Genomic DNA, 42,500 nt, shown 5'->3' with positions numbered 1-42,500 from the left:
ACACAGATGATTGATTGCATGAGATAGAGCAAACAGTGTTAAGCCATGTGAGTGGTGATAACGAAGGATGTTTGGTTTAGCGCAAGGCGCAGGCTGAGCGAGTGAGGGAGTGTACGAGGTGTACATGACCGAGCGAGTGAAGAATGCAACGCAGCGATAAGGCAAACAGACAAGTTAGCATTGGTCTGTAGCTCAGGTGGTTAGAGCGCACCCCTGATAAGGGTGAGGTCGGTAGTTCGAGTCTACTCAGACCAACCAATTCGCCGCCAGGCGTTGTTGCAGCAAACCTCACATACGAAAGTATGCTTCGGTTTACTGCGCCTAGCCTGACAACGAATATAGAGCAAAGACCATAGAAAGACTTATTGCGATGATTTTTGCTTTAGGCAAGGCATGCGACGAACGAGTGAGGGAGTGTACATCAGGTACATGACCGAGTGAGTGAGGAAGCATAACGCGGCATAAAGGAAAAAGCAGAAGCAAGAAGAGGGGTTATAGCTCAGCTGGGAGAGCGCCTGCCTTGCACGCAGGAGGTCAGCGGTTCGATCCCGCTTAACTCCACCACTACTTACGTGACACTGATAAATGATTGCTCTAAAAATTCAAATCAAACTGTTCTTACGAGAAAGTTTTTCTTAGAAGAATGTTTTGATTTGAGTTTATCTCAAACTGCTCTTTAACAATTTGGCAAGCTGATAGTAATAAAACAAGCTAAGCATACTTCCGAACTCAAGCAGAAGGATTGTGACGCGAGCACACTGTACGACTTTGAAGACATTTTGGGGTTGTATGGTTAAGTGACTAAGCGTACACGGTGGATGCCTTGGCAGTCAGAGGCGATGAAGGACGTACTAACCTGCGAAAAGCTATGGGGAGCCGGTAAGAGGCGCTGAACCGTAGATATCCGAATGGGGAAACCCAGTGAGTTTACTCACTATCCTTAACTGAATACATAGGTTAAGGAGGCAAACCGGGAGAACTGAAACATCTAAGTACCCCGAGGAAAAGAAATCAACCGAGATTCCGTCAGTAGCGGCGAGCGAACGCGGACTAGCCCTTAAGCTAGATTGGTGTTAGTGGAATCATCTGGAAAGCTGAGCGATACAGGGTGATAGCCCCGTACACGACAACACCTTTATAGTGAAAACGAGTAGGACGGGACACGTGGTATCCTGTTTGAAGATGGGGGGACCATCCTCCAAGGCTAAATACTCCTGACTGACCGATAGTGAACCAGTACCGTGAGGGAAAGGCGAAAAGAACCTCTGTAAGAGGAGTGAAATAGAACCTGAAACCGTGTACGTACAAGCAGTGGGAGCCCACTTTGTTGGGTGACTGCGTACCTTTTGTATAATGGGTCAGCGACTTACATTCTGTAGCGAGGTTAACCGAATAGGGGAGCCGTAGGGAAACCGAGTCTTAACTGGGCGAAATAGTTGCAGGGTGTAGACCCGAAACCGGGCGATCTAGCCATGAGCAGGTTGAAGATTGGGTAACACTAATTGGAGGACCGAACCCACTACTGTTGAAAAAGTAGGGGATGACTTGTGGCTTGGAGTGAAAGGCTAATCAAGCTCGGAGATATCTGGTTCTCCTCGAAAGCTATTTAGGTAGCGCCTCGAGCGAATACCACCGGGGGTAGAGCACTGTTTGGGCTAGGGGGTCATCCCGACTTACCAACCCCATGCAAACTCCGAATACCGGTGAGTACTACTCGGGAGACACACGGCGGGTGCTAACGTCCGTCGTGAAAAGGGAAACAACCCAGACCGCCAGCTAAGGTCCCAAAGTGATGATTAAGTGGAAAACGATGTGGGAAGGCATAGACAGCTAGGAGGTTGGCTTAGAAGCAGCCACCCTTTAAAGAAAGCGTAATAGCTCACTAGTCGAGTCGGCCTGCGCGGAAGATGTAACGGGGCTAAAATCATCCACCGAAGCTGCGGATTCACACTATGTGTGAGTGGTAGAGGAGCGTTCTGTAAGCCTGCGAAGGTGTGCCGGGAGGCATGCTGGAGGTATCAGAAGTGCGAATGCTGACATGAGTAACGATAAGGGGAGTGAAAAACTTCCCCGCCGAAAGACCAAGGGTTCCTATCCCATGCTAATCAGGGTAGGGTGAGTCGGCCCCTAAGGCGAGGCTGAAAGGCGTAGTCGATGGGAAACGGGTTAATATTCCCGTACCGGCCAATACTGCGATGGGGGGACGGAGAAAGCTAGGCAAGCGCGGCGTTGGTAGTCCGCGTGAAAGTGCGTAGGTTGGAGAGGTAGGTAAATCCGCTTCTCTAAGACTGAGACACGAGACGAGTCACTACGGTGACGAAGTTGCTGACGCTCTGCTTCCAGGAAAAGCCTCTAAGCTTCAGGTATTGGTGACCGTACCCTAAACCGACACAGGTGGTCAGGTAGAGCATACCAAGGCGCTTGAGAGAACTCGGCTGAAGGAACTAGGCAAAATAGTACCGTAACTTCGGGAGAAGGTACGCTCTTGTGTGTGAAGGCCTTGCGCTGTAAGCATATGAGAGTCGCAGTGACCAGCTGGCTGCAACTGTTTATTAAAAACACAGCACTCTGCAAACACGTAAGTGGACGTATAGGGTGTGACACCTGCCCGGTGCCGGAAGGTTAATTGATGGGGTTAGCGCAAGCGAAGCTCTTGATCGAAGCCCCGGTAAACGGCGGCCGTAACTATAACGGTCCTAAGGTAGCGAAATTCCTTGTCGGGTAAGTTCCGACCTGCACGAATGGTGTAATGATGGCCAGGCTGTCTCCAGCCGAGACTCAGTGAAATTGAAATTGCGGTGAAGATGCCGTATACCCGCGGCTAGACGGAAAGACCCCGTGAACCTTTACTATAGCTTGGCACTGAACATTGACCCTACATGTGTAGGATAGGTGGGAGGCTTTGAAGCTGGGACGCTAGTCCTGGTGGAGCCGTCCTTGAAATACCACCCTTGTATGTTTGATGTTCTAACGTAGGTCCCTGAATCGGGATTGCGGACAGTGTCTGGTGGGTAGTTTGACTGGGGCGGTCTCCTCCTAAAGCGTAACGGAGGAGCACGAAGGTTGGCTAAGTACGGTCGGACATCGTACGGTTAGTGTAATGGTAGAAGCCAGCTTAACTGCGAGACAGACACGTCGAGCAGGTACGAAAGTAGGTCATAGTGATCCGGTGGTTCTGTATGGAAGGGCCATCGCTCAACGGATAAAAGGTACTCCGGGGATAACAGGCTGATACCGCCCAAGAGTTCATATCGACGGCGGTGTTTGGCACCTCGATGTCGGCTCATCACATCCTGGGGCTGAAGTCGGTCCCAAGGGTATGGCTGTTCGCCATTTAAAGTGGTACGCGAGCTGGGTTTAGAACGTCGTGAGACAGTTCGGTCCCTATCTGCCGTGGGCGTTGGATAATTGAGTGGAGTTGCTCCTAGTACGAGAGGACCGGAGTGAACGAACCGCTGGTGTTCGGGTTGTCATGCCAATGGCACTGCCCGGTAGCTATGTTCGGAACGGATAACCGCTGAAAGCATCTAAGCGGGAAGCCGGCCACAAGATGAGTTATCCCTTACCCCTAGAGGGTACTAAAGGGTCGTTGGAGACCACAACGTTGATAGGTGAGGTGTGGAAGCGCTGCGAGGCGTTGAGCTAACTCATACTAATTGCCCGAGAGGCTTAACCATACAACGCCCAAGATGTTTTAAAGAAAGAATACAGTGTGCATACAATCAGCTTGCTAAGTTAAAGAACAGACAAACCAGTTATTGCCTGGTGGCAATAGCGCTGTGGAACCACCTGACTCCATTCCGAACTCAGAAGTGAAACGCAGCTGCGACGATGGTAGTGTGGCATTCGCCATGCGAGAGTAGTACACCGCCAGGCACCTCATTAAATAGAAAAGCCCTACTCGAAAGAGTGGGGCTTTTTTATTGGCTGCTGTTCTGACGCGGTGTACTGCTCGAGCAGGGCGATACCATGCGAAGTAGTACAGTGAAGCCGGGAATTCGCCAAGCCAACAGTTTGGCTTGGCGCCGGCTGAACGCCCCGAGCTCTGCGAGGGGCATGAAGGCACCTCATTCAAGCAAAAGGCCTACCCAATCGGGTGGGCCTTTTTGCTTTATCCGCTACGCGGGGGTACTGCTCTCCCATGCCAGCCACTGCCCTTCGGGCCTGCCTGCGGCAGTCCAACTTCGCTCCTGACGAAGTTGTGTGCAGGCCTTCCTTGGCCTGCATCGCTTCGCGACCTGCCTTCGGCAGTCCAAAACTGCTCCCGGCAGTTTTGTCGCCATGGGAGACGGTACTTCGACTACACGGCCTCTGTACGAAGCGGCAAACTAGAAGATGACACGATACTCAGACTCCGGTACGCCCGCCGTACCGGAGTCATTCTGCGATAGTGATAAAAAGACCAACCCAAACCCCAACAACGACTTATCACAGCGAGCGATATCCGTGCCATCAATGACATACCGCACTTGAGACTAAGCACCCCTTGCACGAAGCGCTAAACTAAACACTTACACCACACTCAGACTCCGGTACGCCCGCCGTACCGGAGCCATCCTGCGATAGTGATAAAGACACGCAAGCGAGACAGCAAAGCAGACTAATAACAACGAGCCATAACCACGCCATCAATGACACACCACACTACGACCAAACAACAGCCATAAAAAGTGTTAAGTCAGACAACACAAAACACTGAGACAACAAAAAGCCTCAAGATATCCGTAAGCGCATAGCCTGATAAAGACCTGTCAGCGCTATCTGGCATCTGCAACCAATCCTTTCCTGCCAAAGCCGCAATAAATTTGCGCTCACGGCGGGGGTTCTTTAAAATTGCGGCTAATTCACAACCATGGTTTTGCTATGCAACTTCTTCGTCAGCAAGCAGCTGAACAGTACTCAAGTTTTCGCCTGCCTTATCAACTCGACCAGGTATTTCTCGCCGCCGATATTACGGATCTTAAGCAATTTAGCGGACCGGATTATCCAACAGTATTAGGCGAGGGTACCAATACCATCTTTTTGGCTACGCAGCATAAGCCGGTGTTACGCTATCTTGCTAAGAGAATAAGCCAACACGCCGATACTGACCATGTTCTGTTACACGTTGAAGCTGGCCATAACTGGCATCAACTGGTCAGTTGGACGATAGAGCAGCAATTATGGGGTCTGGAAAACCTAGCTTTAATACCGGGCTCGGTGGGCGCAGCGCCGGTACAGAATATTGGTGCTTATGGTGTCGAGCTCTCAGATCGCTGCAGCTATGTTGACTTCTACGACTGGCAGCGCCGTGAAGTAGTACGGATACCGGCATCGGAGTGCCAGTTTGCTTATCGCGATAGCATTTTTAAACAGCAATTGCAGGGCCGCGGCGTAATAGTGGCCCTTGGCCTGACGCTATCACGCCAGCCTATGCCAGTGCTGGATTATCCCGGCTTAAAAGAGTTACCAAAAACAGCCACGTTACAGCAGGTTTTCGCAACTGTTATCCAGATCCGGCAAAGTAAGCTTCCTGATTACCGGCAGCTGCCAAATTGTGGCAGCTTCTTTAAGAACCCTGTTATTACCGAGCGGCAGTTTCAACTTATACGCCATGACTATCCAACACTGCCCGGCTATCCACAAGCAGAGGGTGTCAAGGTACCTGCTGCCTGGCTAATAGAGCAAGCTGGTTTCAAAGGCGTGGTAGTTGATAACGTCGGCTGCTATCAGAAGCAACCGCTGGTCATTGTGAATTACGGCCTGGCCGATAGTGCCCCTTTACTGGCTTTAATCGCTACCATTCGAAGTACCGTGCTGCAGCGCTTCGCCATTGAGCTTGAACCCGAAGTCAGATTACTCAATGGCGCCGGACAGCACCATGTCCCAGCCTAACTTACAGCTACAACGGCAGTTGCTGGCTTTACTTGCTGACGGTAAGTTTCATTCCGGTCAGCGTTTGGCTGAACGTTTTGGTTTAAGTCGTACCGCAATCGCGAATAATCTGCAGCAGTTAAGTCAACTCGGGTTGGATATCTTTAAGCTAAAGGGTAAGGGCTATGCGCTCTCCAGCCCATTGCAGCTGTTAGATGCGGCAGTGATCCGTAGTTTACAGTGTAATGATGGTCCGGAGATCCGCGTGCAGCATATTACTGACTCTACCAATGCGCAGCTATTGGCACTGATCCAGGCCGGTAAGCCGTTACAGCCGGGGCAAGTGATCGTGGCCGAGGCGCAAACCGCAGGAAGGGGCCGCCGTGGACGGCAATGGTTTTCGCCCTTTGGCAGCAGTCTATACTTTAGTTGCTATTGGCGGTTGGAGCAGGGGATCCCTGCTGCAATGGGATTGAGCCTGGTCGTTGCCTGCGCATTGGCTGAGCTGTTACAGCAAGATTATCAGGTGCCGGCACAAGTAAAATGGCCTAATGATTTATACATCAACGGAGCAAAAGCTGCCGGCATTCTGGTTGAGTTGGCAGGGCAAGCGGATGCGGTGTGTGAGTTAGTCATTGGCATAGGCTTAAATATTCGTTTGCCGCAGCTGGCAGACCAGAGCATTGACCAACCATTCACCGATCTGCAAACTCACGCCACAGCAACGGTTGACCGCAATGTGCTAATTGCCCGTTTGCAGCAACATCTAATTGGTGCTCTGGAGCTGTTTAACGCTGCGGGCTTTGCACCCTTTCAGCAGCGTTTTAATCAGTTTGATCTCTATGCCGGTAAAGCAGTTAAACTCACTGGTAGCAAAGAGATCAGCGGCATTTGTCGTGGTGTGGATCAACAAGGTGCCCTGCTTCTTGAAACTGTCGCAGGCTTACAGGCGTTTTATGGCGGAGAGCTCAGTTTAAGAGGAGCAACCTGATGCAGCTACTATTGGATCTGGGAAACAGCCGTTTAAAAGCCGCACTATATCAGAACGGCCAGTTCCAACAGTTGGCATTCGATTCCGTTGCTGGCTTGCTTAAACTACCTGTTACTGCGGCTTACCTGAGCAGCGTAGCAACAGAGCAGAAAACAACGGAGCTGTTACAGGGTCTGCAAGCGGCAAATTTTCCAACGGTGCAATTGCATACCGAGGCTAGCGCCTTTGGCTTGATAAATAGCTATGTTGAACCACAACGACTTGGTGTTGACCGCTGGTTAGCGATGCTAGGTGCTTATCGCTCTTATCCGGCAGACCGTCAGTTAATCGTCGACGCCGGAACTGCTGTGACCTTTGATTGGTTGGAGGCAAATCGTCATCTGGGTGGGTGGATCTTGCCCGGATTACAATTACAGCAGCAAGCATTGCTGACTCAAACTGCGCGGGTACATAAGGCGCAGCAGCTGATGCCAAACCTCGCCCCGGGCTGTTCTACCAGCGCCGGTGTCGAAAACGGCGCTTTGGCAGCAATAATAGGTGCAATCCGTTTGGGCTGGCAAACAACACCGGCACAACAGCTGGTGCTCACTGGTGGTGATGCCGAACTGTTAAAAAGCTATCTGCCTGATCTGCCAGTGTTGGTTGATCCCTTTTTGTTATTTCGGGGTATTGCGCAATACATCGACAATTAAAAGCTGTTTTGGCTAGCATTTAGCCACTTGGCTAAGAAAATCCGCTTTTTTCGTGTTTTTCTGTTGCGCGACTTTCCGCATTCCACTAGAATTCGCACCCACTGACGTAGTGCCGCTTTAGCTCAGTTGGTAGAGCAACTGACTTGTAATCAGTAGGTCATCCGTTCGACTCGGATAAGCGGCACCATTAGTGGAGGGGTTCCCGAGTGGCCAAAGGGATCAGACTGTAAATCTGCCGGCACTGCCTTCGAAGGTTCGAATCCTTCCCCCTCCACCATCTTCGTCAGGAGAATAGCTACGAGAAGGCCGCGGGCATCGTATAATGGCTATTACCTCAGCCTTCCAAGCTGAAGATGCGGGTTCGATTCCCGCTGCCCGCTCCAATAAGATCACAATGCTGATATAGCTCAGGCGGTAGAGCGCGTCCTTGGTAAGGACGAGGTCCCCAGTTCGATTCTGGGTATCAGCACCATCTTGCAAGCCTCCCTCGTAAGCATTACAATGCTGATTTTTCAATCACCGCCGTTTTGTTTAATAAGGGTTACTTATGGCTAAGGCTAAATTTGAACGCGTAAAACCGCACGTAAACGTAGGTACAATCGGCCACGTTGACCACGGTAAAACTACACTGACAGCTGCTATCACTAACGTATTAGCTAAGCACTACGGCGGTCAGGCATTTGCTTTCGATCAAATCGACAAAGCACCGGAAGAAAAAGCCCGTGGTATCACGATCAATACTTCACACGTAGAATACGACACACCAACGCGTCACTATGCACACGTTGACTGTCCAGGTCACGCTGACTACGTTAAGAACATGATCACTGGTGCAGCTCAGATGGACGGCGCTATTCTGGTAGTAGCGGCGACAGACGGCCCAATGCCACAAACCCGTGAGCACATCCTGTTATCACGTCAGGTAGGCGTACCGTACATCATCGTGTTCATGAACAAGTGTGACATGGTAGATGACGAAGAGCTGTTAGAGCTGGTAGAGATGGAAGTGCGTGAGCTTCTGTCAGACTACGACTTCCCAGGTGATGACCTGCCAGTAATCCGCGGTTCAGCCTTAAAAGGTCTGGAAGGCGATGCCGAGTGGGAAAAGAAAATCCTGGAGCTGGGCGAAGCGCTGGATACTTATATCCCAGAGCCAGAGCGTGCAATCGATAAGCCGTTCATCATGCCAATCGAAGACGTATTCTCAATCGCGGGTCGTGGTACAGTAGTAACAGGCCGTGTAGAGCAAGGTATCATCAAAGTTGGTGAGACAGTAGAAATCGTAGGTATCAAAGATACGGTATCAACGACCTGTACTGGTGTAGAGATGTTCCGTAAGCTGCTGGACGAAGGTCGTGCAGGTGAGAACATTGGTGCCCTGTTACGTGGTACCAAGCGTGAAGACGTAGAGCGTGGTCAGGTACTGGCGAAGCCAGGTTCAATCAAGCCACACACTAAGTTTGAAGGCGAAGTGTACGTACTGTCAAAAGAAGAAGGTGGTCGTCACACGCCATTCTTCAAAGGCTACCGTCCACAGTTCTACTTCCGTACCACTGACGTAACAGGTGCGGTAGAGCTGCCAGAAGGCGTAGAGATGGTAATGCCAGGTGACAACCTGAAGTTCACCGTAGAACTGATTTGCCCAATCGCGATGGACGAAGGTTTACGCTTCGCCATCCGTGAAGGTGGTCGTACAGTAGGTGCAGGCGTAGTATCTAAGATCATCGCCTAAGTCATACTGTTGTACAAAGAAGGCTCCGTAAGGGGCCTTTTTTGTCACTATTTCGCCATTGAAACCACATTCAGGGTGCAAGCCAAGCTTGTTTTAGTCTGCTGAGACAGTATAATGAGCGGCTATTTAACGACAGTGTCGAGAGTCGTTGGTAACTTTACAGGGGCATAGTTCCAATTGGTAGAACAGCGGTCTCCAAAACCGATGGTTGGGGGTTCGAATCCCTCTGCCCCTGCCAAATTTCGCGCCCGGCAGTAAACCGGGGCTATTATGTTAAGTTTGTGAATAACATAATTAAGTTTAATTAAGTGAGTGGAAGCATGAGCGCAGTAAGCGAAACACCAAAAAGCGGATTAGACCTGGTCAAGTGGCTGTTAGTTGTCGTTATCCTGTCTCTGATCGTAGTTGGTAACTATATTTATGAGCTGTCGACCTTAGAACGGGCTATTGCGATAGTGGTACTGGTCGCTGCTGCCGGTTTTATTGCCGCGCAAACCACCAAAGGTAAAATTTTCCTGAATTTCGCCAAAGAATCCCGTACTGAAGTTCGCAAAGTAGTATGGCCAACCCGCCAGGAAACGATGCAAACGACATTAGTGGTGATTGTTGCGACCATTATTATGGGTCTAATTCTATGGGGACTGGATGCCATTTTATTGCGCGTCGTCTCATTCTTTACCGGACTGGGGATTTAAGTCATGGCAGGAAAAATGCGTTGGTATGTCGTTCAGGCGTTCTCTGGCTTTGAGCAAAAAGTTGCCACCTCGCTGCGCGAACATATCAAGATCCATCAAATGGAAGACAAATTCGGTGAGGTATTAGTACCTACCGAAGAAGTGATTGAAATGCGCGCCGGTCAAAAGCGTAAGTCAGAGCGTAAATTCTTCCCTGGCTACGTGCTGGTGCAAATGGAAATGTGTGAAGAAGCCTGGCACTTAGTGAAAAGTGTGCCGCGGGTATTAGGTTTTATTGGTGGTACTTCAGATCGTCCGGCACCTATTTCAGAAAAAGAAGCCATGACTATCCTGAATCGTCTACAAGACAATGCCGATAAACCGAAGCCGAAAACATTGTTTGAAGCCGGTGAAGTGGTGCGGGTAACTGAAGGTCCTTTTGCTGACTTCAACGGCGTGGTAGAAGAAGTTGACTACGAAAAGAGCCGCGTAAAAGTGTCGGTGTTAATTTTTGGTCGCGCTACACCAGTAGAGTTAGAGTTCGGTCAGGTCGAGAAGGCTTGATAATAAGCTTGTAACGGGGCGCAGATTAAAATATAATCTGCGCCCTTTTTATCGTAAGGGAAGCCGTTTGAGTAAGTGTCCTCGCACTTACAAGGCAAAGACCCACTAACAGAGGTGAAACATGGCAAAGAAAGTCACTGCACTTATTAAACTGCAGGTAAAAGCCGGTATGGCAAACCCGTCGCCACCAGTTGGTCCGGCGTTAGGTCAGCACGGTGTTAACATCATGGAATTCTGTAAAGGCTTCAACGCCCGTACAGAGAGCCTGGAAAAAGGCATGCCGATTCCAGTTGTTATCACAGTATACAGCGACCGTTCATTCACATTTGAAACCCGCACTCCACCAGCCTCTTTCTTATTGCTGAAAGCTGCTGGTCTGAAAGGTGGTTCAAGCCGTCCAAATACCCAGAAAGTTGGTAAAGTTACTGCTGCTCAGATCGACGAGATCGTGAAAGTAAAACAACCAGACTTAACAGCTGCGGATCACGCTGCTGCCGTGCGTACTATCGAAGGTACTGCACGTTCAATGGGCTTAGTGGTGGAGGGCTAATAGATGGCTAAATTAACTAAACGCGCTAAGTTAATCCGTTCTAAAGTTGATTCAACTCGCGAATATGAGATCAATGAAGCTGTTGCGCTGTTAAAAGAATTATCAGCTGGCAAGTTCGTAGAAAGCGTTGACGTAGCAGTTAACCTGGGTATCGATGCCCGTAAATCTGACCAGAATGTCCGTGGTGCTACTGTACTGCCGCACGGTACTGGCCGTACTGTTCGTGTTGCTGTGTTCACCCAGGGTGCTAACGCAGAAGCCGCTAAAGCAGCCGGTGCAGACATCGTTGGTATGGAAGACTTAGCTGAACAAGTTAAGAAAGGCGTTATGGATTTTGACGTTGTTATCGCTTCTCCAGATGCGATGCGCGTTGTTGGTATGCTGGGTCAGATCTTAGGTCCTCGCGGCCTGATGCCTAACCCGAAGACCGGCACTGTGACTCCTAACGTTGCTGAAGCAGTGAAGAACGCTAAAGCGGGTCAGGTACGTTACCGTAATGACAAGAATGGTATCATCCATTCAACCATCGGTAAGCTGGACTTCGACGCTGACAAGCTGAAAGAAAACTTAGAAGCCTTACTGGTTGCGCTGAAGCGTGCTAAGCCTTCAGTAGCTAAAGGTGTGTATATCAAGAAAGTGACTATTTCTTCTACACACGGTGCAGGTTTAACCCTGAGCCAGGCTTCGTTAAGCGCTGCTGTTTAAGCGCTTTACAGCTAAGGGCAGGTTAATTTATAATCTCGCCCTCATTTTTCGGGTAGAAGCGGTTGTTGTTTAGGCAATTAATCGCTTCCGTCCAAGACCGTAGGTGTTACGCTGTTTCGATAGCCGTAACTTAATAAACCAACCTACGCAGACGGTGTAGGCCCCAGAACGAATTATATTCTTCTGGTCTCACCGTAAATCGCGCGCTGGCAACCGTCAGCGATGTGTAGGCAACCGAACATTATGTTCGGATGAACCAGGAGTTAAGAGCCAATGGCTATTAAGCTTGATGACAAAAAAGCAATTGTTGCTGAAGTCCAGGAAGCTGCCAAAGGTGCTTTATCTGCGGTAGTCGCAGACGCTCGTGGTGTCACTGTAGGCAAAATCACTGCGCTGCGTAAGCAAGCGCGTGAAGCAGGTGTATGGGTAAAAGTTGTCCGTAACACCTTAGCTCGCCGTGCAGTAGAAGGCACCGAGTTTGAGTGTCTGAAAGATGTATTCGTAGGCCCGACTTTAGTTGCGTTTTCTAAGGAGCACCCAGGTGCTGCAGCGCGGATCTTCAAAGATTTCGCGAAAGAAAACAAAAACTTCGAGCTGAAAGGTGCAGCTTTTAATGGCGCCACAGTGAACGTTGAACTGTTAGCATCGTTACCAACTTACGACGAAGCTATCGCACGTTTAATGAGCACTATGAAAGAAGCAGCAGCCGGCAAACTTGTACGTACAATTGCCGCGGTTCGCGACCAAAAACAAGAGCAAGCCGCGTAATTTTACGTTTGGTTTGATAAAGTTTAATCGGGCCAAGGCCCACAATTTAGGAATCTGAGCAATGTCAGTGACTAAAGAACAAATCTTAGATGCAATCGCAGCAATGTCTGTAATGGAAGTTGTTGAATTAGTATCTGCAATGGAAGAGAAGTTTGGTGTTTCTGCCGCCGCTGCCGTAGCTGTTGCTGCTGGCCCAGCTGCTGCTGTTGAAGAGCAAACTGAGTTCACCGTAGTTCTGGCTGGTGCCGGCGCTAACAAAGTAGCTGTTATCAAAGCAGTTCGCGGTGCTACCGGTTTAGGTCTGAAAGAAGCTAAAGACCTGGTTGAAAGCGCTCCAGCGCCAATCAAAGAAGGTATCTCTAAAGCAGAAGCTGAAGCCCTCAAGAAAGAACTTGAAGAAGCTGGTGCATCTGTTGAAGTTAAATAATCTGGTGCAAACCAGATTAGCTGCCTGAATTTCAGGCCGGGCTGGTGATGAATTAATCACCGGCCTTTTTGCGCTGTGGGACAATGATTTCCCCACCCCTCTAGTTATCGTGTCTGGTAACTAAAACCACCGAAAAGTGGTTGGGAAAAAAATCAGCAAGCTGAGGAACCCCATGACTTACTCTTATTCTGAGAAGAAACGTATCCGTAAGGACTTCGGCAAACGTCCGGAAGTATTGGATGTGCCATACCTGTTGTCGATTCAGATCGAATCATTCAGCAAATTTATCGAGCCAGATCCGGAAGGTGAATACGGTTTGGAAGCCGCATTCCGCTCTGTATTTCCAATCAAAAGTTATTCAGGCAGCGCCGAATTACAGTACGTAAGCTACCGCATTGGGGAACCCGTGTTTGACGTCAAAGAATGTCAGATCCGAGGTGTGACCTACTCAGCGCCGTTACGGGTGAAGCTGCGCATGGTGTTATTCGATAAAGAAGCACCAGGCACCATCAAAGACATCCGTGAGCAGGAAGTCTATATGGGTGAAATCCCATTAATGACCGAGAACGGTACCTTTGTTATCAATGGTACTGAGCGGGTAATTGTTTCTCAGCTGCACCGCAGTCCGGGTGTATTCTTTGACCATGACCGTGGTAAAACTCACTCCTCAGGCAAAGTACTGTATAACGCTCGGGTCATTCCATACCGTGGTTCCTGGTTAGATTTTGAATTCGACGCCAAAGACAGTCTGTTTGTGCGGATTGACCGTCGCCGTAAATTACCTGCGACCATTTTGTTGCGTGCTTTAGAATTCAGCACCGAAGAAATTCTGGCTACTTTCTTTGAGAATACCCGCTTTGATATCAAAGACGGCAAGATTCTGATGGAAGTAGTACCAAGCCGTCTGCGCGGTGAAACAGCAGCTTTTGATATTAAAGATAACGATGGCGAAGTGATCGTAGAACAAGGCCGTCGTATTACTGCCCGTCACGTCCGTCAGTTAGAGAAAACTGGCTTAACGATGATGGAAGTACCACATGAATATGTGGTAGGTCGGGTGCTGGCGAAAAATTACGCTGACCGTTCAACCGGAGAGATTATTGCCGAGGCGAACGCAGAGCTCACACTGGAGCTGTTAGCAAAACTAAGCAAAGCCGGCTACGACAGTTTTGAAACCCTTTATATTAACGATCTGGATCAGGGTGCTTATATCTCTGAAACTTTACGGATCGACCCAAGCAGCAACCGGATGGAAGCGCTGGTAGAAATCTACCGTATGATGCGCCCGGGTGAACCGCCAACACGCGAAGCTGCTGAAACCTTGTTTGAAAACCTATTCTTCTCTGAAGATCGTTACGACCTGTCTACGGTAGGCCGGATGAAGTTTAACCGTCGGGTTAACTTCGAAGAGGGCGTAGGTACTGGCGTACTGAGCAAAGAAGATATTCTGGCGGTAATGAAAGTCCTGATCGACATCCGTAACGGTAAAGGCGAAGTGGATGATATCGACCACTTGGGTAACCGCCGTATCCGTTCAGTCGGTGAAATGGCTGAAAACCAGTTCCGCGTTGGTTTAGTACGTGTTGAGCGTGCTGTGAAAGAACGTCTGTCGTTAGGCGATTTAGACGCAGTAATGCCACAGGATCTGATCAACGCCAAGCCAATCTCTGCTGCGGTGAAAGAGTTCTTCGGTTCCAGCCAACTGTCGCAGTTTATGGATCAGAACAACCCACTGTCAGAAGTGACGCACAAGCGCCGTATTTCTGCCCTTGGCCCAGGCGGTTTAACCCGTGAGCGCGCCGGTTTCGAAGTTCGTGACGTACACCCAACGCACTATGGTCGGGTTTGTCCTATCGAAACACCTGAAGGTCCGAATATCGGTCTGATTAACTCGTTATCGATCTTCGCTCAGACTAACGAATATGGCTTCCTGGAAACGCCATACCGCCGGATTGAAAATGGCGTGGTGACTGACGAAGTAGATTTCCTGTCGGCGATCGAAGAAGGTAACTTTGTGATCGCTCAGGCTAACGCTGAGTTAGACGAGAACAACCGTATCGTTGAAGGCTTAGTACCTTGCCGCTTTAAAAACGAATTTACGCTGATGCCATCATCGGACGTTCAGTATATGGACGTTGCACCACAGCAGATCGTATCTGTTGCCGCTGCTTTGATCCCGTTCCTGGAACACGATGACGCTAACCGGGCACTGATGGGCTCGAACATGCAACGTCAGGCGGTACCAACACTGCGCGCTGATAAGCCGTTAGTCGGTACCGGTATTGAGCGCGTGGTAGCGAAAGACTCAGGTGTTACCGTAGTGGCGAAACGCGGTGGTACTGTTGACTATGTTGACGCCAGCCGTATCGTGATCAAGGTAAATGAAGATGAAATGGTACCAGGCGAAGCCGGTATCGATATCTACAACCTGACCAAATACACCCGTTCGAACCAGAACACCTGTATTAACCAACGTCCTTGCGTTAACCACGGTGAGCCAATTGAGCGTGGCGATGTGTTGGCTGACGGTCCTTCTACCGACTTAGGTGAACTGGCCTTAGGTCAGAACTTACGCGTGGCATTCATGCCGTGGAACGGTTACAACTTCGAAGACTCGATTTTGTTATCTGAGCGTTTAGTGCAAGAAGATCGCTTAACCACCATCCACATTCAGGAATTAAGCTGTATCGCTCGTGATACCAAGCTTGGGCCTGAAGAAATCACTGCCGATATTCCAAACGTAGGTGAGTCTGCCCTGTCGAAGTTGGATGAAGCCGGTATCGTTTATATCGGTGCGGAAGTCAAGGGTGGCGACATTCTGGTTGGTAAGGTCACACCTAAGGGTGAGAGCCAGTTAACACCGGAAGAGAAGCTGTTACGCGCCATCTTCGGTGAGAAAGCCTCTGATGTTAAAGACACCTCACTGCGGGTACCAAACTCAGTAACAGGTACTGTTATTGACGTGCAGGTATTTACCCGTGACGGCGTTGAGAAGGATAAGCGCGCCCGTGAAATCGAGGAAATGGAAATCAAACAGGCTAAGAAAGACCTGAATGAAGAATTCCGTATCCTGGAAGCCGGTATCTTCAGCCGTGCCCGTAACCTGCTGGAGCAAAGCGGTTTTGAGCGCAGCAAGATCGATGGCTTAAAAGGCGACGCGCTGTTTAACTTAAGCCTGTCGGATGAAGATAAGCAAAACGACCTTGAACAGCTGGCTGCCCAGTACGAAGAAATTCGTATCGAGTATGACAAGAAGTTTGAAGCCAAGCGCCGTAAGATTGTGCAGGGTGATGACTTAGCACCCGGCGTGCTGAAGATCGTTAAGGTGTATCTGGCGGTGAAACGTCGTATTCAGCCTGGCGATAAGATGGCCGGCCGTCACGGTAACAAGGGTGTGATCTCGACTATCGTCCCTGTGGAAGATATGCCATATGACGAGAAAGGTCAGCCGGTTGATATCGTACTGAACCCTCTGGGTGTACCATCGCGGATGAACATCGGTCAGATCCTGGAAACGCACTTAGGCTTAGCGGCCCGTGGTATCGGCGATAAGATCGACGCCATGATCAAAGAGCAGAAAGAAACGGCGGAAATCCGTGACTTCCTGAAGAAGGTATATGCGCTGGGTGAATCACGTCAGAACGTGGATATCGAGAGCTTCAGCGATGATGAAGTACGCCGCTTAGCCGAGAACCTGCGTAAAGGCTTACCTGTAGCAACGCCGGTGTTTGATGGTGCCAAAGAGTCAGAAATCAAACAATTGCTGGAGCTGGGTGACCTGCCGTCAAGCGGTCAGATCACGCTGTATGATGGCCGTACCGGTAATACTTTCGAGCGGAAAGTAACGGTTGGTTACATGTATATGCTGAAACTGAACCACTTAGTTGACGATAAGATGCATGCCCGTTCTACTGGTTCGTACAGCCTGGTTACGCAGCAGCCGCTGGGTGGTAAGGCGCAGTTCGGTGGTCAGCGCTTCGGTGAGATGGAAGTGTGGGCGCTGGAAGCTTACGGTGCGGCATACACGTTACAAGAAATGCTTACCGTTAAGTCTGACGACGTCAACGGTCGTACCAAGATGTATAAGAACATCGTTGACGGCGACCACAGAATGGAGCCTGGCATGCCAGAATCTTTCAACGTACTGATGAAAGAAATCCGTTCGCTCGGTATTAATATCGAATTGGAAGAGGAATAAACCGACCTTGAGTTGGCGGGGCAGTGAGCTGCCCCATTCCGGTTTACCTCTTACAGGAGAGCAAAGGTGAAAGACTTATTAAAGTTTCTGAAACAGCAAACTAAAACTGACGAGTTTGATGTTATCCGTATCGGTTTATCCTCGCCGGACATGATTCGTTCATGGTCATTCGGCGAAGTGAAAAAGCCAGAGACGATCAACTACCGTACCTTTAAACCCGAGCGTGACGGTTTATTCTGTGCCCGGATCTTCGGGCCGGTAAAAGACTATGAGTGTCTGTGTGGTAAGTACAAGCGCTTAAAGCACCGCGGTGTAATTTGTGAAAAGTGTGGCGTTGAAGTCACCCTGACCAAAGTCCGTCGTGAGCGCATGGGTCATATCGAGCTGGCCAGCCCGACTGCCCATATCTGGTTCCTGAAGTCACTGCCAAGCCGTATCGGTTTATTACTGGATATGACGCTGCGTGATATCGAGCGCGTACTGTACTTCGAAAGCTACGTGGTTACCGAGCCAGGTATGACGTCGCTGGAGCGTCGTCAGATGCTGACCGAAGAAGAATATCTGGACGTGCTGGAAGAGCATGGCGATGAGTTCGAAGCCAAGATGGGTGCAGAAGCGATTCTGGACTTATTAAAAGGCATTGATCTGGCGACTGAAATCAAGCAAATGCGCGAAGAGTTGCCAACCATTAACTCAGAAACCAAGCGGAAGAAAATCAGCAAGCGTCTGAAACTGATGGAAGCCTTCCATACCTCTGGTAACAAGCCAGAGTGGATGATTATGACTGTCCTGCCAGTGTTACCGCCGGATTTGCGTCCGTTAGTACCGTTGGACGGTGGTCGTTTCGCGACCTCAGATCTGAACGATTTATACCGCCGCGTCATTAACCGTAACAACCGTTTGAAGCGTCTGTTAGACCTGTCTGCGCCGGACATTATCGTACGTAACGAAAAGCGGATGTTACAGGAAGCTGTTGATGCGCTGTTAGATAACGGTCGTCGCGGCCGTGCGATCACCGGTAGCAACAAGCGTCCACTGAAGTCACTGGCGGACATGATCAAAGGTAAACAGGGTCGTTTCCGTCAGAACCTGTTGGGTAAGCGTGTAGACTACTCAGGCCGTTCGGTAATTACCGTAGGTCCTACGCTGCGTTTACACCAGTGTGGTCTGCCGAAGAAAATGGCACTGGAACTGTTCAAGCCGTTTATCTATGGCAAGCTTGAAGCCCGTGGTTTAGCGACGACGATCAAAGCCGCCAAGAAAATGGTAGAGCGCGAAGAAGGCGCAGTATGGGACGTACTGGACGAAGTCATCCGTGAACATCCGGTACTTCTGAACCGGGCACCAACACTGCACCGTCTGGGTATCCAGGCATTTGAGCCGGTACTGATCGAAGGTAAAGCGATTCAGCTGCACCCTCTGGTGTGTGCGGCCTATAACGCTGACTTCGACGGTGACCAGATGGCGGTACACGTACCGTTAACGCTGGAAGCACAGTTAGAAGCCCGTGCGTTAATGATGTCGACCAACAACGTACTGTCGCCAGCAAACGGTGAGCCAATCATCGTACCATCGCAGGACGTCGTTCTGGGTCTGTACTATATGACCCGCGAAGCGATAAACGCGAAAGGCGAGGGCATGCTGTTCAAGAGCCCGAAAGAAGCCGAGAAAGCGTTCCGTGCCGGTGTTGCCAGCTTACACGCCAAAGTCAAAGTGCGGATGACCGAAGTGACCATCCATGAAGATGGCACTAAGACCTCTGAGACGGCAGTTAAAGACACCACTGTTGGCCGGGCCATTCTGTATTCGATCCTGCCGGAAGGTTTAAGCTTTGATGCGGTGAACCAGGCGATGGGTAAAAAGCAGATTTCCCGCCTGTTAAACGGTGCTTACCGCCGTATCGGTCTGAAACAAACCGTTATTTTGGCAGACCAGATTATGTATACCGGTTTCCACTACGCGATGTTATCGGGTGTGTCGGTTGGTATCGATGATATGGTGATCCCAGCGGCGAAGACTGAAATTATCGACGCAGCTGAGAAAGAAGTAGAAGAGATCCAGGACCAGTTCCAACAGGGTCTGGTTACCGCGGGTGAAAAGTACAACAAAGTTATCGATATCTGGTCAACAGCCAACGAAGCCTTGTCTAAGGCGATGATGGATAACCTGTCGAAAGAGAACGTGGTTGATCGCGACGGTAATACCGTACAGCAGCAGTCGTTTAACTCAGTGTACATGATGGCCGACTCTGGCGCCCGGGGTTCACCGGCGCAGATCCGTCAGCTGGCAGCGATGCGGGGCCTGATGGCAAAGCCGGATGGTTCGATCATCGAAACGCCGATTACGGCGAACTTCCGCGAAGGTCTGAACGTATTACAGTACTTTATTTCTACGCACGGTGCCCGTAAGGGTCTGGCCGATACCGCACTGAAAACAGCGAACTCAGGTTATCTGACGCGTCGTCTGGTCGATGTGGCACAAGACTTAGTCGTAACAGAGCACGACTGTGGTTCTGAGCAGGGCATTATCATGAAGCCGCTGATTGAAGGTGGTGACGTGGTAGAAGGTCTGCGTGAGCGGGTACTGGGCCGGGTGGTGATTGGCGATATCATCGCGCCAACCACTGGCGAAGTGCTGGTGACAGATGGCACCATGCTTGATGAGCAGCTGTGTGATCTGATTGAGAAAAACTCAATCGACGAAGTACACGTACGCTCTGTTATTACCTGTCAGACCGACTTCGGTGTTTGTGCTAAGTGTTACGGCCGGGATCTGGCGCGCGGTCACCTGATTAACCCAGGTGAGGCGGTAGGTGTTATCGCAGCGCAGTCAATCGGTGAACCTGGTACCCAGTTAACGATGCGGACTTTCCACATCGGTGGTGCGGCATCACGGGCATCAGCTGAAAACAGTGTCCAGGTGAAGAACGCCGGTACCCTGAAGCTCCACAACGCCAAGTTCGTCCGCAATGCCGATAACAAGATTGTTATCACTTCGCGTTCAGCTGAAGTCACCGTATTCGATGAATTAGGTCGTGAAAAAGAGCGCTATAAACTGCCGTACGGTTCGATCCTGACGACAGACGATAACGCTAAGATCACAGCAGGCCAGATCGTGGCGAACTGGGATCCGCACTCACACCCAATTATCGTTGAGCGCGGCGCTAAAGTGTCGTTCAGTGATGTTGACGATACCAATACTGAAGTACAAATGGATGAGCTGACCGGCTTAACCCGTACTGTAGTGAAAGACCTGGCCAAAGCGAACGCCAAAGAGCCGAAGCTGATTCTGGCAACCGACGATGGTGGCCTGCAGGAAATTCGTCTGCCAAGCTTCACCACTATTGAAGTGGCCGACGGCGATAACGTGGTTACCGGTACTGTACTGGCACGTATTCCTCAGGAAAGCTCGAAGACACGGGATATTACCGGTGGTCTGCCGCGCGTTGCGGACTTGTTCGAAGCGCGTAAGCCAAAAGATCCGGCCATTCTGGCTGAGATCTCAGGTGTTATCGGTTTTGGTAAAGAAACCAAAGGCAAACGCCGTCTGGTAATTACACCGGACCAGGGTGAAGCTCATGAAGAGATGATCCCGAAATGGCGTCAGGTCAATGTGTTCGAAGGTGAGCGCATTGAGAAAGGTGAAGTCCTGTCAGAAGGTCCGGAGTCAGCACATGACATCCTGCGTCTGCGTGGTATTCACCATGTTGCCAGCTACATTGTGAACGAAGTACAGGACGTTTACCGTCTGCAAGGTGTAAAGATCAACGATAAGCACATCGAGACCATTATCCGGCAGATGCTGCGTAAGTGTGTGATCACTCACCCTGGCGACAGTGAATTCCTGGAAGGCGAACAGGCTGAAGTGGCCCGCGTGAATATCGCGAACCGTGAACTGGAAGCCGCCGGCAAAATGCCTGCGCAGTACGAGCGTGTACTGTTAGGTATTACTAAGGCGTCTCTGTCTACGGACTCCTTCATTTCTGCGGCCTCGTTCCAGGAGACCACCCGCGTTCTGACCGAAGCTGCTGTCGGCGGCAAGGTTGACGAACTGCGTGGTCTGAAAGAAAACGTTATTGTTGGTCGTCTGATCCCGGCCGGTACTGGTTTTGCTTATCACCAGAACCGTGCCCGTCAGCGTGCCGGCAACAATGATGTTGTTGAACCGGTAATGAGTGCAGAGTCGGCCGAACAGGCGCTGACCGATGCACTGAATATGGATTTATCGGGCAACGACGAGTAAGCAAGGAACAACACCTGCCGGCATTAAAATGCTGGCAGTGTGCTTTGTAACTTGACAGGTCAAAGCTTGACCATTAGAATTCCGCGGCCTCATTCTCGGGGGCGGAATTTTTCACGTTTATTGGGTATATATTAACCAGGAGTATTTAATGGCAACAATCAACCAGCTAGTGCGTAAGCCGCGCAGCCAGAAGGTAGCCAAGAGCACCGTTCCGGCGCTTGAAGCTTGCCCGCAGAAGCGTGGTGTTTGTACCCGTGTATACACCACTACACCTAAGAAGCCAAACTCAGCATTACGTAAAGTATGCCGTGTTCGTTTAACCAACGGATTCGAAGTAACTTCTTACATCGGTGGTGAAGGCCACAACCTGCAGGAACACAGCGTAGTGCTGATCCGCGGTGGCCGGGTAAAAGACCTTCCGGGTGTGCGTTACCACACCGTACGTGGCACGTTAGACTGTGCAGGCGTAAAAGATCGTAAACAAGGCCGTTCTAAGTACGGCGCCAAGCGGCCTAAGAAGTAACGGTACTCCGTTAGTAAGGCCAAACTAAACAACTTTTTTTCATTACTGTATTAAAAGTTTTGGAATCACCTGAAGCAATCGGAGTTTCGAATGCCTAGAAGACGCGTCATCGGTCAACGTAAAATCCTTCCAGATCCTAAGTTCGGAAGTGAGTTACTTGCCAAATTTGTTAACGTCGTAATGGTCGACGGTAAAAAGTCCATCGCCGAATCAATTGTATACGGCGCTTTAGAAATTGCAGCTACGAAATCTAAGAAAGAGCACATCGACCTGTTCGAAGTGGCTCTGGATAACATTCGTCCGTCTGTTGAAGTTAAATCACGTCGCGTGGGTGGTTCTACCTACCAGGTACCGTGTGAAGTTCGTCAGGTGCGTCGTAATGCTTTAGCCATGCGCTGGTTAGTAGAAGCTGCCCGTAAACGTGGTGAAAAATCTATGGCTCAGCGTCTTGCAGGCGAGATGCTGGATGCAATCGAGAACAAAGGTTCAGCGGTGAAGAAGCGTGAAGACGTGCACCGTATGGCCGAAGCGAACAAAGCGTTCGCACACTTCCGCTGGTAAGAATTTCTTAACTGAGGGGAAATTATTGTGGCACGTACAACTCCAATCGAACGTTACCGTAACATTGGTATCTGTGCTCACGTTGATGCCGGCAAAACCACGACATCCGAGCGGGTCCTGTTTTATACAGGCCGCTCGCATAAGATTGGTGAGGTGCATGACGGCGCTGCAACTATGGACTGGATGGAACAGGAGCAGGAGCGGGGTATTACTATTACCTCGGCTGCGACGACAACTTTCTGGTCTGGTATGCAGCAGCAGTTTGAACAGCACCGCATCAATCTGATCGATACCCCGGGCCACGTTGACTTCACTATTGAAGTTGAGCGTTCACTGCGGGTGTTAGATGGTGCTGTGGTAGTACTTTGCGGTTCATCCGGCGTCCAGCCACAAACCGAAACGGTTTGGCGGCAGGCGAATAAATACGAAGTTCCTCGCATGATCTTCGTAAATAAGATGGACCGTACAGGTGCTAACTTCCTGCGCGTAGTTAAGCAGGCTAATGACCGCCTGAACTCGCGTTGCGTGCCTATTCAGCTGCCTATTGGTGCTGAAGACCAGTTCAAAGGTGTGATTGACCTGATTAAAATGAAGGCAATCAACTGGAACGAAGACGATCAGGGTATGACCTTCACTTATGAAGACATTCCAGCCGATATGGTTGCAGAGTGTAACGAGTGGCGGCAGAACATGATCGAAGCGGCCGCAGACGCCAGTGAAGAACTGATGGATCGTTATCTGGAAGGTGAGGAATTCACTGAACAGGAAATCCGTCAGGCATTGCGTGACCTGACCTTACGCAACGAGATTGTGCTGGTTATGTGTGGTTCAGCCTTTAAGAATAAAGGCGTTCAGGCCATGCTGGATAACGTAGTCTACTTCCTGCCTTCACCGACTGAAGTTAAAGCCATCCGCGGTATTTTGCCGGATGAATCAGAAGGTGTGCGGATTTCAGGCGACGACCAGCCCTTTGCGGCCCTGGCATTTAAAATCGCCACTGACCCCTTCGTTGGTACCCTGACTTTCTTCCGGGTTTACTCAGGTGTGGTTGAGTCTGGCTCAGCCGTATACAACTCAGTAAAAGACAAGAAAGAGCGGATTGGCCGTATCGTACAGATGCATGCTAATTCGCGTGAGGAAATCAAAGAAGTTCGGGCGGGTGATATTGCCGCGGCTATTGGTCTGAAAGACACCACCACAGGTGATACCCTATGCGATCAGGATAACCCGATTATTCTGGAGCGGATGGAGTTCCCTGAGCCGGTAATTTCTGTCGCAGTTGAACCGAAAACCAAAGCCGACCAGGAGAAAATGGGTGTAGCCCTGAGTAAACTGGCAGCGGAAGATCCGTCTTTCCGGGTGCATACCGATGAAGAGACCGGGCAAACCATTATCTCGGGTATGGGCGAACTACACCTCGATATTATCGTTGACCGCATGAAGCGCGAGTTCAAGGTAGAAGCGAACGTGGGTAAACCACAGGTTTCTTACCGCGAAACCCTGCGTGGTCAGACGGAAGTCGAAGGTAAGTTTGTTCGTCAATCTGGTGGTCGTGGGCAGTTTGGTCACTGTTGGTTACGCATTGAACCATTACCGGAAGGCGAAGGTTATAAGTTTGAAAATGCCGTGGTCGGTGGGGTAATTCCAAAAGAGTTTATTCCGGCAATCGACAAAGGTATTCAAGAGCAGATGAAAAACGGCGTATTAGCGGGTTATCCGGTAATCGACGTTAAAGTCACGGTGTTTGAGGGCTCTTACCACGATGTTGACTCCAGTGAAATGGCTTTTAAAATCGCCGCTTCAATGGGCTTCAAAAAAGGTGCGTTGCAGGCCAAGCCTGTGCTACTGGAACCTATTATGAAGGTTGAAGTAGTGACACCAGAAGACTTTATGGGTGACATCGTTGGCGATTTGAACCGTCGGCGCGGTATTATCAATGGCATGGAAGACGCACCAGGTGGCATCAAAATTATTGCTGCTAATGTGCCTTTGTCGGAAATGTTTGGTTATGCCACTAACATGCGCTCACTGAGTCAGGGCCGTGCCTCCTATTCGATGGAGCCACTGAACTATCAGGAAGCACCGAGTAACGTTACTGAAGCCATTATCGCTTCACGTAAAGCATACGATTAACGATTAACAGGCCCGGTTTTGGCCGGGTCTAATTTTTGACTAAGAAGGGTCTACACATGGCTAAGGCTAAATTTGAACGCGTAAAACCGCACGTAAACGTAGGTACAATCGGCCACGTTGACCACGGTAAAACTACACTGACAGCTGCTATCACTAACGTATTAGCTAAGCACTACGGCGGTCAGGCATTTGCTTTCGATCAAATCGACAAAGCACCGGAAGAAAAAGCCCGTGGTATCACGATCAATACTTCACACGTAGAATACGACACACCAACGCGTCACTATGCACACGTTGACTGTCCAGGTCACGCTGACTACGTTAAGAACATGATCACTGGTGCAGCCCAGATGGACGGCGCTATTCTGGTAGTAGCGGCGACAGACGGCCCAATGCCACAAACGCGTGAGCACATCCTGTTATCACGTCAGGTAGGCGTACCGTACATCATCGTGTTCATGAACAAGTGTGACATGGTAGATGACGAAGAGCTGTTAGAGCTGGTAGAGATGGAAGTGCGTGAGCTTCTGTCAGACTACGACTTCCCAGGTGATGACCTGCCAGTAATCCGCGGTTCAGCCTTAAAAGGTCTGGAAGGCGATGCCGAGTGGGAAAAGAAAATCCTGGAGCTGGGCGAAGCGCTGGATACTTATATCCCAGAGCCAGAGCGTGCAATCGATAAGCCGTTCATCATGCCAATCGAAGACGTATTCTCAATCGCGGGTCGTGGTACAGTAGTAACAGGCCGTGTAGAGCAAGGTATCATCAAAGTTGGTGAGACAGTAGAAATCGTAGGTATCAAAGATACAGTATCAACGACCTGTACTGGTGTAGAGATGTTCCGTAAGCTGCTGGACGAAGGTCGTGCAGGTGAGAACATTGGTGCACTGTTACGTGGCACCAAGCGTGAAGACGTAGAGCGTGGTCAGGTACTGGCGAAGCCAGGTTCAATCAAGCCACACACTAAGTTTGAAGGTGAAGTGTACGTACTGTCAAAAGAAGAAGGTGGTCGTCACACGCCATTCTTCAAAGGCTACCGTCCACAGTTCTACTTCCGTACCACTGACGTAACAGGTGCGGTAGAGCTGCCAGAAGGCGTAGAGATGGTAATGCCAGGTGACAACCTGAAGTTCACCGTAGAACTGATCTGCCCAATCGCGATGGACGAAGGTTTACGCTTCGCAATCCGTGAAGGTGGTCGTACAGTAGGTGCAGGCGTAGTATCTAAGATCATCGCCTAAGTCATACTGTTGTACAAAGAAGGCTCCGTAAGGGGCCTTTTTTATGCCTTTAAGCAAATTCAAACACTTGTTTGACTACCCTAGCTGTGCCATAGTTCTCACTCATCGGTCCAGTTTAGGAGTAGAGCATGAGTCTGTATCAGGCACCCCTCAATGATATCCAGTTTAACCTGTTTGACGTCTGGCAATTAGATCAGTATTGGCAACAGCAGCCGCAGCTGCAGGACTTGATTGAGGCAGATACTGCCAAAGCTATTCTTGAAGAGGCCGCTAAAATTTGTGAGCAGCAACTGGCGCCTTTTAGTCAGGCCGCTGACCAGCGTGGCGCTCAGCTAGCTGATGGTAAGGTTACGCTACCGGAACATTATTACAGTGCCTATCAAAGCCTGAGTGAGGGCGGCTGGACCGGTTTAAGCGGTGATCCGGAATACGGCGGCATGGGGATGCCCAAGGCCTTGTCGATGATGGTCGACGAGATGCTCTGTAGTGCTGATATTGCCTTTTCACTGTATCCGGGACTGACTGCCGGAGCCTGTGTTGCCTTGCTGCAACATGCAGATGATGCAACCAAAGCGCTGTACCTGCCAAAGCTCTACAGCGGGGAATGGTCGGGTACTATGTGTCTGACCGAAGCGCACGCCGGCTCAGATCTGGGTATTATGCGAACTACGGCCAAGCCGGCAGCGGATGGCAGCTATCAAATCAGCGGTAGCAAAATCTTTATTACCGCCGGTGAGCATGACCTTACCCGCAACATTATCCACCTGGTGCTGGCCAAATTGCCGGACGCTCCAGCAGGCAGCAAGGGTATCTCCCTATTTCTGGTGCCGAAGTTTTTACTTAACGCAAACGGAGAGCCGGCCGAGCGCAATAACGTCAGTGTTGGCTCTATCGAACACAAAATGGGTATTAATGGCTCGGCAACCTGTGTGCTAAATTTTGATGGTGCTACCGGTTATCTGATTGGTGAGCCACACCGCGGTTTGGCCTGTATGTTTACCATGATGAACTACGAGCGTTTGTCGATGGGTAGTCAGGGATTGGGCGCTGCAGAGCGCGCTTATCAAAATGCCTTGGCCTATGCCAAAGACCGTTTGCAGGGTAGAACCGTCGGGCGTGATCCGAACAAAGCCGACCCGATCCTTGGCCATCCTGATGTGCGGCGGATGCTGTTAAATATCAAAACCCTTAACGAAGCAGGCCGAACCTTTGCGACCTGGGTTGCCAGCTTACTGGATAAGGCAAAATATGATAATTGTAAGCTCTCGGCTGACCGTGCCAACCTACTGACGCCGATCACCAAAGCCTTTATGACGGATCGTGGTTTGGATGCCTGCGTTAACGCACAGCAGGTATTCGGTGGTCATGGCTATATTAAAGAATGGGGTATGGAGCAGCTGGTGCGGGATGTACGGATTGCTCAGATCTATGAGGGGACAAATGGTATTCAGGCGCTGGACTTTGCCTTGCGCAAGGTGGCGGCCGACCAGGGCGGCGTGCTGCGGCAGCTATTGACAGAGATCCATACTGAGGTCAGTACAAAGCCCAATGCCGCTGCTGAACTACTGTTAACTGCGGCAGTTCAGCTACAAGATTGTGTTGCAGCTCAACTGGCGAAGGATACGACGCAACAGGCGCTGGATGCCTGTGACCTGCTGGATGCGGTAGGCTATGTGCTCTATGGCTATATGTGGTACAAGAATCTGGCAGCGCTTGATAGCGAAAAGCATAGCGCCGATTTTATTGCCGCTAAACAAGGTGCGGCACACTGGTATCTGCGTCGGGTTATGCCAAAGGCGCAGGCATTGTTTGCCCAGCTGGGCGCCGATGGCAGCGCCGCGCTGCAACTGACAGACGAACAATTCTAAAATCTGATTGGTGTTACTGTTGATCGTTTTATAATCAATGCTTGCAATATCGGCTGGGGTGTATATAATACGCCGCCAGTCGATATGATTCTGGCTGGTACAAACACCGGTAAGTCCTGTTAGGCAGAGTGTTTGTTGATAAGCTCCCGATTGGGGAGCACTTGAAACTAGGTGCATAGGCAAAGCCAAAATGGCTGCTTGCTTATGTTTATTTTTGCTCTTTTTGCTCTTTGAGGCTTTGATACAATGAGTAATCAAAGGATACGCATCCGTCTGAAAGCGTTCGATCACCGCTTGATCGATCAGTCAACTATGGAAATCGTTGACACAGCTAAGCGTACTGGCGCCCAGGTTCGTGGTCCAATTCCACTGCCAACCCGTCAGGAACGTTTTACTGTTCTGATTTCTCCTCACGTCAATAAAGATGCGCGTGACCAGTACGAAATCCGTACTCACAAGCGTTTAATCGACATCGTTGAACCAACTGAAAAAACAGTTGATGCGCTGATGCGTTTAGATCTGCCAGCTGGCGTTGACGTTCAAATCAGCCTGGGCTAATCAGACAGGTTTTTAGAGAGGTTTAGGAAATGGCTATCGGTCTTATCGGTCGTAAAGTGGGTATGACTCGCGTCTTCACAGAAGATGGCGTTTCTATCCCAGTAACCGTAATCGAAGCAACACCAAACCGCGTTACTGCTGTTAAAACTGAAGAAGTTAACGGTTATAACGCGCTGCAAGTAACTACTGGTGCAGTTAAGGCAAGCCGCCTGAACAAGCCAGACGCAGGTTTCTTTGCAAAAGTCGGTGTAGAGGCGGGTCGTGGTCTGTGGGAATTCCGCCTGCAGGATAACGAAGGCGCTGACATCACTGTTGGTAGCGAGATTACTGTCGAAATTTTCGCAGAAACAAAGAAAGTAGATGTAGTAGGTACATCTAAGGGTAAGGGTTTTGCTGGTGCGATCAAGCGCTGGAATTTCCGTTCCCAGGATGCTACGCACGGTAACTCTTTATCTCACCGTGCCCCTGGTTCAATTGGTCAAAACCAATCACCAGGTAAAGTATTCAAAGGTAAGAAAATGGCTGGTCACTTAGGTAACGAGCGCGTAACTGTGCAGTCGCTGGAAGTGGTTCGTGTTGATGCAGAGCGTAACCTGCTGTTAGTAAAAGGCGCAGTGCCTGGTGCTATCGGTGGTGACGTGATCGTTAAACCAGCTGTTAAAAGCTAACGTCTGAGGAGAGAAGTGATGGAATTAGCATTACGAGACGCTCAAGGCGTTCTTGAAGTTTCCGAAGCTACCTTTGGACGTGAGTTTAACGAAGCTCTGGTACACCAGGTAGTCGTTGCGTATGCAGCTGGCGCCCGTCAGGGTACCCGTGCTCAACTGACCCGTTCAGAAGTGCGTGGTGGCGGCAAGAAGCCATGGCGTCAAAAAGGTACTGGCCGTGCCCGTGCTGGTACAATCCGCAGCCCAATTTGGCGTAGCGGTGGCGTGACTTTTGCTGCTAAGCCGCAAGATCACAGCCAGAAAGTTAACCGTAAAATGTATCGCGGTGCAATCAAGAGCATTCTGTCTGAATTAGTTCGTCAGGACCGCTTAATTGTTGTTGAGAACTTTGGCGTTGAAACACCAAAAACCAAAGACTTAACTGCAAAACTGAAAGCGATGGATTTAAAAGACGTTCTGATCGTTACTAACGAAGTTGACGAGAATCTGTTCCTGTCTGCCCGTAACCTGTACAAGGTTGACGTGCGTGACGTACACGGTATCGATCCGGTCAGCTTAATCGCATTCGACAAAGTGTTAATGACTGCTGCTGCAGTTAAACAACTTGAGGAGCTGTTAGCATGATCCGCGAAGAACGTTTACTGAAAGTGATTCTGGCTCCGCACGTTTCTGAAAAGAGCACTAACGCGGCAGAAAAACACAACACTATCGTTTTCAAAGTAGCTACTACCTCTACCAAAGCTGACATTAAAGCGGCCGTAGAAAAACTGTTTGAAACAGAAGTAGTAGGTGTTCGTACTGTTAACGTTAAGGGTAAGACCAAGCGCACTGGTATGCGCATGGGCAAGCGTAGCGACTGGAAAAAGGCCTACGTCACTCTTAAAGAAGGCAGCGAAATCGATTTTGTTGGCGGCGCTGAGTAAGAAGAGGAGTTAGGAAATGGCACTTGTTAAGTGTAAACCTACGTCACCAGGTCGTCGCCACGTATTAAAAGTGGTTAACCCTGACCTGTACAAAGGCAAGCCTTATGCACCTTTGTTAGAGAAGAACGTTAAGACTGGTGGTCGTAACAACAACGGTCGTATCACTACCCGTCATATCGGTGGTGGTCATAAACAGCATTACCGCGTTGTTGACTTCAAACGCACTAAAGACGGTATTCCGGCTAAAGTAGAGCGTTTAGAGTACGATCCAAACCGTACCGCTAACATTGCATTAGTACTGTATGCAGACGGTGAGCGTCGTTACATCCTGGCACCGAAAGGTCTGAAAGCCGGTGATGCGGTGGTTTCTGGTGTTGATGCACCAATCAAACCAGCCAATACCTTACCACTGCGGAATATCCCGGTAGGTCAGGTAGTACATAACATCGAAATGAAACCAGGTAAAGGCGGTCAGCTGGCTCGTTCAGCAGGCGCTTTCGCTCAGATCCTGGCCCGTGACGGTGAGTATGTAACTCTGCGTCTGCGTAGCGGCGAAGTACGTAAAGTATTAGCTGACTGCCGTGCAACCATTGGTGAAATCGGTAATGCCGAACACATGTTACGTCAGTACGGTAAAGCGGGCGCAATGCGCTGGCGCGGTATCCGTCCAACGGTACGTGGTGTGGTAATGAACCCGGTAGATCACCCGCACGGTGGTGGTGAAGGTAAAACTTCAGGTGGTCGTCACCCAGTTACACCTTGGGGCGTACCAACTAAAGGTTACAAGACTCGTTCAAACAAGCGTACTGATAAACTGATCGTACGTCGTCGTGATAAATAATTTGTGAGGAATTGCCATGCCACGTTCTCTCAAGAAAGGTCCATTTATCGACCTTCACTTGCTGAAGAAGGTAGAGAAAGCGTTGGAAAGCGGTGACAAGAAGCCTATTAAGACTTGGAGCCGTCGTTCAATGATCATACCTGATATGATCGGTTTGACCATCGCTGTCCATAATGGTCGTCAACATGTACCTGTGTTCGTCTCAGAAGAGATGATCGGTCACAAGTTAGGTGAATTTGCACCTACTCGTACCTATCGTGGTCATGCCGCCGACAAAAAGGCCAAGAAGCGTTAAGGGGTAAATAATGCAAGCATTAGCGAAACACAAATTTGCCCGTTCTTCTGCACAAAAAACTCGTCTGGTTGCTGACCAGGTGCGTGGTTTGCCAGTAGATAAGGCGCTGAACGTACTGACTTACAGCCCGAAGAAAGCTGCTGAGTTAGTTAAAAAGGTTCTTTTATCAGCCATTGCCAACGCTGAGCACAATGAAGGCGCGGACATCGACACGCTGAAAGTTAAGACCATCTTCGTTGATGAAGGTCCGTCTATGAAGCGTATCAAGCCACGTGCTAAAGGTCGTGCTGATCGTATCGTCAAGCGTACCAGCCACATTACTGTGGTTGTAGCTGATAACTAGGAGTGAGAAATGGGACAGAAAGTACATCCTAATGGTATTCGCCTAGGTATCACTAAGCCATGGAGCTCAACCTGGTTCGCGAATACAAAAGACTTCCCGGATTTCCTGAACGGTGACTATAAAGTTCGTCAGTACCTGACTAAAGAACTGAAAGCAGCCTCAGTAAGCCGGATCGATATCGAGCGTCCTGCGAAAAGCATCCGTGTGACTATCCACACTGCTCGTCCAGGCGTGATCATCGGTAAAAAAGGTGAAGACGTTGAGAAGATCCGTAAGCAAGTAGCCGCTATCGCTGGCGTACCTGCGCAGATCAATATCTCTGAGATCCGTAAGCCAGAGCTGGACGCAAAATTAGTTGCTGATTCAATCAGCAGCCAGTTAGAGCGTCGCGTAATGTTCCGTCGTGCGATGAAGCGCGCGGTACAAAACGCTATGCGTATTGGTGCTAAGGGTATCAAGGTACAAGTAAGCGGCCGTTTAGGCGGTGCTGAAATTGCCCGTGATGAATGGTACCGCGAAGGCCGTGTGCCACTGCACACCCTGCGTGCTGACATCGACTACAATACCTCAGAAGCACTGACTACTTACGGTATCATTGGTGTGAAAGTGTGGATTTTCAAAGGCGAGATCTTAGGTGGTCTGCCTCTGCAAAATAACGCCAACAACGCCAACAATAACAACCAGCCTAAAGCGCCGAAAAAACCGGCTCGTAAGGCTAAGTAAGGGTATTGAGCGATGTTGCAACCAAAACGTACAAAATTCCGGAAAGTGCACAAAGGCCGTAACCGCGGTCTGGCCTTAGTTGGCGATAAAGTCAGCTTCGGTACCTATGCACTGAAATCTGTAGAGCGTGGTCAACTGACTTCACGTCAAATTGAATCTGCACGTCGTGCTATGACGCGGGCTGTTAAGCGTGTTGGTAAGATCTGGATCCGTGTGTTCCCGGACAAACCAATTACTGCTAAGCCGCTGGAAGTACGTATGGGTAGTGGTAAAGGTTCTGTTGAATACTGGGTATGTCAGATTAAACCTGGCAAAGTCCTGTATGAAATGGACGGTGTGTCTGAAGAGTTAGCGCGCCACGCGTTCTCACTGGCTGCTGCTAAGCTGCCATTTAAGACAACCTTTGTAACGCGGACGGTAATGTGATGAAAGCCAGCGAATTGAAAACCAAAAGTGTTGAAGAGTTGAACACTGAATTGTTAGGTCTGTTACGTGAGCAGTTCAACCTGCGCATGCAAGCAGCTACTGGTCAGTTAGCTCAGACTCACTTATTGAAGCAGGTGCGTCGTGATATCGCGCGCGTTAAGACCATCTTAACCGAGAAGGCAGGTGCGTAATGACTGAAACTAACACCCGTACACTGCAAGGTAAGGTGATCAGCAACAAGATGGACAAGTCTATCACTGTTGCGATCGAGCGTTCGGTGAAACACCCAATCTATGGTAAGTTCATCAAGCGTACTACCAAGCTGCACGTACATGACGAAAACAATCAGTGTAAAGAAGGCGACGTTGTCACTATTCGTGAATGCCGTCCACTTTCCAAGACTAAGTCCTGGACTCTGGTTGCTGTCGTTGAAACAGCTGCTGAGTAATCCTCAGTGACTTGAAAACGGCTCCTTCGGGAGCCGTTTTTGTTTTTAAGACAGTCAGTTTGCTGCGGTTAAGTGGAGTGCCGGTTCGGCCGAATTGTTTTTATTTTAAACTACCACTTTTGCATAACTGCTGTTATAATCACGCGCCCTTCCTTTAGGGAGGGTTTTTATTATCGTAAGCAGCGTAACCTGAGAAGGTTACTTAGTAGAGTAGCGGAGCACTAAGATGATCCAGATGCAATCTATGCTGGAAGTCGCAGACAACAGCGGCGCGCGCAGCGTAATGTGTATTAAGGTCTTAGGTGGTTCGCATCGCCGTTATGCTGCAATTGGTGACGTCATCAAAGTTACTGTTAAGGAAGCCATTCCTCGCGGTAAAGTGAAAAAAGGTGACGTTCTGAATGCAGTGGTGGTGCGTACAGCTAAAGGCGTACGTCGTCAGGACGGGTCATTAATCCGTTTTGATCGTAATGCAGCAGTGTTGTTAAACAACAAGCTGGAACCGATCGGCACCCGTATTTTCGGGCCTGTAACACGTGAACTTCGTGGTGATAAATTCATGAAGATCGTGTCTCTGGCACCAGAAGTACTGTAAGGAGTCAGCATGGCTAGCAAAATCCGTCGTGATGACGAGGTAATTGTTCTTACTGGTAAGGACAAAGGTAAGCGCGGTAAAGTGACTAAAGTTTTAGTTTCTGAGAACCGTGTTTATGTTTCAGGCGTGAATCTGGTTAAGAAGCACCAGAAACCTGTTCCGGCTATCAACCAGCCAGGCGGTATCGTCGAGAAAGAAGCCTCAATTCATGTTTCAAACGTAGCGATTTTCAACCCTAAAACGGGTAAAGCAGATCGCGTAGGTTTCCGTTTTGAAGATGGCAAAAAAGTCCGTTTCTTCAAATCGAATAACGAAGTAATTTAATTGCTATTGGAGTAATACGATGGCGAAACTGCATGAGATTTACAAAGACACCGTAGTCCCAGAACTGATGAAACAGTTCGGCTACACCAGCGTCATGCAAGTCCCTCGGATTGAAAAAATCACACTCAACATGGGTGTGGGTGAAGCCGTAGCTGACAAGAAGATCCTTGAGAACGCGGTAGCTGATTTAACAGCTATCTCTGGCCAAAAGCCATTAGTGACCAAGGCGCGTAAGTCAGTAGCCAGCTTCAAAATCCGTCAAGGCTACCCTATTGGCGCAAAAGTGACCCTGCGCGGCGAGCGTATGTGGGATTTCTTAGAGCGTTTAGTCTCTATCGCTATCCCGCGTATCCGTGACTTCCGTGGCGTAAGCTCGAAGTCATTCGATGGCCGTGGTAACTACAGTATGGGCGTACGTGAGCAAATCATTTTCCCTGAAATCGATTACGATAAAGTAGATGCAGTACGTGGTTTAGATATCACTATTACTACAACTGCTCGTAGCGATGACGAGGGTCGTGCATTACTTGCCGCGTTCAACTTCCCGTTCAAGAAATAAGGTGTAGGGTCATGGCAAAACAATCAATGAAAGCACGTGAATTAAAGCGTGCACAACTGGTAGCCAAGTTCGCTGCTAAGCGTCATGAACTGAGAGATCTGATTGCTAATCCGGCCACTTCTGATGAAGACCGTTGGGCTGCAGTTCTTAAGTTACAGACGTTGCCGCGTGATTCAAGCCCATCACGTCAACGTAATCGTTGCCGTGTAACAGGTCGTCCACACGGTTATCTGCGCAAGTTCGGTATGAGCCGTATCAAGGTTCGTGAAGCTGCAATGCGCGGTGAAATTCCTGGCCTTCGTAAGGCTAGCTGGTAAGAATCACGGGAGTAACGAGCTATGAGTTTGCAAGATCCAGTAGCGGATATGTTTACTCGCATCCGTAACGGCCAAGCGGCTAACAAAGTTGCGGTTAAAATGCCTTCTTCAAAACTGAAGACGGCAATTGCGAAAGTATTGAAAGACGAAGGTTACATCGCCGATTTCGCGGTATCTGGTGACGTTAAGCCAGAGCTGGAAGTGACATTAAAGTACTTCCAGGGCAAATCTGTAATTGAAACTATCGATCGTGTTAGTCGTCCAGGCCTGCGAATCTATAAGAAGAGCGGCGAATTACCTAAGGTAATGGGCGGTTTAGGTGTGGCCATCGTGTCAACATCTAAAGGACTAATGACTGACCGTGCCGCGCGCAAGGTTGGTATCGGTGGCGAAATCATCGGCTACGTAGCGTAACGGAGGTAGTAATCTATGTCTCGTGTTGCTAAGGCCCCAGTCACTCTGCCAGCCGGCGTTTCTGTAACGCAGAACGGTCAGGTAGTGGCACTGAAGGGCAAAAACGGCGAGTTAACATTAAATGTTAACCCAGCGGTTGAGATCGTTGTTGATGGTAACGTACTGCGTACTGTACCACGCGAAGGTTTCGAAAACGCTAACGCACAAGCGGGTACTGCCCGTGCACTGCTGAACAGCATGGTTATCGGTGTGACCGACGGCTTCACTCAGAAGCTGGAATTAGTAGGCGTGGGTTACCGTGCTAAAGCTGAAGGTAAGGTATTAAACCTGAGCCTGGGCTTCTCGCACCCGGTAGCGTTCCAGGTTCCTGCTGGTATCACTATTGAAACACCAACTCAGACCGAAATTCTGGTTAAAGGTGCTGATAAGCAGTTAGTTGGTCAGGTATCTGCCAACATCCGTGCATATCGTAAGCCAGAGCCTTACAAAGGCAAGGGTGTACGTTATGCGAATGAAAACGTGCGTCGTAAAGAAGCGAAGAAAAAGTAAGGTAGGACGATGGATAAGAAACTTGCTCGTCTGCGTCGTGCCAAACGCGTCCGCAGAAATATTATCGAACAAGGTGCGAATCGCCTGGTGGTACACCGTACCCCACGTCACATCTACGCTCAGCTGATCGCGCCAAATGCCGAAGTGATTGCTGCTGCTTCAACTGTTGAAGCCTCTATCGCAGAATCTCTGAAGTACACTGGTAACGTAGAAGCGGCCAAGGCTGTAGGTAAAGCGATCGCCGAACGTGCAGTAGCCAAAGGCGTTACTGCTTGTGCTTTTGACCGTAGCGGCTTCCGCTACCATGGTCGCGTGCAGGCGTTAGCAGACGCAGCGCGTGAAGCCGGTCTTCAGTTCTAGGAGTAGCTCATGGCTAACGAAGAAGTTAAACAACAATCTGACTTACAAGAGAAGCTTGTTGCTGTTAACCGCGTGTCAAAAGTGGTAAAAGGTGGTCGTATTTTCAGCTTCACCGCTCTGACAGTGGTAGGCGATGGCAATGGCCGTGTTGGTTTCGGTTATGGTAAAGCGCGCGAAGTTCCAGCTGCTATTCAAAAGGCAATGGAAAAAGCCCGCCGCAACATGACTCAGGTTGAATTAAATGGTAACACACTGCACCACCCAACTAAGGGTGTGCACTCAGGTTCGAATGTTTATATGCAGCCAGCTGCAGAAGGTACAGGTCTGATCGCCGGTGGTGCTATGCGCGCCGTGCTGGAAGTTGCCGGTATCCAGAACATTCTGTCTAAGTGTTACGGTTCAACCAACCCAATTAACGTAGTTCGCGCCACTATCAACGCGCTGGCGGCTGTTAAGTCTCCGGCTCAGGTAGCGGCAAAACGCGGTTTACGCGTTGACGATATTCTGGGGTAATTTGCCATGGCGAAGAAAACAATTAAAGTCACCCAAGTGAAGTCAAGCATCGGTCGTTTACCGAAGCACAAGGCTTCATTACTGGGTCTGGGTTTACGTCGTATCGGTCACACCGTTGAAGTTGAAGACACTCCTTCAGTTCGCGGTATGATCAACGCCGTTTACTACATGGTTAAAGTGGAGGAGTAACAGATGTTATTAAATACTCTTGCTCCAGCACCAGGTGCCAAGAAAGAAAAGCGCCGTCTGGGCCGTGGTATCGGTTCTGGCTTAGGTAAAACCGGTGGCCGTGGTCACAAAGGTTTAAAATCACGCTCTGGCGGTAAAGTACGTCCAGGTTTCGAAGGCGGTCAAATGCCTCTGAAGCAGCGTTTACCTAAGTTCGGTTTCACTTCTCTGAAATCTCTGGTTTCTGCTGAAGTACGTTTACACGAAATCGCTGCTGTTAACGGTGATGTGGTTGATCTGGCTTCATTAATGGAAGCTAACATCATTGCCCGCACTGTGAAGTTCGCTAAAGTTGTGCTGTCTGGCGAGATCACTCGTCCGGTAACCGTAAAAGGTTTAGGCGTAACTAAAGGCGCGCGTGCAGCAATCGAAGCCGCTGGCGGTAAAGTCGAAGAATAATAAGGATAGTACGCAATGGCTAAACCAGGTTCGGACTCAAGAGCAGCAAAAGGCGGATTCAGCGAGCTGAAATCTCGTCTGTTGTTTGTGCTCTTAGCCATAATCGTTTTCCGGTTAGGCTCATTTGTGCCAATTCCTGGAATTGACGCCACCGTGCTAGCTCAGTTATTCGAGCAACAAAGAGGTACCATCGTTGAAATGTTTAACATGTTCAGCGGTGGTGCTCTCGAGCGTGCTTCGGTCTTTGCGTTAGGCATTATGCCGTACATCTCAGCCTCTATTATTGTACAGTTATTGACGGTAATGCATCCGGCAATGGCTGAACTGAAGAAAGAGGGTGAGGCTGGCAAACGCAAAATTAACCAATATACACGCTACGGTACCTTAGCATTAGCGATTTTACAGTCTATTGGTATAGCTACTGGCTTGCCAAATATGATGCCAGGGTTAGTACTTAACCCGGGTTTTGCATTTTACTTTACCGCGGTAATCAGCTTGGTTACCGGCACCATGTTCTTAATGTGGTTAGGTGAGCAAATTACAGAACGCGGCATCGGTAACGGTATTTCGCTGCTAATTTTCACCGGTATTGTTGCTGGCTTCCCGTCTGCTATTGGTCAGACGATTGAGCAGGCACGTCAGGGCGATTTGCACTTTTTACTGTTAGTAGCTATTGGTGTGATTGTTATTGCGATTACCTGGTTCGTAGTGTTCTTTGAACGCGGCCAGCGTCGTATTGTGGTTAACTATGCCAAGCGTCAGCAAGGCCGTCAGGTATTTGCCGCGCAAAGCAGCCATTTACCGTTAAAGGTTAATATGGCCGGTGTTATTCCACCGATCTTTGCCTCTAGCATTATTCTGTTCCCTGGCACTATTGCCAGTTGGTTCGGATCAGGTGAGGGTATGGTAGCCAACTTCTTACAGGAGTTAGCGCTAACATTATCTCCGGGACAACCGCTGTATATGATGTTATACTCAGCAGCGATTATTTTCTTCTGTTTCTTCTATACTGCGTTGGTATTCAACCCGCGTGATACAGCTGACAACCTGAAGAAGTCCGGAGCCTTTATTCCTGGCATCCGTCCTGGTGAGCAGACATCAAAATACATTGATAAAGTGATGACGCGGTTAACCTTAGCCGGTGCCCTGTACATTACCTTTATTTGTTTGGTTCCTGAATTCATGATGGTGGCGTGGAACGTACAGTTCTACTTCGGTGGTACATCGTTACTGATTATCGTCGTCGTTATCATGGACTTCATGGCACAGGTACAGACGCATCTGATGTCGCATCAGTATGATTCTGTGCTGAAAAAGGCAAATCTTAAAGGCATAGGCCGTTAAGATATTTTGCGGAGTTAAGTTATGAAAGTACGAGCTTCCGTTAAGAAGATCTGCCGTAACTGCAAAGTGATCAAACGTAATAACGTAGTTCGCGTAATTTGCAGTGAGCCGAAGCACAAACAACGCCAAGGCTAATAGCAGAAAATTACGATAAGGCGGGCTGAACTTTTAGTTGAGCCCCTTTATTGTTTGCAATATGAGCGCCATTTGAGTATCCTTACGGGCTTTTCAAATTGGCACCTTTTAATTTTAGATAGGAGAACGTTAGTGGCCCGTATCGCTGGCATTAACATCCCCGATAATAAACATGCAGTGATTTCACTGACTTATGTTTATGGTATCGGTAAGACCCGCTCAAAAGCTATTTTAGCTGCAGTGGGTATCGAAGAGACAACGAAGATCGCAACTTTAAGCGATGCTCAGCTGGACTCTTTACGTGACGAAGTTGCAAAATACACCGTTGAAGGTGACTTGCGCCGTGAAATCACATTAAACATTAAGCGTTTAATGGACCTGGGTTGCTACCGTGGCCTGCGCCACCGTCGTAGTCTGCCGGTTCGTGGTCAGCGCACTAAGACAAATGCGCGTACCCGTAAGGGCCCACGTAAAGCGATTAAGAAATAAGGTGATTCAACATGGCTAAAGCACCAGTTCGTACTCGTAAACGGGTAAAAAAGCAAGTTTCAGATGGTATGGCTCATATCCATGCTTCTTTCAACAACACCATTGTGACGATCACTGATCGTCAGGGCAATGCACTGTGCTGGGCAACTGCCGGTGGTTCAGGTTTCCGTGGTTCACGTAAATCTACACCATTCGCTGCTCAGGTAGCTGCAGAGCGTGCAGGTGCTGCTGCACAAGAATATGGTCTGAAAAACCTTGAAGTCTTTGTGAATGGCCCAGGCCCAGGTCGTGAATCAGCGATTCGCGCACTGAATGCCGCTGGTTACAAAATCACAAATATCACCGACGTGACGCCAATCCCGCATAACGGTTGCCGTCCACCTAAAAAACGTCGCGTGTAATCACAGCGCTTCACGGATTATTGGAGAAAGAAGATGGCAAGATATTTGGGTCCTAAGCTCAAACTGAGTCGTCGCGAAGGTACAGATCTGTTCCTGAAGAGCGGCGTGAGAGCAATCGATTCAAAGTGTAACTTAACTACAGCTCCTGGTCAGCACGGTGCCCGTCGTGGCCGTCTGTCAGACTACGGTTTACAGTTACGCGAGAAGCAAAAAGTACGTCGTATTTATGGCGTATTAGAAAAGCAGTTCCGTAATTACTACAAAGAAGCTGCGCGTTTGAAAGGTAATACCGGTGAAAACCTGTTAGCGTTGTTAGAGTCTCGCTTAGACAACGTGGTATACCGGATGGGTCTGGCTAGCACGCGTGCAGAAGCACGTCAGCTGGTAAGCCACAAAGCAATCATGTTAGATGGTCGCGTGGTGAATGTTCCATCACATACTGTATTACCTGAACAAGTTGTTTCAGTTCGTGAAAAAGCGAAAAAGCAAGCCCGTATCGGCGCTGCTTTAGAGCTGGCTGCACAACGTGAAAAGCCAACTTGGATCGAAGTAGACTCAACGAAGCTGGAAGGCGTATTCAAACGTCAACCTGAGCGTTCAGATCTGTCTGCTGACATCAACGAACAGTTAATCGTCGAGCTTTACTCTAAGTAAGGCTAATTGTTAAGAGAGGATATATGCAGGGTTCTGTCACCGAATTCCTTAAGCCGAGATTAGTTGGTATCGAAAGGATCAACCCAACTCGTGCCAAAGTTACTTTGGAACCACTTGAGCGCGGTTTCGGGCATACCTTGGGCAACGCGTTACGTCGTATTCTGTTATCGTCCATGCCAGGTTGTGCTGTGACTGAAGTAGAAATCGACGGCGTGCTCCATGAGTACAGTGCCAAAGAAGGTGTACAGGAAGATATCATTGATATCCTTCTGAACCTGAAAGGCCTCGCCGTACGCCTGGAAGACAAAGACGAAGTCACCCTGACTTTAACGAAAAAAGGTGCCGGCCCTGTAACTGCTGGAGACATCCAGCGTGGCGACGGTGTGGTAATCGTTAATCCTGATCATGTTATCTGCAACCTGACTGGCGAAACTGAATTCAGTATGCGCCTGAAAGTTGAGCGTGGTCGTGGTTATGTGCCTGCATCAGCTCGTTTTTCCTCAGACGATGACGAACGTCCAATCGGACGTCTGTTACTGGATGCGTCTTTCAGCCCGGTAGAGCGTATTGCTTACACCGTTGAAGCCGCCCGGGTAGAACAGCGTACCGACCTGGATAAACTGATTATCGACATGGAAACCAACGGCACTGTTGAGCCAGAGGAAGCCATTCGTCGCGCAGCAACAATTCTGGCTGAACAGCTGGAGTTCTTCGTTGAACTGCGTGATAAGAGTGAGCCAGAGAAACGTGAAGAGAAGCCGGAGTTCGATCCGATTCTGTTACGGCCGGTCGATGATTTAGAGCTAACGGTTCGTTCTGCTAACTGCTTAAAGGCAGAGCAGATTCAGTACATCGGTGATCTGGTGCAGCGTACCGAGGTTGAGCTGTTGAAAACGCCTAACCTGGGTAAGAAGTCACTTACCGAAATCAAAGACGTGCTGGCATCACGCGGTTTATCTCTGGGCATGCGCCTGGAAAACTGGCCGCCAGCTAGTTTGGTAAACAAAGACTAACCAGATACCAGTTCCTGGTTTAGTGAGAAGGAATAGATCATGCGCCATCGCAAGAGTGGTCGTCAATTAAATCGGAATAGCAGCCACCGTACTGCAATGTTCCGCAACATGGCAAGCTCGTTGGTGAAGCACGAAATCATCAAAACGACTTTGCCAAAAGCTAAAGAGTTACGTCGTGTGATCGAGCCATTGATCACTCTGGCAAAGAACGACAGCGTTGCAAATCGCCGTCTGGCTTTCGCCCGTACTCGTGATAAAGAAGTGGTAGGTTTATTGTTCAACGTATTAGGCCCGCGTTACAACGCGCGTCCAGGTGGTTACACTCGTATTCTGAAGTGTGGCTTCCGTGCGGGTGACAATGCACCTATGGCTTACATCGAATTAGTTGATCGTCCGGAAACGGCACTGCCAGTTGAAGAAACTGCAGCTGAGTAATCACTGATTCTCGTAAAAACCGGGCTTATGCCCGGTTTTTTTATGCCCTTTTTTTGTCTGCTGCTTTGTGCGGGTGATATCGTTTCTTTATGCTGGTTTTATCGTTAAGATAAAATTTTACAGCTATCGGGAACCCGCATGAGAATCTTTGCCTGTTTGTTACTTGTTCTAACACTCTATCCGCAAACGACGTTGGCGCAGCAGGATCCTTGCCAGCATTTTCCAGCGGCTAGCAGTTGCCAACCCTTGCTCCCTTTGCTTGAGCAAGGTCAACAGCAGTCTGCGTTATTAAAGCAGGTGCTGGCGGCAAGTGAAGCTTATCAGCTACAGATCCTTTATACCCGTATCGAATTACCCACAGCTGATGGCCAGCTACCGAAGCTCCATTATTACCACTACCGGGTACAACCTGAGCACTACTTCTATCCGGCCAGTACAGTGAAGCTACCGTTGGCAGCTCTGGCCTTGCAGTGGTTGAATGAACAGGCAACACATGGCCTAACTCTGGACACGACCATGCTGACCGATAGTCAGCGTCCACCGCAAACCGCGGCACATAGTGATAGCAGTAGCGAAACCGGCTTACCCAGTGTTGGGCATTATATTCAGAAGATTTTACTGGTTAGCGATAATGACGGTAGTAACCGCCTATACGAATTAATGGGCCAGCAATATATTAACGAGCAATTGAAAGCGAAAGGTCTGACAGCGACTATCATCAACCACCGCTTAAGTGTGCCCTTTAATGATGAAGATAACCGTTATTTTAACCCGATACGTTTTGTCGATGCCGCGGGTAAGACATTATTGGCATTGCCAGAGCG

Annotated in this window: 46 protein-coding genes, 7 tRNA genes and 2 rRNA genes (1 of these 55 cut by a window edge); all 55 read left to right on the top strand. The window is 49.5% G+C overall.

All coding sequences use genetic code 11. The features are described 5' to 3' along the window. The first annotated feature begins 181 nt into the window (after window positions 1-181). Window positions 182-258: transfer RNA gene (locus H1D31_RS03800), tRNA-Ile, on the top strand. Window positions 259-488: 230 nt separating this feature from the next. Beyond that, window positions 489-564 (top strand) — tRNA-Ala (locus H1D31_RS03795). Window positions 565-791: 227 nt separating this feature from the next. Then, window positions 792-3,677: ribosomal RNA gene (locus tag H1D31_RS03790) — 23S ribosomal RNA — on the top strand. An 84-nt stretch (window positions 3,678-3,761) separates the two neighbouring features. Continuing rightward, a 5S ribosomal RNA gene (rrf, locus tag H1D31_RS03785) occupies window positions 3,762-3,876 on the top strand. 987 nt (window positions 3,877-4,863) lie between these two features. Beyond that, complete coding sequence (murB, locus tag H1D31_RS03780; RefSeq protein ID WP_065956656.1) at window positions 4,864-5,874, top strand: UDP-N-acetylmuramate dehydrogenase; 1,011 nt, start codon at window positions 4,864-4,866, stop codon at window positions 5,872-5,874. After that, on the top strand, window positions 5,861-6,844 hold the full coding sequence (gene birA / locus H1D31_RS03775) for a bifunctional biotin--[acetyl-CoA-carboxylase] ligase/biotin operon repressor BirA (protein ID WP_261256182.1): 984 nt from the start codon (window positions 5,861-5,863) through the stop codon (window positions 6,842-6,844). Before murB ends, birA begins: the two co-directional genes overlap by 14 nt. Beyond that, window positions 6,844-7,536 (top strand): type III pantothenate kinase, encoded by a 693-nt coding sequence (locus H1D31_RS03770; protein ID WP_008609616.1) that lies wholly within the window; start codon window positions 6,844-6,846, stop codon window positions 7,534-7,536. Before birA ends, H1D31_RS03770 begins: the two co-directional genes overlap by 1 nt. A 111-nt stretch (window positions 7,537-7,647) precedes the next feature. Then, window positions 7,648-7,723, top strand: a tRNA-Thr gene (locus tag H1D31_RS03765). 5 nt (window positions 7,724-7,728) lie between these two features. Continuing rightward, window positions 7,729-7,813 (top strand) — tRNA-Tyr (locus H1D31_RS03760). Window positions 7,814-7,844: 31 nt separating this feature from the next. Continuing rightward, window positions 7,845-7,919, top strand: a tRNA-Gly gene (locus tag H1D31_RS03755). A gap of 13 nt (window positions 7,920-7,932) precedes the next feature. Then, window positions 7,933-8,008 (top strand) — tRNA-Thr (locus tag H1D31_RS03750). 75 nt (window positions 8,009-8,083) lie between these two features. Then, window positions 8,084-9,268, top strand: a complete 1,185-nt coding sequence (tuf, locus tag H1D31_RS03745) for an elongation factor Tu (RefSeq protein ID WP_008609601.1) — start codon at window positions 8,084-8,086, stop codon at window positions 9,266-9,268. A 161-nt stretch (window positions 9,269-9,429) separates the two neighbouring features. Continuing rightward, window positions 9,430-9,506 (top strand) — tRNA-Trp (locus H1D31_RS03740). An 82-nt stretch (window positions 9,507-9,588) separates the two neighbouring features. Further along, the gene (gene secE / locus H1D31_RS03735) at window positions 9,589-9,963 is read left to right on the top strand and encodes a preprotein translocase subunit SecE (protein WP_008609614.1); all 375 of its coding nucleotides are present in this window, start codon (window positions 9,589-9,591) and stop codon (window positions 9,961-9,963) included. A 3-nt stretch (window positions 9,964-9,966) separates the two neighbouring features. Further along, window positions 9,967-10,506 (top strand): transcription termination/antitermination protein NusG, encoded by a 540-nt coding sequence (gene nusG / locus H1D31_RS03730; protein WP_197408409.1) that lies wholly within the window; start codon window positions 9,967-9,969, stop codon window positions 10,504-10,506. Window positions 10,507-10,627: 121 nt separating this feature from the next. Then, window positions 10,628-11,056, top strand: a complete 429-nt coding sequence (rplK, locus tag H1D31_RS03725; protein WP_008609611.1) for a 50S ribosomal protein L11 — start codon at window positions 10,628-10,630, stop codon at window positions 11,054-11,056. Between the two features lie 3 nt (window positions 11,057-11,059). After that, window positions 11,060-11,761: a 50S ribosomal protein L1 gene (gene rplA / locus H1D31_RS03720; RefSeq protein ID WP_008609609.1), complete on the top strand. Its 702-nt coding sequence runs from the start codon at window positions 11,060-11,062 to the stop codon at window positions 11,759-11,761. Between the two features lie 273 nt (window positions 11,762-12,034). Next, on the top strand, window positions 12,035-12,529 hold the full coding sequence (gene rplJ, locus H1D31_RS03715) for a 50S ribosomal protein L10 (RefSeq protein WP_008609608.1): 495 nt from the start codon (window positions 12,035-12,037) through the stop codon (window positions 12,527-12,529). Between the two features lie 61 nt (window positions 12,530-12,590). Next, window positions 12,591-12,956 carry a 50S ribosomal protein L7/L12 gene (gene rplL, locus H1D31_RS03710; protein ID WP_008609607.1) on the top strand — a complete coding sequence of 122 codons (366 nt, stop codon included), beginning with the start codon at window positions 12,591-12,593 and terminating at the stop codon, window positions 12,954-12,956. A gap of 172 nt (window positions 12,957-13,128) precedes the next feature. Further along, window positions 13,129-17,154: a DNA-directed RNA polymerase subunit beta gene (rpoB, locus tag H1D31_RS03705; RefSeq protein ID WP_008609606.1), complete on the top strand. Its 4,026-nt coding sequence runs from the start codon at window positions 13,129-13,131 to the stop codon at window positions 17,152-17,154. A gap of 66 nt (window positions 17,155-17,220) precedes the next feature. Beyond that, complete coding sequence (gene rpoC, locus H1D31_RS03700) at window positions 17,221-21,396, top strand: DNA-directed RNA polymerase subunit beta' (RefSeq protein ID WP_008609605.1); 4,176 nt, start codon at window positions 17,221-17,223, stop codon at window positions 21,394-21,396. A 148-nt stretch (window positions 21,397-21,544) separates the two neighbouring features. Beyond that, the gene (gene rpsL / locus H1D31_RS03695; RefSeq protein WP_008950791.1) at window positions 21,545-21,919 is read left to right on the top strand and encodes a 30S ribosomal protein S12; all 375 of its coding nucleotides are present in this window, start codon (window positions 21,545-21,547) and stop codon (window positions 21,917-21,919) included. 90 nt (window positions 21,920-22,009) lie between these two features. Continuing rightward, window positions 22,010-22,480: a 30S ribosomal protein S7 gene (gene rpsG, locus H1D31_RS03690; protein WP_008950792.1), complete on the top strand. Its 471-nt coding sequence runs from the start codon at window positions 22,010-22,012 to the stop codon at window positions 22,478-22,480. Between the two features lie 27 nt (window positions 22,481-22,507). After that, entirely contained in the window at window positions 22,508-24,613 is a 2,106-nt protein-coding gene (gene fusA / locus H1D31_RS03685; protein WP_261256168.1) for an elongation factor G, read from the top strand. A 56-nt stretch (window positions 24,614-24,669) separates the two neighbouring features. Then, window positions 24,670-25,854, top strand: coding sequence for an elongation factor Tu (tuf, locus tag H1D31_RS03680; RefSeq protein ID WP_008609601.1), 1,185 nt, complete (start codon window positions 24,670-24,672; stop codon window positions 25,852-25,854). 128 nt (window positions 25,855-25,982) lie between these two features. Beyond that, a complete protein-coding gene (locus H1D31_RS03675) occupies window positions 25,983-27,722 on the top strand; it encodes an acyl-CoA dehydrogenase (protein WP_261256167.1) in 1,740 nt (579 codons plus the stop codon). Between the two features lie 246 nt (window positions 27,723-27,968). Next, complete coding sequence (gene rpsJ / locus H1D31_RS03670; protein ID WP_008899121.1) at window positions 27,969-28,280, top strand: 30S ribosomal protein S10; 312 nt, start codon at window positions 27,969-27,971, stop codon at window positions 28,278-28,280. Window positions 28,281-28,309: 29 nt separating this feature from the next. Next, complete coding sequence (gene rplC, locus H1D31_RS03665) at window positions 28,310-28,948, top strand: 50S ribosomal protein L3 (RefSeq protein ID WP_261256160.1); 639 nt, start codon at window positions 28,310-28,312, stop codon at window positions 28,946-28,948. Window positions 28,949-28,966: 18 nt separating this feature from the next. After that, a complete protein-coding gene (gene rplD, locus H1D31_RS03660) occupies window positions 28,967-29,572 on the top strand; it encodes a 50S ribosomal protein L4 (protein WP_008609594.1) in 606 nt (201 codons plus the stop codon). After that, window positions 29,569-29,871: a 50S ribosomal protein L23 gene (gene rplW, locus H1D31_RS03655; protein WP_008609593.1), complete on the top strand. Its 303-nt coding sequence runs from the start codon at window positions 29,569-29,571 to the stop codon at window positions 29,869-29,871. Before rplD ends, rplW begins: the two co-directional genes overlap by 4 nt. A 16-nt stretch (window positions 29,872-29,887) precedes the next feature. After that, entirely contained in the window at window positions 29,888-30,712 is an 825-nt protein-coding gene (gene rplB, locus H1D31_RS03650) for a 50S ribosomal protein L2 (protein ID WP_008609592.1), read from the top strand. A gap of 16 nt (window positions 30,713-30,728) precedes the next feature. Then, window positions 30,729-31,007 carry a 30S ribosomal protein S19 gene (gene rpsS / locus H1D31_RS03645; RefSeq protein WP_008950795.1) on the top strand — a complete coding sequence of 93 codons (279 nt, stop codon included), beginning with the start codon at window positions 30,729-30,731 and terminating at the stop codon, window positions 31,005-31,007. A 10-nt stretch (window positions 31,008-31,017) separates the two neighbouring features. After that, on the top strand, window positions 31,018-31,350 hold the full coding sequence (rplV, locus tag H1D31_RS03640) for a 50S ribosomal protein L22 (protein WP_008224490.1): 333 nt from the start codon (window positions 31,018-31,020) through the stop codon (window positions 31,348-31,350). A 9-nt stretch (window positions 31,351-31,359) separates the two neighbouring features. Further along, window positions 31,360-32,073, top strand: coding sequence for a 30S ribosomal protein S3 (gene rpsC / locus H1D31_RS03635; protein ID WP_008609590.1), 714 nt, complete (start codon window positions 31,360-31,362; stop codon window positions 32,071-32,073). Window positions 32,074-32,085: 12 nt separating this feature from the next. Next, window positions 32,086-32,499, top strand: a complete 414-nt coding sequence (gene rplP / locus H1D31_RS03630; protein ID WP_008950796.1) for a 50S ribosomal protein L16 — start codon at window positions 32,086-32,088, stop codon at window positions 32,497-32,499. After that, window positions 32,499-32,690, top strand: a complete 192-nt coding sequence (rpmC, locus tag H1D31_RS03625; RefSeq protein WP_008609588.1) for a 50S ribosomal protein L29 — start codon at window positions 32,499-32,501, stop codon at window positions 32,688-32,690. Before rplP ends, rpmC begins: the two co-directional genes overlap by 1 nt. Continuing rightward, on the top strand, window positions 32,690-32,947 hold the full coding sequence (gene rpsQ / locus H1D31_RS03620) for a 30S ribosomal protein S17 (RefSeq protein ID WP_008950797.1): 258 nt from the start codon (window positions 32,690-32,692) through the stop codon (window positions 32,945-32,947). The genes rpmC and rpsQ overlap by 1 nt, the downstream gene beginning before the upstream one ends. Window positions 32,948-33,173: 226 nt before the next feature. Further along, a complete protein-coding gene (gene rplN / locus H1D31_RS03615) occupies window positions 33,174-33,542 on the top strand; it encodes a 50S ribosomal protein L14 (RefSeq protein WP_008224481.1) in 369 nt (122 codons plus the stop codon). Window positions 33,543-33,551: 9 nt separating this feature from the next. Continuing rightward, the gene (rplX, locus tag H1D31_RS03610; RefSeq protein ID WP_008609586.1) at window positions 33,552-33,866 is read left to right on the top strand and encodes a 50S ribosomal protein L24; all 315 of its coding nucleotides are present in this window, start codon (window positions 33,552-33,554) and stop codon (window positions 33,864-33,866) included. Window positions 33,867-33,885: 19 nt separating this feature from the next. Further along, a complete protein-coding gene (rplE, locus tag H1D31_RS03605; RefSeq protein WP_008609585.1) occupies window positions 33,886-34,425 on the top strand; it encodes a 50S ribosomal protein L5 in 540 nt (179 codons plus the stop codon). Between the two features lie 11 nt (window positions 34,426-34,436). Then, on the top strand, window positions 34,437-34,742 hold the full coding sequence (gene rpsN, locus H1D31_RS03600; protein WP_008609583.1) for a 30S ribosomal protein S14: 306 nt from the start codon (window positions 34,437-34,439) through the stop codon (window positions 34,740-34,742). A gap of 21 nt (window positions 34,743-34,763) precedes the next feature. Continuing rightward, window positions 34,764-35,156 (top strand): 30S ribosomal protein S8, encoded by a 393-nt coding sequence (gene rpsH, locus H1D31_RS03595; protein ID WP_008609582.1) that lies wholly within the window; start codon window positions 34,764-34,766, stop codon window positions 35,154-35,156. Between the two features lie 15 nt (window positions 35,157-35,171). Continuing rightward, entirely contained in the window at window positions 35,172-35,705 is a 534-nt protein-coding gene (gene rplF, locus H1D31_RS03590) for a 50S ribosomal protein L6 (protein WP_065956455.1), read from the top strand. A 9-nt stretch (window positions 35,706-35,714) separates the two neighbouring features. Further along, complete coding sequence (rplR, locus tag H1D31_RS03585; protein WP_008609579.1) at window positions 35,715-36,065, top strand: 50S ribosomal protein L18; 351 nt, start codon at window positions 35,715-35,717, stop codon at window positions 36,063-36,065. A 9-nt stretch (window positions 36,066-36,074) separates the two neighbouring features. Beyond that, on the top strand, window positions 36,075-36,578 hold the full coding sequence (gene rpsE / locus H1D31_RS03580) for a 30S ribosomal protein S5 (protein ID WP_008985232.1): 504 nt from the start codon (window positions 36,075-36,077) through the stop codon (window positions 36,576-36,578). Between the two features lie 6 nt (window positions 36,579-36,584). Then, the gene (rpmD, locus tag H1D31_RS03575; protein ID WP_008609577.1) at window positions 36,585-36,767 is read left to right on the top strand and encodes a 50S ribosomal protein L30; all 183 of its coding nucleotides are present in this window, start codon (window positions 36,585-36,587) and stop codon (window positions 36,765-36,767) included. A 3-nt stretch (window positions 36,768-36,770) separates the two neighbouring features. Continuing rightward, window positions 36,771-37,205, top strand: coding sequence for a 50S ribosomal protein L15 (rplO, locus tag H1D31_RS03570; RefSeq protein WP_008950798.1), 435 nt, complete (start codon window positions 36,771-36,773; stop codon window positions 37,203-37,205). Window positions 37,206-37,220: 15 nt separating this feature from the next. After that, window positions 37,221-38,549 carry a preprotein translocase subunit SecY gene (secY, locus tag H1D31_RS03565; protein WP_065956457.1) on the top strand — a complete coding sequence of 443 codons (1,329 nt, stop codon included), beginning with the start codon at window positions 37,221-37,223 and terminating at the stop codon, window positions 38,547-38,549. A 21-nt stretch (window positions 38,550-38,570) separates the two neighbouring features. Then, a complete protein-coding gene (gene rpmJ, locus H1D31_RS03560) occupies window positions 38,571-38,684 on the top strand; it encodes a 50S ribosomal protein L36 (RefSeq protein WP_008950799.1) in 114 nt (37 codons plus the stop codon). A gap of 132 nt (window positions 38,685-38,816) precedes the next feature. Beyond that, on the top strand, window positions 38,817-39,173 hold the full coding sequence (gene rpsM, locus H1D31_RS03555) for a 30S ribosomal protein S13 (RefSeq protein WP_065956458.1): 357 nt from the start codon (window positions 38,817-38,819) through the stop codon (window positions 39,171-39,173). A gap of 11 nt (window positions 39,174-39,184) precedes the next feature. After that, a complete protein-coding gene (gene rpsK / locus H1D31_RS03550) occupies window positions 39,185-39,574 on the top strand; it encodes a 30S ribosomal protein S11 (protein WP_008609573.1) in 390 nt (129 codons plus the stop codon). A 33-nt stretch (window positions 39,575-39,607) separates the two neighbouring features. Then, a complete protein-coding gene (rpsD, locus tag H1D31_RS03545; RefSeq protein ID WP_065956459.1) occupies window positions 39,608-40,228 on the top strand; it encodes a 30S ribosomal protein S4 in 621 nt (206 codons plus the stop codon). A 23-nt stretch (window positions 40,229-40,251) separates the two neighbouring features. Next, the gene (locus H1D31_RS03540) at window positions 40,252-41,241 is read left to right on the top strand and encodes a DNA-directed RNA polymerase subunit alpha (RefSeq protein WP_008950801.1); all 990 of its coding nucleotides are present in this window, start codon (window positions 40,252-40,254) and stop codon (window positions 41,239-41,241) included. Between the two features lie 39 nt (window positions 41,242-41,280). After that, on the top strand, window positions 41,281-41,676 hold the full coding sequence (gene rplQ, locus H1D31_RS03535; RefSeq protein ID WP_008950802.1) for a 50S ribosomal protein L17: 396 nt from the start codon (window positions 41,281-41,283) through the stop codon (window positions 41,674-41,676). A 138-nt stretch (window positions 41,677-41,814) separates the two neighbouring features. Continuing rightward, on the top strand, window positions 41,815-42,500 hold the 5' portion of the coding sequence (locus tag H1D31_RS03530) for a class A beta-lactamase-related serine hydrolase (protein ID WP_261256111.1). The gene runs 574 nt beyond the window's last position; only the first 686 of its 1,260 coding nucleotides appear in the window; its start codon is at window positions 41,815-41,817; its stop codon lies off the right edge, out of view.

It is taken from the genome of Alishewanella sp. BS5-314 (genome assembly GCF_025377695.1).
In the GTDB taxonomy this organism is placed as follows: domain Bacteria; phylum Pseudomonadota; class Gammaproteobacteria; order Enterobacterales; family Alteromonadaceae; genus Alishewanella; species Alishewanella aestuarii.
This window is presented reverse-complemented; position numbering and strand designations above follow the sequence as displayed.

What these genes read in the sequence shown, in the direction of transcription:
- rplE (WP_008609585.1), top strand. Translation starts at nt 33,886, where the DNA reads ATGGCGAAACTGCATGAGATTTACAAAGACACCGTAGTCCCAGAACTG.
- rpsH (WP_008609582.1), top strand. Translation starts at nt 34,764, where the DNA reads ATGAGTTTGCAAGATCCAGTAGCGGATATGTTTACTCGCATCCGTAAC.
- rpsD (WP_065956459.1), top strand. Translation starts at nt 39,608, where the DNA reads ATGGCAAGATATTTGGGTCCTAAGCTCAAACTGAGTCGTCGCGAAGGT.
- rplB (WP_008609592.1), top strand. Translation starts at nt 29,888, where the DNA reads ATGGCACTTGTTAAGTGTAAACCTACGTCACCAGGTCGTCGCCACGTA.
- rplK (WP_008609611.1), top strand. Translation starts at nt 10,628, where the DNA reads ATGGCAAAGAAAGTCACTGCACTTATTAAACTGCAGGTAAAAGCCGGT.
- H1D31_RS03770 (WP_008609616.1), top strand. Translation starts at nt 6,844, where the DNA reads ATGCAGCTACTATTGGATCTGGGAAACAGCCGTTTAAAAGCCGCACTA.
- rplR (WP_008609579.1), top strand. Translation starts at nt 35,715, where the DNA reads ATGGATAAGAAACTTGCTCGTCTGCGTCGTGCCAAACGCGTCCGCAGA.
- rplO (WP_008950798.1), top strand. Translation starts at nt 36,771, where the DNA reads ATGTTATTAAATACTCTTGCTCCAGCACCAGGTGCCAAGAAAGAAAAG.
- rpsQ (WP_008950797.1), top strand. Translation starts at nt 32,690, where the DNA reads ATGACTGAAACTAACACCCGTACACTGCAAGGTAAGGTGATCAGCAAC.
- rplX (WP_008609586.1), top strand. Translation starts at nt 33,552, where the DNA reads ATGGCTAGCAAAATCCGTCGTGATGACGAGGTAATTGTTCTTACTGGT.
- tuf (WP_008609601.1), top strand. Translation starts at nt 8,084, where the DNA reads ATGGCTAAGGCTAAATTTGAACGCGTAAAACCGCACGTAAACGTAGGT.
- rplJ (WP_008609608.1), top strand. Translation starts at nt 12,035, where the DNA reads ATGGCTATTAAGCTTGATGACAAAAAAGCAATTGTTGCTGAAGTCCAG.
- rpsC (WP_008609590.1), top strand. Translation starts at nt 31,360, where the DNA reads ATGGGACAGAAAGTACATCCTAATGGTATTCGCCTAGGTATCACTAAG.
- rplQ (WP_008950802.1), top strand. Translation starts at nt 41,281, where the DNA reads ATGCGCCATCGCAAGAGTGGTCGTCAATTAAATCGGAATAGCAGCCAC.
- rpsE (WP_008985232.1), top strand. Translation starts at nt 36,075, where the DNA reads ATGGCTAACGAAGAAGTTAAACAACAATCTGACTTACAAGAGAAGCTT.
- birA (WP_261256182.1), top strand. Translation starts at nt 5,861, where the DNA reads ATGTCCCAGCCTAACTTACAGCTACAACGGCAGTTGCTGGCTTTACTT.
- rpoB (WP_008609606.1), top strand. Translation starts at nt 13,129, where the DNA reads ATGACTTACTCTTATTCTGAGAAGAAACGTATCCGTAAGGACTTCGGC.
- secE (WP_008609614.1), top strand. Translation starts at nt 9,589, where the DNA reads ATGAGCGCAGTAAGCGAAACACCAAAAAGCGGATTAGACCTGGTCAAG.
- rpsG (WP_008950792.1), top strand. Translation starts at nt 22,010, where the DNA reads ATGCCTAGAAGACGCGTCATCGGTCAACGTAAAATCCTTCCAGATCCT.
- murB (WP_065956656.1), top strand. Translation starts at nt 4,864, where the DNA reads ATGCAACTTCTTCGTCAGCAAGCAGCTGAACAGTACTCAAGTTTTCGC.
- rplV (WP_008224490.1), top strand. Translation starts at nt 31,018, where the DNA reads ATGCAAGCATTAGCGAAACACAAATTTGCCCGTTCTTCTGCACAAAAA.
- H1D31_RS03675 (WP_261256167.1), top strand. Translation starts at nt 25,983, where the DNA reads ATGAGTCTGTATCAGGCACCCCTCAATGATATCCAGTTTAACCTGTTT.
- rplF (WP_065956455.1), top strand. Translation starts at nt 35,172, where the DNA reads ATGTCTCGTGTTGCTAAGGCCCCAGTCACTCTGCCAGCCGGCGTTTCT.
- rpsS (WP_008950795.1), top strand. Translation starts at nt 30,729, where the DNA reads ATGCCACGTTCTCTCAAGAAAGGTCCATTTATCGACCTTCACTTGCTG.
- rplD (WP_008609594.1), top strand. Translation starts at nt 28,967, where the DNA reads ATGGAATTAGCATTACGAGACGCTCAAGGCGTTCTTGAAGTTTCCGAA.
- tuf (WP_008609601.1), top strand. Translation starts at nt 24,670, where the DNA reads ATGGCTAAGGCTAAATTTGAACGCGTAAAACCGCACGTAAACGTAGGT.
- rpmC (WP_008609588.1), top strand. Translation starts at nt 32,499, where the DNA reads ATGAAAGCCAGCGAATTGAAAACCAAAAGTGTTGAAGAGTTGAACACT.
- rplP (WP_008950796.1), top strand. Translation starts at nt 32,086, where the DNA reads ATGTTGCAACCAAAACGTACAAAATTCCGGAAAGTGCACAAAGGCCGT.
- rpsJ (WP_008899121.1), top strand. Translation starts at nt 27,969, where the DNA reads ATGAGTAATCAAAGGATACGCATCCGTCTGAAAGCGTTCGATCACCGC.
- rpmD (WP_008609577.1), top strand. Translation starts at nt 36,585, where the DNA reads ATGGCGAAGAAAACAATTAAAGTCACCCAAGTGAAGTCAAGCATCGGT.
- rplW (WP_008609593.1), top strand. Translation starts at nt 29,569, where the DNA reads ATGATCCGCGAAGAACGTTTACTGAAAGTGATTCTGGCTCCGCACGTT.
- rplA (WP_008609609.1), top strand. Translation starts at nt 11,060, where the DNA reads ATGGCTAAATTAACTAAACGCGCTAAGTTAATCCGTTCTAAAGTTGAT.
- secY (WP_065956457.1), top strand. Translation starts at nt 37,221, where the DNA reads ATGGCTAAACCAGGTTCGGACTCAAGAGCAGCAAAAGGCGGATTCAGC.
- rpmJ (WP_008950799.1), top strand. Translation starts at nt 38,571, where the DNA reads ATGAAAGTACGAGCTTCCGTTAAGAAGATCTGCCGTAACTGCAAAGTG.
- rplC (WP_261256160.1), top strand. Translation starts at nt 28,310, where the DNA reads ATGGCTATCGGTCTTATCGGTCGTAAAGTGGGTATGACTCGCGTCTTC.
- rpsN (WP_008609583.1), top strand. Translation starts at nt 34,437, where the DNA reads ATGGCAAAACAATCAATGAAAGCACGTGAATTAAAGCGTGCACAACTG.
- rpsK (WP_008609573.1), top strand. Translation starts at nt 39,185, where the DNA reads ATGGCTAAAGCACCAGTTCGTACTCGTAAACGGGTAAAAAAGCAAGTT.
- nusG (WP_197408409.1), top strand. Translation starts at nt 9,967, where the DNA reads ATGGCAGGAAAAATGCGTTGGTATGTCGTTCAGGCGTTCTCTGGCTTT.
- H1D31_RS03540 (WP_008950801.1), top strand. Translation starts at nt 40,252, where the DNA reads ATGCAGGGTTCTGTCACCGAATTCCTTAAGCCGAGATTAGTTGGTATC.
- rplL (WP_008609607.1), top strand. Translation starts at nt 12,591, where the DNA reads ATGTCAGTGACTAAAGAACAAATCTTAGATGCAATCGCAGCAATGTCT.
- rpsL (WP_008950791.1), top strand. Translation starts at nt 21,545, where the DNA reads ATGGCAACAATCAACCAGCTAGTGCGTAAGCCGCGCAGCCAGAAGGTA.
- rplN (WP_008224481.1), top strand. Translation starts at nt 33,174, where the DNA reads ATGATCCAGATGCAATCTATGCTGGAAGTCGCAGACAACAGCGGCGCG.